Here is a 56,712-nt window from a genome sequence, read left to right as displayed (position 1 = left end):
GATCTGGGTCTCGGCGGTCTTGCGGGTGATGGTTGCGCGGCGCATCTGGCGTCTCTCCTCATGCCGGCCCCTTGCGGGCCTTGCGCCTTATAGGACGCGGGCGCGGGGGTGAAAAGCCGCGGGCCGAAAATCCGGGGTAGGGGTGGGAATTCACGGGTCGGTGATATATGGTCGCGTCTTTCCGCGGCGTCACGCCGTACCGTGATGGAGACGAACAACCAGGAAAGGAGCGCCTATGAGCGATCCCACGTCCAGCGGCTTGACCGCTGCAATCGCAACCGAAGACGGGGAGGCCGAAGTCGAGGCCGTTCCCGCCCCCGAAGGCCCGACAGCGGTCATCGAAACCCCCTATGAGATCGGTCAGGACAATGTCCAGGGCGCCGGTCGCATCCCCTTCGACGTTCATAACCCGGTTTTCGCCATTTCGGCGGTGGCCATCGTGATCTTCACCCTTGGCACCGTCGCGCTGCAATATCTGACGGCCGTGCCCCCAATCGACGGCGTGGCCCAGCCCAGCGGCGTCGAGACCTTTTTCACCGGCATGCGCGGCTGGCTGACCGGCAATCTCGACTGGTTCTTCATGCTGGCCGGCAATGTCTTCGTGCTGCTTTGCCTTGCGCTGATCCTGTCGCCGCTTGGCCGCGTGCGTCTGGGCGGCCCCGAGGCCACGCCCGATTTCTCGCTGACCGGATGGTTCGCGATGCTGTTTGCCGCCGGCATGGGCATCGGGCTGATGTTTTACGGCGTGGCCGAGCCGATGGGGCATTTTCAGGCCGCGCTTGGTGGACCCACGGTCGAAAACGGCATCCGCACCGATTGGGCGCCTTTGGACGGCGCGGCGGGCGATGAGCTGGGCGCGCGGCGTCTGGCCATGGCCGCGACCATCTTTCACTGGGGTCTGCATCCTTGGGCGATCTATGCCGTGGTCGCGCTGGCCCTGGCGCTGTTTTCCTATAACAAGGGCCTGCCGCTGACCATGCGTTCGGTGTTTTACCCGATCTTCGGCGAGGGCGTCTGGGGCTGGCCGGGGCATGTCATCGACATCCTTGCAGTCTTTGCCACCATCTTCGGGCTCGCCACCTCGCTGGGCTTTGGCGCCGAGCAGGCGACGGCCGGGCTGAATTTCCTGTTCGGGATCAGCGACGGCATGACCACCAAGATCGTGCTGATCCTGATCATCACCGGCGTCGCCACGATCAGCGTTGTGGCGGGGGTCGACAAGGGCGTGAAACTCCTCTCCGAGGCCAATATGTTGCTGGCTTTCGGGCTGTTGCTGTTCGTGATCCTGACCGGGCCGACCTTGGCGATCCTGACCGGGTTTTTCAGCAATCTCGGGGCCTATGCCCGCGATCTGATCCCGCTGTCCAATCCCTTCGGGCGCACGGATGATAATTTCCGGCAGGGCTGGACGGCGTTCTACTGGGCGTGGTGGATCAGCTGGTCGCCCTTTGTCGGCATGTTCATCGCGCGGGTCTCGCGCGGGCGCACGGTGCGGCAGTTCCTGACGGCGGTGCTGATCGTGCCCTCGCTGATCTCGGTCCTGTGGATGACGGCGATGGGTGGCACGGCGATTTCGGAATATACCGCCGGTTTCCGGGGTGTGGCCGATGCCGCGCTGGAGTTGCAACTGTTCCAGATGCTTGGCCAGCTGCCGCTGCACCAGATCTCCAGCTTCATCGGCATCATTCTGGTGATCGTGTTCTTCGTCACCTCGTCGGATTCCGGCTCGCTGGTGATCGACACCATCTCGGCCGGGGGCAAGGTGCATGCACCGGTGCCGCAGCGCATCTTCTGGTGCGGCTTCGAGGGGCTGGTCGCCATCGCCCTGCTTCTGGGGGGAGGGCTGACCGCGTTGCAGGCCATGGCGGTCTCGACCGGGCTGCCCTTTACCATCGTGCTTCTGGGCGCGGTCTGGGCCATCATCCGCGGCCTGATGGACGAACGGCGCGAGATCGCCACCGGCTGATCTGCGCCTTGAACGGGCGGGACATTCCGCCCGTTCTTGTCATATTGTCCCTGCAATGCCAAAAAGTGTCTGAACGACGCGCAAGAGCATGCGCAAGGACAAGCGACCCGAAAGGATCCTGGCCGATGAGAGACGACCTGACTGCCAGCGAAAAGCGGCTGATCGCGGCGCTGGACCGCATCGACCACTTCATCGACCGCGCCACCGGCGCGCGCGCGATTGCGCCGGCCCCGGTTGCCGCCGGGGGCGGGCTGGCCGAGATCGAGGCCCGGCTGCATGCCGCCCAGGGCGAGAACCGGCGCCTCTCGGGCGAGCTGGTGCTGCTGCATGAGCGTCAGGCGGCGCTGCTGGCCAATTGCGAGACCCGGCTGACCGAGGCCCATGAACGGCTTTCCGGCGCCGGGCTTGAGGCCGCGCGCCTTGCCGCCGCCAATGAGGTTCTGGCCGAGGCGAACCGCGCCCTGATCGCGGCCTCGGGTGCGCCCGCCGACGAGGCGCGCCTTGCGCTTGAGGCGGAAATCGAATCGCTGCGCGCCGTGCGCGCGGCCGAGACGGCGCAGATGGGCGATCTGCTGGCGGTACTCGACCGCATGATCGACACGCCCGCACCCGAAACCGCCGAAGCGCCGCGCGCGCCCGTGCGGGCCGCTGCGGCTGCGCCCGCTGTCGCGCCTGCGGTGGCGCCGGTGCTGGAAATGCCGATGCCCGAGCAGGTCACCGAATTCGCCGGGGCATCCCATGATGCGGCATCCGCGGATGCCGGGGACGCCTCCGGGCCGGCTGAGGAGAGGGGCTGATCATGGCAGAAGTCGATTTTTCCATCGGACACAAATCCTATACGCTGAGCTGCCAGGAGGGCGAGGAGCGGCATCTGAAACGCGCCGCCGGCCTTCTGGACACCGAGGCGCAGGCCATTCTGGGTCAGGCCGGCCGCATCCCCGAGCCGCGGCTTTTGCTGCTGGCGGGGCTGATGCTGGCGGACCGCACCTCGGCCCTGGAGGATCGCGCCATCTCGGCCGAGCGGGAACTGGCGCGGCTGAAGGCCAATCCGCAGCGGGTCGAGGTGCCGGTGGTGCCCGCAAGCCTGTCCGAGGCCATGGCCGAACTGGCGGCGCGGGCCGAAGCCTTGGCGCAGAAGGCCGAGGATCAACTGGCCGAGTGATCGCCAGCGGCGCGGTTCTTTGGATATTTGAGTGAAGAAGAAAGGGTCTTTGGGCCTGTGCGTGTCATACCGTCGGGGTGGGGCGCGTCATCTGGACTTTTCCGATCTGGCCGGTCCCCGGCACGGCTGTCGTGAGGACGGAGCGATTTTTCCCGCCCTCCCTTCGCTTGCCCTTGCGCCTTGGCCCGTCGCGGCTATAACCCCGGACGATTTATCCGCCGCCAGCCCGAGGGACCCGCCATGCCGAAAAGAACCGATATCAAATCCATCCTGATCATCGGTGCCGGTCCCATCGTCATCGGGCAGGCCTGCGAATTCGACTATTCCGGCGCCCAGGCCTGCAAGGCGCTGCGCGAGGAAGGTTACCGGGTCATTCTGGTCAACTCGAACCCCGCGACGATCATGACCGACCCGGAAATGGCCGATGCCACCTATATCGAGCCGATCACTCCCGAAATCGTCGAAAAGATCATCGCCAAGGAACGCCCCGACGCGCTGCTGCCGACCATGGGCGGGCAGACCGGGCTGAACACCGCGCTGGCCCTGGCCGATATGGGTGTCCTGAACCGCTATGGGGTCGAGCTGATCGGCGCGCAGCGCGCCGCCATCGAGATGGCCGAGGACCGCAAGCTGTTTCGCGAGGCCATGGACCGCATCGGGCTGGAAAACCCCCGCGCCACCATTGTCGCCGCCCCGAAGCACCCGAACGGCAAATATGACGTCGCGGCCGGCATCGCCATCGGCATGGAGGCGCTGGACGATATCGGCCTGCCCGCCATCATCCGCCCCGCCTTTACCCTTGGCGGCACCGGCGGCGGCGTCGCCTATAACCGCGACGATTACGAACGCATCCTGCGCTCGGGGCTTGAGGCATCGCCGGTGGCGCAGGTGCTGGTCGACGAGTCGCTTCTGGGCTGGAAGGAATACGAGATGGAAGTCGTGCGCGACCGCGCCGACAATGCCATCATCGTCTGCTCCATCGAAAACGTCGATCCGATGGGCGTCCATACCGGCGACTCGATCACCGTCGCGCCGGCGCTGACCCTGACCGACCGCGAATACCAGCGCATGCGCAATGGCTCGATTGCCGTCCTGCGCGAGATCGGCGTCGAGACCGGCGGCTCGAATGTGCAATGGGCGATCAACCCCGCCGATGGCCGCATGGTGGTGATCGAGATGAACCCGCGCGTGTCGCGGTCCTCGGCCCTGGCCTCCAAGGCCACGGGTTTCCCGATTGCCAAGATCGCCGCAAAACTGGCCGTCGGCTATACGCTGGACGAGCTGGACAACGACATCACCAAGGTTACGCCCGCCTCGTTCGAGCCCAGCATCGACTATGTCGTGACCAAGATCCCGCGCTTTGCGTTCGAGAAATTCCCCGGCTCGAAGCCCGAGCTGACCACGGCGATGAAATCCGTGGGCGAGGTGATGGCGATTGGCCGCACCTTCCATGAAAGCCTGCAAAAGGCCCTGACCTCGATGGAGAACGGGCTGACCGGGCTTGACGATATCGAGATCCCCGGCGCCCCCGACAAGGCCGCGATCATCAAGGCGATCAGCGCCCAGACCCCCGACCGGCTGCGCCTGATCGCGCAGGCCATGCGCGAGGGGCTGAGCAATGACGAGATCCAGCACGCAACCGCTTTTGATCCGTGGTTCCTGACCCGCATCCGCGAGATCATCGATGCCGAGGCTGCCATCCGCGCCAATGGCCTGCCCAAGGATCTGGAGGGCCTGCGGCATCTGAAGATGATGGGCTTTACCGATGCGCGTCTGGCCGCGCTGACCGGAAAGACCGAAACCGCCATCCGTCAGGCTCGCCGTGCGCTGGACCTGCACCCGGTCTTCAAGCGCATCGACACCTGCGCCGCCGAATTCGAGGCGCAGACCCCCTATATGTATTCGACCTATGAGGCCCCGGCGATGGGCGATGTCGAGAACGAGGCCCGGCCCAGCGACCGCAAGAAGGTGGTCATTCTGGGCGGCGGTCCGAACCGCATCGGGCAGGGGATCGAGTTCGACTATTGCTGCTGCCATGCCTGTTTCTCGCTGACCAAGGCCGGCTATGAAACCATCATGATCAACTGCAACCCCGAGACAGTTTCGACCGATTACGACACCTCGGACCGGCTGTATTTTGAGCCGCTGACCCTGGAACATGTGCTGGAGATCCTGCGCATCGAACAGGAAAACGGTACGCTGCATGGCGTCATCGTCCAGTTCGGCGGCCAGACGCCCTTGAAACTGGCCAATGCGCTTGAGGCCGAGGGCATCCCGATCCTGGGCACCAGCCCCGACGCCATCGACCTGGCCGAGGACCGCGAGCGGTTCCAGAAACTGCTCAATGACCTGAACCTCAAGCAGCCGATCAACGGCATCGCCCGCTCCGGCGAAGAGGCCATCGAGATCGCAAAGCGCATCGGTTTCCCGCTGGTCATCCGCCCGTCCTATGTGCTTGGCGGCCGCGCCATGGAAATCGTGCGCGATATGGACCAGCTGAACCGCTATATCCGCGAGGCGGTGCAGGTTTCGGGTGATAGCCCGGTGCTCTTGGACAGCTATCTTTCCGGCGCGATCGAGGTTGACGTGGACGCGCTTTGCGACGGGCGCACCGTCCATGTCGCGGGCATCATGGAACATATCGAGGAAGCCGGCGTCCATTCCGGCGACTCGGCCTGTTCGCTGCCGCCGCATACGCTGGACGCCGAAACCATCGCCGAGCTGAAACGCCAGACCGAGGCCATGGCCCGGGCGCTGAACGTCGTCGGCCTCATGAACGTGCAATTCGCGCTGAAGGACGGCGCGATCTATGTGCTTGAGGTGAACCCGCGTGCCAGCCGCACCGTGCCCTTTGTCGCCAAGGCCACCGACAGCGCCATCGCCTCGATTGCCGCGCGGCTGATGGCCGGCGAGCCGATGTCGAACTTCCCCGCCCGCGCGCCCTATCCGGCCGGCGCCGGACCCGAGGACCCGCTGCCCTTTGCCGATCCGCTGACGGTGGCCGACCCGATCACGCCCTGGTTCTCGGTCAAGGAGGCGGTGCTGCCCTTTGCCCGCTTCCCCGGTGTCGATACGCTGCTGGGCCCGGAAATGCGTTCGACCGGCGAGGTGATGGGCTGGGACCGCAACTTCCCGCGCGCCTTCCTCAAGGCGCAGATGGGGGCGGGGACGCAACTGCCCGATGCGGGGCTGGTCTTTGTCTCGGTCCGGGATGCCGACAAGTCGGACGCCATGGCGCAGGCCGCGCGCGATCTGACCGCGATGGGTTTCACGCTGGTTGCGACGCGCGGCACGGCCGAGTTCCTCAAGGCCGCGGGCGTCGCGACCGAGACCGTGAACAAGGTCTATGAGGGCCGCCCGAACATTGTCGACCGCCTCAAGAACGGCGAGATCGTGATGGTGCTGAACACCACCGAGGGCGCGCAGGCCATCGCGGATTCGCGTGATATCCGCGCCGTGGCCCTGAACGACAAGATCCCCTATTTCACCACCGCCGCCGGCAGCATCGCCGCCGTGGCGGCGATCCGCTCGCGCGGCGAGGGGGAGTTGGTCGTCCGTTCGCTTCAGGCCTGACCTGAAGGGCGCTGCGCGGATCGTTGCGCGGCGCCCGCCGCGAAGCGGATTTCCCCGCTTGACGGCGCCGTGATCCTGCACTGATCTCGGCACATCGCCCTTGGGCGGTCTGCTACGCAGAGCGATCTGCACAACCAGTTTTCCCGATTTTCCAGCCGGTTCGAAAGGGCTGCCCTTCCATGACTGATCAAATAAACCCTCTGGCGACGCATCACCTGCCGCCATTCATCACCGCGCCGGGGCAGACCGATGGCCTTCTGGTCGGGATCGGCCTGTTCCTGATCGTGGTGGTGTTTTTGCTGGGCATCGCCTTCCTGTGGCTGCACAGCCTGCCCGAGCGCGTCGCGCATAAGGGCCAGAAGCTGCAATTCGAGGTGGTGGCGATCCTGTGCCTGCTGGCGCTGTTCACGCATAACAATGTGCTGTGGGGCGCGGCGCTGATCCTTGCCTTCATCGACTTGCCCGATCTGGCGACGCCCTTGCGCCGCATTTCGGACACGCTGGAACGTCTGGTCGGAGGGGGCCGCCAGCCGGTTTCCGCTGCCGGTCCGCTTGATCCGGCGGTCGAGGCGCCGCAGGACAGCCAGACACCCGCGCCCACGGCCGGCGACACGACCACCGCAAAGGGGCACTGAACCATGCTTGAAGTCATCCTTTGCTCGCTGGTCACGATTCTGCCCGATTACCTCTTCCGCCGCTATGCGCAGGGAAAGCGTTTCGGCAAGGAAATCACCTTCTTCTCGGTCTGGTATGAGCTGCGCTACGGCATTACCGGCTGCTTCATCCTGACCATCGCGCTGATCACCGTGGTCTTCTTCTATCACCCGTCCACGACCGCCGTGGCGGTGCATTTCCGCACCATCCCGATCATTGCCGATGCCAATGGCCGCGTGGAAGAGGTCTATCTGCAGGTCAGCGACGACGTCAAAGCGGGCGATCCGTTGTTCCGCCTTGAAACCACGCGTCAGGAAGCCGCCGTCGAGACCCAGCGCCGCCGGATCGCCGAGGCCGAGGCCGCGATGGTCGTGGCCGCGACCGACGTAGCTGCCGCGAGTGGCAAGGTTTCCGAGGCGCAGGCCACGTTGCGCCAGGTTCGGGATGACCTGAAAACCAAGCGCGATCTGGTCAAAAGCGGTTCCAGCGCCGTCGCGCGGCGTGATCTGGAAACCCTTGAGGTCAGCGAAGCCGCCGCCATTGGCTCGCTGGACGCTGCCGAATCCGCGCGCGATTCCGCCCAGCAGCGGCTTGACACGCTTTTGCCGGCGCAGAAGGCCACCGCCGAGGCCGCGCTGCACCAGGCCGAAATCGAGATCGAAAAGGCCACGATCCGCGCCGGCGTCGATGGCCGGGTCGAGCAGTTCACCCTGCGCCCCGGCGATGTCGTCAGCTCTGTCCTGCGCTCGGCCGGGGTGCTGATCCCGCAAGAGGCGGGCCGCGCCTCGATCCAGGCCGGTTTCGGCCAGATCGCGTCGCCGGTCATCAAGAAGGGCATGATCGGCGAGATCTCGTGCAATACCACGCCCTGGCAGGTGATCCCGGTCGTGGTCAGCGACAAGCAGGATTACATCGCCTCGGGCCAGTTCGGCGGCGGCGAACGGCTGCTCGAGATCAGCGATATGCGCCGCGACGGCACGGTGCTGGTCTATATGGAGCCGCTTTACCCCGGCGGGTTCAAGGACATCGTGCCGGGCAGCCAGTGCATGGCGAACCTGTATTCGAACCACCATGACGAGATCGCCGATCCGAACACCTCCTTCGGTCGCGGCCTTGCGCTGCATGGCGTCGATGCGCTGGGTCTGGTCCATGCCATGCTGATGCGCATTCAGGTGGCCCTGATGCCCTTCCGCACGCTGGTGTTCTCGGGCGGCCATTGAAACGCGTAGGGTGCGTGCTTTGCACGCACCTTGCTTGCCGGCGGAGCATTTTTCGGTCCCGTTACGGAGGGGCCGATGATTGCGGAGATCCTCCTCATCTGGCGGCGTGATCCCCGATATGTGCGCCTCAATGCCCGTCACCAGACGGTCCGGGACAGCGGCATTCATCAATTCCCGTGTTCTGTGGAGGTTCGCGGCAGTCAGGTCGGGGCGCGTTCCAGGATGGTTGCGCGGGGCCGGGACGTGCCGACCTCACCCCCAGGGCGGGGATGCGAAAAAGACGCGGCCCCGGGTAGGGCCGCGCCTCTCATGTCGCGGGTTGCGCCAATACTTCGCGCAACGGATGCAAGGGTTACAGCAGGAAATCTCCCGCGACATATTGGCCGGGCAGTACCCCGCCGTCGTTGATGCGGATGAACATGTCGGCCGCCGCATCGATATCGTTGTTGACATAGACCATCGTCTGCGTGCCGCTGGCGCCGACCCAGACCGTGCCGATCCCGCCCGGCGTTGTACCATTGAAAACAAAGGCCTGATTGCCGCCCTGCACGGTATTCGCGTCGATCGAAGTAAGCTGGATCCGGTCACCCGCCGCAGCGCCAACACCATCAAAACCATTGATGATGTCGATGCCCAAACCCAAACCGATCGTGGAATCGGTGATATCGATGAACTGGAACACGTCGTTCCCGAGCTGCCCCAAAAGCAGGTCGGCCCCGGTGCCGCCCCGCAGAAGGTCATTGCCATCGCCGCCATACAGCACGTCATTGCCAGTACCGCCGAGCAGCGCATCCGTGCCGCCCTGTCCGAAGATCATGTCATTTCCGGCATCGCCAACAGCGAGGTCGTTGCCTTCACCGGTATAGATCCGGTTCGCGCCGATCGTGCCATAGACGCGGTCGTTGCCGTCCGCGGTCATGACATGTTCGAACCCCTGGAACAGTTCGCCGACGATGCTGGTCTGGCCGGTGGCCAGGTTGACGACATAGTTGGTCTTGTAGGTGCGTGTATCCAGCAGATCCTCGCCATTGCCGCCGATCATCGTCTCGCTGTCGCCGATCACCGGCAGCAGCGTGTCGTTGCCGTCCTCGCCGTCGTAATAGCCCGAACCGCTGGAGGCGATGCTGTCATTGCCAGCGCCGCCCCAGACGGTGTCGGTCCCGAAAATCGGCTGAACGGTGTCGTTGCCTTCATCGCAATAGACAAGATCGCTGCCCGAGCCGCTGACGATGAAGTCGTTGCCAGTCCCGCCGCGCAGCGTGTCGTCGCCGGCCAGACCATAGAGCCAGTCGTCGCCTGCTCCGCTCGCGAAATAGTTCGCGTCAGCCGTTCCGATCAGGGTGTCGTTTCCCGACCCGGTGAGGAGATGCTCGAACTGGGTAAAGCTTTCGCCGGTCCAGTTCGTGTTGCCGTTGCCCAGATTGACGAGATAATCGCCCGAGAAGCTGGTCGTGTTCAGCCAGTCGCTGCCAAGCCCGCCGATCAGTGTTTCGCCACTGCCGTTAGCGGCATAGACATAGTCGTCACCGGTTCCGCCGTTGTAGTACCCGAAGGCGCTCGAAGCGATTGTGTCGTTGCCGCCTTCACCCCAGACCGTGTCGATGCCGCTGCCGGCATGCAGCGAGTCATTGCCGTTGCCGCCCGCGATGTAGTCGTCTCCAAAGCCGCCATAGACAGTGTCGTCGCCATCGGCACCATAGACGGTGTCATTGCCCAGATCGGAGCTGATGTAGTCATTGCCGCTCTGGGTCCAGATGTAGTTGCTCCCACCCGTGCCATAGACTGTATCGTTCCCTGAGCCGGTGTAGATGTTTTCGAAATTGACGAAGCTTTCGCCGAGCCAGTTCGTGGCACCGGTGGCAAGGTTCACGCGATAGTCGCCGGAGAAGCTTGCCGTGTTCAGCCAGTCCGTGCCGGTGCCGCCATCCAGCGTCTCGCCGCCGCCATTGCCGGCATAGACATAGTCGTTGCCGCTGTCGCCGTAATACTGGCCATAGCCGCTGGATGTCAGCGTATCATTGTCGTCCCAGCCATGCAGCGTGTCGGTGCCGGTGTCGGCGTCAAGCCGGTCATTGCCGTCTCCGCCCGACAGGTAGTCGTTTCCGATTCCGCCATTAAGCGTGTCATTGCCGGCATTACCGTAGATCAGGTCATTGCCGGCATTGCCATACATGGTGTTGGCGCCCGTGGTCCCGTCAAGCGTGTCGTTTCCAGACCCCGAATAGATATTCTCGAAGTTGACGAAGCTTTCGAGGAAGAAATTGGTCTGGCCGGTGGCGAGGTTCACGCGATAGTTGCCCGAGAAGCTTGCCGTGTTCAGCCAGTCCGTGCCGGTGCCGCCATCCAGCGTCTCGCCGCCGCCATCGCCGGCATAGACATAGTCGTTGCCGCTTTCGCCGTAATACTGGCCATAGCCGCTGGATATCAGCGTGTCATTGTCGTTGCCGCCATACAGCGTGTCCGTGCCGGTTCCGGCGTCAAGCCAGTCATTGCCGGTTCCACCATAAAGCGAGTCGTTTCCAGCAGCGCCATAGACCTCGTCATTGCCGCCGCTCGCAATGACCGTGTCATTGCCCGCAAGGGCAGAGAAGGTTTCGCTCGCCAATGTTCCGAGCATCAAGTCATTGCCGTTGGTTCCTGTAGGCATCACTTCCTCCTGATGTGATGATTCCGTTGAATGAGCAGGCAGCCTCGCGCCCCGACCATAGACCCCGGGGCGTGAACCGGTTGTGAATGGCATCAGGGGCTTGATGGATAAGGAAATCACGGCGAAATCGCCGGCCCGCCCCCCTGTCCGTGCGGGTTGCGCGGCGCCCTCCGGCCCGGATTTTCACGCCGGGGATTGCCCCCCCGGACCGGCGCGGCTATCGCAGGGAAGCGGAAAGGGCGGGAACCATGAGCTTCAATACATTCGGCCGTATCTTCACCTTCACCACCTGGGGCGAAAGCCACGGGCCGGCGCTTGGCGCGACGGTGGATGGCTGCCCGCCGGGCGTGGCGCTGGACGAAGCCTTCATCCAGCAATTCCTGGACCGTCGCCGCCCCGGCACCTCGAAATTCACCACCCAGCGGCAGGAACCCGATCAGGTCCGCATCCTGTCCGGCACCTTCGAGGGGCGCACCACCGGCACGCCGATCCAGCTGATGATCGAGAATACCGACCAGCGCAGCAAGGATTACGGCGAGATCGCGCAGGCTTTCCGTCCCGGCCATGCCGACATTGCCTATCACCTGAAATACGGCATTCGCGACTATCGCGGCGGCGGGCGCTCCAGCGCGCGGGAAACCGCGGCGCGGGTTGCCGCGGGGGGCGTGGCGCAGGCGGTGTTGCGCGATCTGGTGCCCGATCTGCGGATCACCGGCTACATGTGTCAGATGGGAAATCTGCATCTGGATCCGGCAAATTTCGACGCAAGTCAGATCGGCCAGAACCCGTTCTTCCTGCCCGATGCCAGCGCCGTCCCCGCGTGGGAGGACTATCTGAACGCCATCCGCAAGGACCAGAACAGCGTCGGCGCCGCCATCGAGGTGCTGATCCAGAACTGTCCGCCCGGCCTTGGCGCGCCGGTCTATGCGAAGCTGGATACCGACCTTGCCGCCGCGATGATGTCGATCAATGCCGTCAAGGGCGTCGAGATCGGCGAGGGCATGGCTGCCGCCGCCCTGACCGGCACCGAAAATGCCGACGAGATCCGTATGACCCCGGACGGACCCGAATTCCTGTCGAACCATGCCGGCGGGATCCTGGGCGGGATTTCCACCGGACAGGACATCGTCGTGCGGTTCTCGGTCAAGCCGACCAGCTCGATCCTGACCCCGCGCCGCACCATCAACCAAAGGGGCGAGGAAATCGAGCTGATCACCAAGGGCCGCCACGATCCTTGCGTCGGGATTCGCGCCGTGCCCATCGCCGAGGCCATGGCGGCCTGTGTGATTCTCGATCATCTGCTGCTGGACCGCGCGCAGACCGGCGGCGTCCGGGGCCGTATCGGCTAGAGATCGCAGGGTTTTCGGGCAGGGCGGCGATTGTCGCGCAACTGTCACATTCCTTTCGCATAACCGTCGCATCGCCGTTCTAAACGACGCGCAGGCCAAAGCTGGCCAAGATGGAAATGTCAGGAGTGATCCTATGAAATCCGCGAAACTCACCGTGTCGGCGCTGGCCGTGATTGCCGCCTCGGCAGGCGTGGCCTCGGCCCGCGACCAGATCCAGGTCGCCGGCTCGTCCACGGTGTTGCCCTATGCCACCATCGTCGCCGAAGCCTTTGGCGAAAACACCGATTTCCCGACCCCGGTGGTGGAATCGGGCGGCTCGTCCGCCGGCCTGAAGAAATTCTGCGAAGGCGTGGGCGAGAACACGATCGACATCGCCAATGCCTCGCGCCCGATGAAGGACAGCGAGAAGGCCGCCTGCAAGGCCGCCGGCGTGACCGAGGTCATCGAGGTCCGCATCGGCTATGACGGCATCGTCTTTGCCAGCGATATCAACGGCAAGGATTTCGCCTTTACCGCCGCCGACTGGTTCAACGCGCTGGCCGCCGAGGTGGTCAAGGACGGCAAGGTCGTCGCCAACCCCTATACCAAATGGAGCGAGATCCGCGCCGATCTGCCCGATCAGGACATCCTGGCCTTTGTGCCCGGCACCAAGCACGGCACCCGCGAAGTCTTTGAGGAAAAGGTGATCGCGGCGGGCTGCAAGGAGGCTGGCGCCACCGAGGTCTTCGCCAAGGAAAAAGGTGACGAAGACAAGGCCAAGGAAGCCTGCTCTGCCCTGCGCACCGATGGCAAGTCGGTCGACATCGACGGCGACTATACCGAGACGCTGGCTCGCATCCAGTCGGCCCCGAACGGCATCGGTGTCTTTGGCCTGTCGTTTTACGAAAACAACACCGACAAGCTGAAGGTCGCGACCATCGGCGGCGTGACGCCCTCGACCGAAAGCATCGCTTCGGGTGAGTATCCGGTGTCCCGGCCGCTGTTCTTCTATGTCAAGAAACAGCATATCGGCACCATTCAGGGGCTGAAGGAATTCGCTGAATTCTTCGTCTCGGACGAACTGGCCGGCCCCGAGGGCCCGCTGGCCGCCTATGGTCTGGTCGCCGATCCGGAACTGGCCGCGACCCAGACCGCCGTGGCCGACGAAGCGACCATCGCCCAGTGACCTGACGGGCGCGGGCGGCAGAACGTCCCCGCGCCCCTTTCCGTTCCCCAGTTTCCGAGGCTCTGAATGCCTGTCTCCTGGACATTGCTGATCGTCCTTGCCCTTGCCGGGGCGGGCTATCTGCTGACCCGCATGCGGGCCGTCGCCATGGCTGGCGGCGACACGCGCAAGCTGCATTCGCGGCCCGGCCATTACGGCTGGAACGCGGCGCTTCTGACGGCGCTGCCGGCGATCCTGCTGATCGCGGTCTGGCGTTTCGTGCAACCGGCGGCGGGCACGGCGCTGATCTCGATGGTGGCGCTGGCTCTGGCCGCAGCAGGGCTTGCCTTTGCGCTGATCCGCACCTCGCCCAGCTTCCGCGCCCGAAACGCGGTCGAGGGCATGGTCAAGGGCCTGCTGATCGCCTGCGCCTCGATTGCCATCATCACCACCGCCGGGATCGTGCTGTCGATGCTGTTCGAGACCGGGCAGTTCTTTCGCCAATACCCCTGGACCGAGTTCTTCTTTGGCACCACCTGGTCGCCGAAATTCGGTGGCGGCTCGCAGCTGGGCATGCTGCCGCTGCTCTGGGGCACGCTTTACATCTCGCTGATCGCGCTGCTGGTCGCGGTGCCGATCGGGCTGTTCGCGGCGATCTACATGTCGGAATACGCATCGATGCGGATGCGCGGCGTGGTCAAGCCGCTGATCGAGGTGCTGGCCGGGATCCCGACCATCGTCTATGGGCTTTTCGCTATGATTACCGTTGGCCCCTTGCTGCGCGACTGGTTCTCGCAGCCGCTGGGGCTGGGCGCATCGGCATCCTCGGTGATGACGGCGGGGCTGGTCATGGGGGTGATGCTGATCCCCTTTGTCAGCTCGCTTTCCGATGACATCATCAACGCCGTGCCGCAAAGCCTGCGCGACGGCGCGCTGGGGCTGGGCTCAACCCCGTCCGAGACCATCCGCAAGGTGGTGCTGCCCGCTGCCCTGCCGGGCATCGTCGGCGCCGTGCTTCTGGCCGCGTCCCGCGCCATCGGCGAGACGATGATCGTGGTGCTGGGGGCGGGGGCTTCGGCCCGCATGGGGCTGAACCCCTTTGAGGCGATGACCACCATCACTGTCAAGATCGTCAGCCAGCTGACCGGCGACACCGATTTCGCCGCCCCCGAAACGCTGGTCGCCTTTGCCCTTGGCCTGACGCTTTTCACGGTGACGCTGGGGCTGAACATCGTCGCCCTTTATGTCGTGCGCAAATACCGGGAGCAGTACGAATGAGCGACGCATCCTTCCCGACCGCCGCCAAGACCCCCAGAACGTCGCTGCTGGCCGCGGATCCCCGGACCCGCAAACGCAACGCCGCCGAGGCACGTTTCCGCGCCTATGGCCTTGCCGCCATCGCCGTGGCGCTGGTCATGCTGGTGGTGCTGCTGGTGACGATCTTTTCCGGCGGCATTGGCGCATTCCGCCAGACCTACCTGACTATCCCGGTGACGCTGGATGCGGCGCAGCTGGACAAGAAAGGTAACCGTAACCCCGAGGACATCAAGAAGGTCCTGACGCTGACCTATGGCAAGATCCTCGACAAGGCGCTGGATGCGGCCATTGCCGACAAGGGTATTCAGGTCGCCGGTCTTTCAGACAAGGATCTGTCGGGCCTGATCTCGAAAGAGGCCTCGGCCGATCTGCGCGACCGCGTGCTGGCCGATCCCGGCCTGATCGGCCAGACCATCGAGGCCCGCGTGTTGGTGAACGGGCGCGTGGACGGCTATTACAAGGGCCGTGTCAGCATGGAAAGCGCGGCGCGCGACGCCAATACCTCGCCCGCGCAGCTTGAACTGGCCGATGCGCTGAAAGCGCAGGGGATGCTGGCCACGGCATGGAACTGGTCGTTTCTGACCAGCCCCGATGCCTCGGACCAGCGCCCCGAGGCGGCGGGCGTGGGCGTGGCCATCCTTGGCTCGCTTTACATGATGCTGGTGGTGCTGGCGCTGGCGGTGCCGATCGGCGTCGCCGCCGCCATCTATCTTGAGGAATTCGCCCCCAGGAACCGCTGGACCGACATTATCGAGGTGAACATCTCGAATCTTGCGGCGGTGCCCTCGATCGTCTTCGGCATCCTCGGGCTTGCGGCCTTCATCAACTTTGCCGGCCTGCCGCAATCGGCGCCCATCGTCGGCGGCCTCGTGCTGGTCCTGATGACGCTGCCGCGCATCATCATCCCGGCGCGCGCGGCGCTGAAGGCGGTGCCGCCCTCGATCCGCGATGCGGCGCTGGGGGTGGGGGCTTCGCGCATGCAGTCGGTGTTCCATCATGTCCTGCCGCTGGCCACGCCCGGCATCCTGACCGGGGTGATCCTGGGGATGGCGCAGGCTCTGGGCGAAACCGCGCCGCTGTTGCTGATCGGCATGGTGGCATTCGTGAAGAACTTCCCGGCCGCTCCGCCCGAGGGGCTTTTCGATCCGGCCTCGGCGCTGCCGGTTCAGGTCTATAACTGGACCCAGCGTGCCGACCCGGCCTTTGTCGAGCGGGCCTCGGGGGCGATCATCGTCCTTTTGGCCTTCCTGCTTTGCATGAACCTTTTCGCCATCTTCCTGCGCCGCAAATTCGAGCGCCGGTGGTAATCTGGCTAGGAGATCCGATATGAACGACATGAGAGTTGCCGAGGCGCGCATGCAGCAGCAAACCGACACCAAGATCTCGGCCAGGGGTGTGCAGGTCCATTATGGCGACAAGCACGCGCTAAAGGACGTCAATGTCGATATCCTCGACAAGACCGTGACCGCCTTTATCGGGCCGTCGGGCTGCGGGAAATCGACCTTTCTGCGCTGCATCAACCGCATGAACGACACCATCGACATCTGCCGCGTCGCGGGGCGCATCGCGCTGGACGGCGAGGATATCTATGACCGCCGCGTCGATCCCGTGCAGCTGCGCGCCCGCGTCGGCATGGTGTTCCAGAAGCCGAACCCCTTTCCGAAATCGATCTATGACAACGTGGCTTATGGCCCCCGCATCCACGGGCTGGCCCGCAACCGCGCCGAGCTGGACGAAATCGTCGAGAAAAGCCTGCGCGGCGCGGCGCTGTGGAACGAGGTCAAGGACCGGCTGAACGATCCCGGCACCGGGCTTTCGGGCGGCCAGCAGCAGCGGCTTTGCATCGCCCGCGCGGTGGCGACCCAGCCCGAAGTCCTGCTGATGGACGAGCCCTGCAGCGCGCTGGACCCCATCGCCACCGGCCAGATCGAGGAGCTGATCGACCAGCTTCGCACCGAATTTTCGCTGGTGATCGTGACCCATTCGATGCAGCAGGCGGCGCGGGTCAGCCAGAAGACGGCCTTTTTCCATCTGGGCAATCTGGTGGAATATGGCTCGACCGAGGATATCTTTACCAATCCGCGCGATCCGCGCACGGAAAGCTATATCAGCGGCCGGATCGGCTGAGGCTGGAAAGGGAACGACATGAACAATGAACGCCATATCCTTTCGGCCTTTGACCGCGATCTTGAGGCGGTTCAGGCCATGGTCGTCAAGATGGGCGGCATGGTCGAAAGCGCGATCCATGATGCCGCCAGCGCCCTTGACGCCCGCGACGACGAACTGGCCGAGGCGGTGCGCCGCCGCGACAAGGCCATCGACGCGCTGGAGCATCAGATAAATGATGAGGCCGCGCGGCTGATCGCGCTGCGCGCGCCGCGTGCCACCGATCTGCGGATGGTGCTCTCGATCATCAAGATCTCGGCCAGCCTGGAGCGGGTGGGGGATTACGCCAAGAACATCGCCAAGCGCAGCCATGTTCTGGGCGACCTGCCGGCCATTCCCGGTTCGGGCATGGCGCTGCGGCGCATGTCGGCGGCGGTCGAGACGATGATGAAGGACGCGCTGGACAGCTATATCCAGCGCGACGTGGCCCTGGCCGAGGACGTGCGCCAGCGCGACCTTGAGGTGGACCAGATGTATAACGCGCTGTTTCGCGAGTTCCTGACCCATATGATGGAGGATGCGCGCAATATCACCGCCTGCATGCATCTGCATTTCATCGCCAAGAACATCGAGCGCATGGGCGATCATGCCACCGGCATTGCCGAGCAGGTGATCTATCTGGCCACGGGCGGCCTGCCCGAGGACACCCGCCCCAAGGGCGAAAGCGTCCCGCGCATGACCACGGAAGGGGCCTGACCCATGGCGCAATCGCAACCCTGTGTGCTGGTGGTTGAAGATGAGGGCGCGCAGCGCGAGGTGCTGAAATACAACCTCGAGGCCGAGGGCTTCGAGGTTGTCATGGCCGAGAATGGCGACGAGGCGATGCTGCTCGTGGCCGAGGAACAGCCCGATCTGATCGTGCTGGACTGGATGCTGCCGAATGTCAGCGGCATCGAGATCTGCCGCCGCGTCAAGGCAGATCCGCAGACCCGCCAGATCCCCATCGTCATGCTGTCCGCGCGCTCCGAAGAGGTCGACCGCGTGCGCGGGCTGGAAACCGGCGCCGACGATTATGTGGTCAAACCCTATTCGGTGGTCGAGTTGATGGCGCGTCTGCGCACGCAATTGCGCCGCACCCGGCCCGCGACCATGGGTGAAAGGCTCAGCTTTGGCGACATCATTCTGGATGCGGCCGAACACCGGGTCTTTCGCGCCGGTCAGTCCCTGCATCTGGGTCCGACCGAGTTCCGGCTGCTGTCCACGCTGATGGAAAAGCCGGGCCGGGTCTGGACGCGCGAGCAGTTGCTGGACCGCGTCTGGGGGCGCGACATCTATGTCGACAGCCGCACCATCGACGTCCATGTCGGGCGGCTGCGCAAGGCGCTGATGGCCCATGGCGGCGACAATCCCGTGCGCACCGTGCGCGGCACCGGCTATTCGCTGGGCTGAAACCCTGCGCTTGCGGGGAATGAAAAAAAGCCGCGGGGAGACCCGCGGCTTTCCTGCATTTCGGGCTGGCCTAGTTCGCGGCCAGCAGCTGGGTGATCCGGCGCACGGCCACGCGGCGGTTCTGGCGCTCGGGCCCGTCGGTCGGGATCAGCAGGAATTGTTCGCCATAGCCCTGGACCACCATGTTTTCCGGTGGCACCTGGAAATATTCGGTCAGCGCCAGCGCGATCGATTCCGCGCGCCGGTCCGACAGGGCAAGGTTGGCGGCGTTCGAGCCGACGGCGTCGGTATAGCCCTCGATCATGTAGATCTCGCGCGGGTTCTGGTCGATGCTGTCGCGGATGACCTTGCCCAGTGTTGCCAGTTGCTGTGCCTGATCGGGCGTGATCGCGGACGATCCGGTGTCAAAGGTGACCTCGGGGACATTGACGGGGGCGACCAGCGCGCGCACCTCGGGGATGTCGCGCACCTGACCCAGGCTGAAGCGGCGATCCACCGCCGTTTCGCGGCGCAGCGCCTCGCGCAGCGCATCCTCGTCCAGCGGGCGGCTGATGACCTTGACCGGCGGCGGCGCGGGCAGAGTCGAGATGCGTACCGGCTCGGCGGTGGTATCGTCGATCAGCTGCGTCTCGCTGCCATCGGCGCGGATCAGCGTGCGGCGCAGCGTGTTCATATTGGCGTCGCGGATGGTGACGACGCGGCTGCCATCCTCGCGCAAAACGGTGGTGCGGGTCGAGCCGTCCTGAAAGGTCTCGGTCTGCACGTTCGAGCCGGGGCGGTAAAGCAGGGCGTTGTCATCCTTGATCACCTGCTGGCTGCCATCGGGCAGGGTGACCACCACGCGGTCGCCGGTGTTCAGCGCCACCTCGCGGTCATTGGACAGCATCTTGCCGACCGCAAAGCCCGCAGCACCGGCCAGCAACAGCTTGGCGATGTCGCGCTTGTTGTCGTCATCGTCGTCCTTGTCGCGGGCTTGTGCGGTCGCGCCCGGCTGCAGGCCCTGCGCGACGGTCGTGGCGAAGTCCTCGGCCGAACTGCGGGCGTTTTCCTGCGTGATGGCGATTTCATTCAGCTGGCCCTGCGCCTCGCCGCTGGTGGCTGCCAGCGCGGCCGCCGTGGGGGGCGCGACCTGCTCGGCGGCACGCTGCGCGACGGCGTTCGGTTCGGCCTGCACCTCGGGGGCGGGCAGTTCGGCGGGCAGTTCTGTGGGCTGGCCGGCATCGGCCTGCGGCGCGGGCTTCGCTGCCGGCTTCAGGGCCGGCTCGGTGGGTTTTGCTGTCTCAGTGCTGCCTTGGCCTGTCTCGGCCTCAAGTTTCTTGCGCAGGGCGTCCGCGCCGATCGGCTCCGCGGTCGCGGCGCCGGGCTGGGCCGGTTCACCCCTAGGTGTCTTGGGCTTGGCCGAGGGGGCCGGATCGGTCTGGGTCACGGCCTTGGCGGAATCGGGTTTCGGTTGTGGGGTCTTTTGCGCCCCGGTTTCCAGCGTCTCGACCCGCCCGGCCGCCTCTGCGGCGTTTTCGGGTTTCGCGGCAGGGGTGTCGGCCTGCACGATGGCGGGCTTTTCCTTGGGCTCATCGGCCTGCGTCACCGCCGGCTTTTGTTCCGGAGCGGGTTCAACCGGGGCTTCGGCCACGGGGGCGGGCTGTTCTTTCGGCTGCGCCTCGGCCTGAGGCTGGGGGGCGGTCTCGGCGGCTGTTTCGGGTGCTGCTTTGGCTGCGGCCTCGGGCTGCGGCTCGGCCGGTTCTGCGGCAGGCTGCTGCATCTCGGGCGGGGTCTGTTCCTGCTGCTCGACTTGGGCTTCTGCCGTGGGTTCTTCCGAGGCGGGGTCCTGCGCGGCGGCGGGCGCCTCAGGCTCTGCTGCGACCTCTGGCTCAATCGATGTCGGCTGCTCGGCCGCCGGCTGTTCCGGTTGGCCCTGGGGCAGGATCAGTTTTTCGGGCGCAGTCTGTTCCTGCGCCACCGCGAATTGCGGGGTGACAAGGGCCATGCAGGCCACGATGGCGGTGGTTGTCTTGTAGATGCGGCGCATGTCGGTCCTCTTTCCGATGGTCGCTGGATTGCAGAAAGAACCAGCGGCCGGGCTGAGGGTTCCGGCACGTCCCCGTGACCGGCGCGTGATCGAGCTGCCGGTTCAGTCCGAAATCAGCGCCAGCCGCCCGCCGGACAGGCGCTGCACCCGGCCCGAAAGTTCCAGCGCCAGAATGGCTGGCGCCAGCACGGCGGCGGGAACACCAAGGTCGCGGATCAGGATGTTTTCCTCGGTCGGGCTGGGGCCAAGACGCGACAGGATCCGCCCCTCAAGATTGGCCGGGCCGCCCTGACAGGGTTGGCGCTGCTGGGGTGTCGGCATGCCATGAACGGCGGCATGGCCCAGCTCGGCCAGGCGGCGGGCGACAGCGGCGGGTTGCAGCGCCCGAGCCAGACCGGAACCCGCCCGGGGCGACGGGGCGGGGCGCGCTGGCGGCGGCAGGGCCAGTTCCGCCTGAATTCCCTCGGGCGCCCCGTTCGATTGCAGCGCGTTGAGGACATCGGCCGAGTTCCTGACCAGAATCGCGCCATCGCGGATCAGCGCGTTGCAGCCGCTTGCGCGGGCATCCATGGGATGGCCGGGTACGGCCATGACCTCGCGCCCCTGATCCAGAGCGCAGCGTGCGGTGATCAGGCTGCCCGAACGCATTGCCGCCTCGATCACCACCACCGCCCGCGACAGGCCCGAGATGATGCGGTTGCGGGCCGGGAAATGCCGGGCCACGGGTTCGGTCCCCGGCGGCTGTTCGGTGATCAGCAGGCCGGTCTCGCAGATGGATTCGGCCAGCGCCGCATTCTCGCTGGGATAGATCATGTCGATGCCGCCGGCCATGACAGCGATGGTGCCATTGGCCAGGGCGGCCTCATGCGCGATGGTGTCGATGCCGCGCGCCAGTCCCGCAATCACCACGGCACCGGTTTGCGACAGGCCCGAGGCCATGCCCCGCGCCATGCGCAGCCCCAGCGACGAGGCATTGCGCGCCCCGATCACCGCCACCGGCAGGCGTTCCAGCACCGAGATATCGCCGCGCACCCACAGGACCGGGGGTGCCTCGGCGATCTCGCGCAGGCGGGCGGGATAGGCGGGGTCGTCCCAGGTCAGCAGCCTGGCGCCAGCGCGCTGGCCAGCCGCCATCTCGGCCTCAGCCACGGATATGGGGCAGGGGGCGTAATCGGCAATCCCGGCGGCGCGGGCCATTTCGGGCAGGGCGGCCAGCGCAGCCTGCGCGCTGCCATGTTCGGCCAAAAGGCGGTGAAAGGTCGCCGGCCCCACCTTGCGCGAACGGATGAGGCGAAGCGTGGCAAGCGCATCCTCGGTAAGGATGCGTTGGCTGTGGTGGGGGTCGAAAGAAAGCGGTCCTGCCATCATGTCCGGTGCCTCTGCCTCATCCGCAACAGAGTCATCGCACAGCAATGGTTAAGAATGCGTTATTCAGGCAATCGGTTGAAAATATGAGGCCGCCGCCCAAAACGGCGCGGAATCACGAGGCCGAGCCGCCAATGGTCAGCCCGCCGATTCGCAGGCTGGGCAGGCCGACGCCCACCGGCACCCATTGTCCCTGCTTGCCGCAATTGCCGATGCCGGGGTCCAGCGACAGGTCATTGCCGATGGCGCGGATCTCGCGCAGCGCGGTGGCGCCGTCGCCGATCAGCGTCGCGCCCTGAATGGGATCGCCGACCTGACCATTCTTCACCCGGTAAGCCTCGGTGCAGGAAAAGACGAACTTGCCATTGGTGATGTCGACCTGACCGCCGCCGAAGCCGACCGCGTAGATGCCATCCTCGAGCCCCGAAAGGATCGAGGCCGGATCCTCGCTTCCCGCCAGCATGAAGGTATTGGTCATGCGCGGCATCGGCGCATGGGCATAGCTTTGCCGGCGGCCGTTGCCGGTCGGCTCGACGCCCATCAGGCGGGCGTTCTGGCGGTCCTGCATATAGCCGACCAGCACGCCGTCCTCGATCAGCACGTTGCGACCGGGGGCGGTGCCCTCGTCATCGACGGTGATCGAGCCGCGACGGTCGGGGATGGTGCCGTCATCGATGACGGTGACGCCGCGCGCCGCGACCTGCTGGCCCAGCAAGCCGGCAAAGGCCGAATGCCCCTTGCGGTTGAAATCGCCCTCAAGGCCGTGGCCCACGGCCTCATGCAGCAGGATGCCGGGCCAGCCGGGGCCAAGCACCACATCCATGACGCCCGCGGGCGCGGGGACCGAGCGCAGGTTGACCAGCGCGATGCGCAACGCCTCGCGCACCAGCCCCTGCCAGTGTTCGGGCGCGATCAGCCCGTCCAGCGCGATGCGGCCGCCGCCGCCGGCATTGCCCGATTCCCGGCGGCTGTTCGATTCCACGATGACCGAGACATTGATGCGCGCCATCGGCCGGATATCGGTGGCCAGACCGCCCTCGGGGCGCAGGATGGCGATTTCCTGCACCGAGGTGGAAATGCTGGCCGAAACCTGCACCACGCGCGGGTCCAGATCGCGGGCAAAGGCGTCGATTTCGCGAAGCAGCGCCACGCGGGTGGCAAAGCTGACATGCTCGGCCGGGTCGATGGCGGCGTAAAGCGGCGTGAAGGGGCCGCTTGCCGGGGGCAGGGCCAGCGTGCCGCCGCCATCGCCCACGGCCAGACGCACGGTCTCGGCGGCCTTTTTCAGCGCCGCCTCGTTGATTTCGGTCGAATGGGCATAGCCGGTGACCTCGCCCCGCACGGCGCGCAGGCCGAAGCCCTGCTCGGCGTCATAGCTTGCGTTGCGCAGCCGGCCATCGTCAAAGACCAGCGCCTCGCCGCGCGAGCGTTCCAGAAACAGCTCGCCATCCTCGGCCCCATCCAGCGCGGCGCGCAGGATTTTCAGCGCGTTGCCTTGATCAAGATGGGTCTGGAACGGGGAAAACGAAGCGTCAGTCATGCGGACCTGTCCTTGCGTGAGAGGCCCGCCTAGGGCTTTTTTGCTCGAAAGTCGATAGCTATAGGCTTGCCCGGACGAACAAGATATGGTTCTGGTGCAGGACCGATACCGCACGGGAACCACAACCCGCCGGTGTAATGTAGGCAACGGGATGGAATGATGGCAATTGCGACACAGCGCCGCGGGCTGGCGGCAGTAACTGGCCTTGGGTTTGCGGCAATGACGGCCATTCCGGCCATGGCGCAGGACGTGCTGGGCGAGCTGCCCGTGATCGGCAAGCCGGTCGATGGCGGCATCGGCTTTCAGCCGGCCTCGAGCCCCTTGGCGCATGACCAGCAATGGCTGGATCATTTCGTGCTGATCATCATCACCGCGGTGACGATCTTTGTCTGCCTGCTGCTGCTGATCTGCATCGTGCGCTATAACCGCCGTGCCAATCCGGTGCCGGCACGCTTTACCCACAACACCCCGATCGAGGTGATCTGGACCCTGGTTCCAGTGCTGATCCTGGTCGCGATCGGTGCCTTCTCGCTGCCGATCCTGTTCCGCAGCCAGGAAATGCCCAATGACCCCGATCTGGTGGTCAAGGCCATCGGCCATCAGTGGTACTGGTCCTATGAATATCCCAATGACGGCATCGCCTTTGACGCGCTGATGCTGGAAAAGGATGCGCTGGCCGCGGCCGGCTATGCCGAGAACGAATATCTGCTGGCCGCCGACAATCCGGTCGTGGTGCCGGTGGGCAAGAAGGTGCTGGTGCAGGTCACCGCGACCGACGTGATCCACAGCTGGACCATTCCCGCATTCGCGGTCAAGCAGGACGCCGTTCCGGGCCGCATTGCGCAGCTCTGGTTCTCGGTCGATCAGGAAGGTGTCTATTTCGGCCAGTGCTCGGAACTGTGCGGCATCAACCACGCCTATATGCCCATCGTGGTCAAAGCCGTCAGCCAGGAGAAATACGACGCCTGGCTCGCCGGCGCGAAAGAGGAATTCGCGGCTGACGCCTCGGATTACCTGCCGGCCAAGCCCGTTCATCTGGCGCTGGCGGAATAAGGGCTGACCGTGGCCGATACCAATGCATATGAAAGCACCGCCCCGGACCACGGGTTCGAGGCGGGCTTTGGCGATTATGTCGCACTGCTGAAACCGCGCGTCATGTCGCTGGTGGTGTTCACGGCCTTTGTCGGGCTGTGGATCGCGCCCGTGGCGATGAATCCCTTTGTCGCGTTCTGCTGCGTGCTGTTCATCGCCCTTGGCGGCGGTGCCTCGGGCGCGCTGAACATGTGGTATGACGCCGATATCGACGCGGTGATGAAGCGCACCGCCAACCGTCCCGTGCCCGCAGGCCGCGTCCCGGCTACCGAGGCGCTGGGGGTGGGGCTGGCGCTGTCGGGCCTGTCGGTGATGATGCTGGGGCTGGCGGCGAACTGGTTCGCGGCAGGCTTTCTGGCCTTTACCATCTTCTTTTATGCCGTGGTCTATACGGTCTGGCTGAAACGCTCGACCCCGCAGAACATCGTCATCGGCGGCGCGGCGGGGGCCTTCCCGCCCATGATCGGCTGGGCCTGCGCCACTGGCGGCATCAGCCTTGAATCGCTGTTGATGTTCGCGCTGATCTTCTTCTGGACGCCGCCGCATTTCTGGGCGCTGGCGCTGTTCATGAAGGATGACTACTCCAAGGCCGGCGTGCCGATGCTGACGGTGACCCATGGCCGCAAGGTCGCGCGCCGCCACATCTTTGCCTATACGCTGGTGCTGGCGCCCTTCGCGATCTGGCTGGGCTTCACCTCGGTCGGCGGGCCGCTGTATCTGGCCGTCTCGGTGGTGCTGAACGCGCTGTTCATCGCCGGCGGCTGGCGCATCCTGAACCGCTCGGAAGACGCGGCGCAGGCCGATGGCTACAAGGTCGAGAAACGTTATTTCCGCCTGTCGCTCTATTACACTTTCCTGCATTTCCTGGCGCTGCTGGTGCAGCACTGGATGGGAGGATGGTGATGCAGCAGGTCGAGCATGAACTGCATCAGCGCCGCCGCAGCCGCAATCTTGGGCTTCTGGCGGTGCTCTTGGCCTTTGTCGCGCTGGTCTTTGGCCTTTCCGTGGTCAAGATCACCCAGGGCGACATGATGGAGGGCTATGACCACCGGCCCCGCGCCTCGGTCCTGCCGCAGGACCCGAATGCGCCCGCGCGCGACGCCGCGCCCGTGGCGGCCCCCGGCACGCCCGGCGCGCTGGTCGATGGCACGGTGACGGCCCCCGCCGCCGCGACCGCAGAGGGCGCGGCGGTGGAGGGCGGGCAATGACCGGCCAGCCGCAAGCCCGCTCGAACAGCCGCACCGTCGCGATGCTTGCGGGTGTCGTGGTGCTGATGGGCGCGCTGTCCTGGGCGGCGGTGCCGTTCTACAACTGGTTTTGCAAGGTCACCGGCTATGGCGGCACGACCAATGTGTCCGAGGTCGCCTCGGATACCGTGCTTGAGGAAACCATCCGCGTGCGTTTCGACGCCAATGTGGATGAGAACCTTGGCTGGACCTTCCGCCCGATGCAGCGCGAGATGAAGCTGAAGATCGGCGAGAACGCCATCGCCTTCTATGAGGCGGTGAACAATACCGATGAGACGATCACCGGCACCGCCAGCTATAATGTCGCGCCCGAGATCGCCGGCTATTACTTCAACAAGGTCGAATGCTTCTGCTTTACCGAGCAGGTGCTGAAACCCGGTGAGCGGGTCGAGATGCCGGTCAGCTTCTTTGTCGATGCCGAACTGGTCAAAGACCGCGACGCCGGGCGCATCCGCGACCTGACCCTGTCCTATACCTTCCATCGGACCGATCCGCCCGCGCCGAAACAGGCGGCGCTGGACGCCGGGCCGAAACCGACCGTAAATTGAGCAACAAGAACCAGCAACAGCCGGGAACGCAGCCATGGCCCATGTAAAGAACCACGACTATCAGATCCTGCCGCCATCGATCTGGCCCTTCCTCGGCGCGGTTTCCGCCTTTGTCATGCTGACCGGCGCGGTGGCCTGGATGAAGGGGATCACCATCCTCGGCGCCCCGGTCGAAGGGCCGTGGATGTTCCTGATCGGCTTTGTCGCCGTGCTTTACGTCATGTTCGGCTGGTGGGCTGACGTCATTCAGGAAGGCGAAGAGGGCGAGCATACCCCGGTCGTGCGCATCGGCCTGCAATATGGCTTCATCCTGTTCATCATGTCCGAGGTGATGTTCTTCGTCGCCTGGTTCTGGGCCTTCATCAAGAACGCCATGTATCCGATGGGGCCGGACAGCCCGATCAAGGACGGCGTCTGGCCGCCGGAAGGCATCGTCACCTTTGACCCCTGGCACCTGCCGCTGATCAACACGCTGATCCTGCTGCTGTCGGGCGTTGCCGTGACTTGGGCGCACCACGCCTTTGTCCATGACGGCGACCGCAAGACCACCATCAACGGGCTGATCGTCGCCGTGATCTTGGGCCTGTGCTTCACTGCGCTGCAGGCTTACGAATACAGCCACGCCGCCTTTGGTCTGGCCGACACCGTCTATGCCGGTACCTTCTACATGGCGACCGGCTTCCACGGGCTGCACGTCATCATCGGCACCATCTTCCTGTTCGTCTGCCTGATCCGCATGATCAAGGGCCAGATGACCCAGCAGCAGCATGTCGGCTTCGAGGCCGCCGCCTGGTACTGGCACTTCGTCGACGTGGTCTGGCTGTTCCTGTTCGTCGTGGTCTATATCTGGGGCCGCTGATCCCCACCGACATTCCGACCGGCGCGGGGGCAGGGCTCCCGCGCCGTTTTCTATGGAGGCAGGCCATGCGCCGCTATCTCTTTCCGCTGATCATCGGCATCCTTGGCTGCGCCATCCTTGTGTCGCTGGGCTTGTGGCAATTGCGCCGCATGGACTGGAAAGAGGACATGATCGCCCAGATCCAGAGCCGGATCGGCGGCGCGCCGGTGGCCCTGCCCGCAAACCTTGACCCGTCGATGAAATACCTGCCGGTTCTGGTCAGCGGCCAGACCACGGGGCAGGAGATCGACGTTCTGTCGGGCACCCGCGAGCAGGGCGGCGGCTATCAGGTCGTCTCGGGCTTTGTCACCGATGACGGGCGGCGCATCCTGCTGGACCGCGGTTTCGTCGATCAGGACCACAAGCGCGATCCGCGCCCCGCAACCCGGCTTGAGGTCGCAGGCAACCTGCACTGGCCAAATGAAAAAGGCAGCGCCACGCCCGAGCCGAACCTGACCGAGAACATCTGGTTCGCCCGCGACGTTCCCGCCATGGCCAAGGCGCTGGGAACCGAGCCGGTTCTGGTCGTCGTCGCCGAGGCGCGGGGCGATCTGCAAGGGGTTGCGCCCATGCCGGTCGCGGTCGAAGGCATTCCGAACAATCACCTCAGCTATGCGGCGCAATGGTTCATGATCGCAGTTGCCTGGGCAGGGATGACAGTGGCGCTGATCTGGCGTATCAGGCAACGTCAATTCTAAGGGGGACGCGATGCGTTACGTTTCGACCCGGGGGCGGGCTCCGGTCCTGAACTTCGAACAGGCCATGATGACGGGACTGGCGCGCGATGGCGGGTTGTACCTGCCCGAGACCATTCCGACCCTGACCCCGGATCAGATCGCCGCATTGGCCGGACTGCCCTATGAAGAGGTTGCACTGCGCGTGCTGACGCCCTTTGTCGGCGACAGCTTCACGCAGGATGAACTGAAAGGCGCCATCGCTCGCGCCTATGCGGGCTTTGACCATGTGTCGCGCGCCCCGCTGATCGAGCTTGCCCCCGGCCATCACCTGCTTGAGCTGTTCCACGGGCCGACGCTGGCCTTCAAGGATTTTGCCATGCAGTTGATCGGCCAGCTGTTCCAGCTTGCGCTGGCGCGCTCGGGCGACCGGGTGACGATTCTGGGCGCAACCTCGGGCGATACCGGCTCGGCCGCGATCGAGGCGTTCCGGGGCCTGACGAATGTGGATGTCTTCATCATGTATCCGCATGGCCGGGTCAGCGATGTCCAGCGCCGGCAGATGTCGACGCCGGCTGATGCCAATGTCCACGCGCTGGCCGTCGACGGCACCTTTGACGACTGTCAGGCGCGGCTCAAGGATCTGTTCAACGACCATGATTTCCGCGACGGGGTGGGGCTTGCGGGCGTCAATTCGATCAACTGGGCGCGGGTGATGGCGCAGATCGTCTATTACTTCACCGCCGCCGTCAGCCTTGGCGCGCCGGGGCGTGTGATCGACTTCACCGTCCCCACCGGCAATTTCGGCGACATCCTTGCCGGGTATTTCGCCAAGGCGATGGGCCTGCCCATCGGCCAGCTGGTCATCGCCACCAACCAGAACGACATCCTGCACCGCGCGCTGACGACCGGCGAATACCGCACCGGCACGGCGCGCCCCTCGATCAGCCCGTCGATGGACATTCAGGTCAGTTCGAATTTCGAGCGCGCCTTGTGGCTGGCCTACGGGCGCGACGGCGCCGCCATCTCTGCGCTGATGGACGAGCTGAAATCCGGCGGCTTCCCGATCAGCCAGGGCGCGCTGGAACAGCTGCGCGAGATCTATGTCTCGGGCCGCGCTTCTGAGGAGGAAACCACGGCCATGATCGCCACCATCCGCGCGGAAACCGGGCAGGTGATCTGCCCCCATACCGCCGTCGCGGTAAAGGTCGCGCGCGAACATCTTCGTCCGGGCGTGCCGATGATCTCGCTTTCGACCGCGCATCCGGCCAAGTTTCCCGATGCGGTTGAGGGCGCTGTCGGCATCCGCCCGCCGTTGCCGCCGCATATGGCCGATCTGTTTGAGCGCGACGAGCGCATCACCCGGGTTGCAAACGATGCAGAGAGCATTAAATCGCTGATTCTTGCACGGAGAACAGCTTGAACCAGATCCGCATCAGCACCCTGCCCAATGGCCTGCGCGTCGTCACCCGCGACATGCCCGGCCTGCATTCCGCCGCCATCGGCATCTGGGTCAGCGCCGGCGGCCGCGATGAGCGCGCCGACCAGAACGGCATCGCCCATTTCCTTGAGCATATGGCCTTCAAGGGCACGCCCACGCGCAGCGCCTTGCAGATCGCCGAGGCGATCGAGAATGTCGGCGGCTATATCAACGCCTATACCTCGCGCGACGTGACCAGCTATTACGTCCGGGTGCTGGCGGGCGATGTCTCGATGGCGCTGGACGTGATCTCGGACATCGTGCTGAACCCGATCTTTGACGAGCGCGAGATCGAGGTCGAGCGCGGCGTGATCCTGCAGGAAATCGGGCAGTCGCTGGATACGCCCGACGACGTGATCTTCGACTGGCTGCAAGAGGCCGCCTATCCCGACCAGCCCATCGGCCGCACCATCCTTGGCCCGGCCGAGCGCGTGAGCCATTTCACCCGCGAGGATCTGTCGGGTTTCACCGCCGAACATTACGGCCCCGAGCGGATGATCGTCGCCGCCTCGGGCGCGGTCGATCATGACAGCATCCTGCGTCAGGTCGAGGCGATCTTTTCCCATCTCGCCCCGCGCGCCCTTACCGCGCGCGAGCCGGCCCGCTGGCAGGGCGCCGAAACCCGCCGCGTCAAGAAGCTGGAACAGGCGCATTTCGCGCTGGCCTTCGAGGGGCCGGGCTACATGGCGCCGGATTTCTATGCCGCGCAGATCTGGACCTCGGCCCTGGGGGGCGGCATGTCCTCGCGCCTGTTTCAGAAAATCCGCGAGGAACGGGGCCTGTGCTATTCGATCTTTGCGCAATCGGGCTTTCATGACGATACCGGCATGGTGACGATCTATGCCGGCACCTCGGGCGACCAGATCGCCGATCTGGCCAATCTGACCGTGGACGAGCTGAAGCGCGCCGCTGAGGACATGACCGAGACCGAGATCGCCCGCGCCCGCGCCCAGTTGAAAGCCGGGCTGCTGATGGGGCTGGAAAGCCCGACCGGGCAGGCCGAGCGCATGGCACGCTCGCTGGCGATCTGGGGCCGCGTCGCCGATCCCGCCGAGGTGGCCGAGCGTATCGACGCCGTGACCGTCGCCGATGTGCGTGCCCATGCCGAGGCGCTGATCCGGAACGCCCGTCCGGCGCTGGCGCTTTATGGGCCAGTCAAGTCCGCGCCGTCGCGGGCGCGGCTGGCAGAAAGGCTTGCCGCCTGATGTTCGGCCGCCGCCGTCCGCTGCGACTCGATACCGAGCGGATGGTCCTGCGCCTGCCGATCCATACCGATTTCGCCCCATGGGTTGAATTGCGCGTCGACAGCCGCGCCTTTCTGACCCCGTGGGAACCGGTCTGGGCCGCCGACCATCTGTCGCGCAAAAGCTTTACCAACCGCGTCTATTGGGCGCAGCGCGCCAGCCGCAACGGCACCGCGCTGCCTTTGTTCCTGATCCGCCGCGATGGCGAGCTTCTGGGGGCGATCACGCTGGACAATATCCGCCGTGGCCCGGCGCAATCGGCGACCATCGGCTATTGGATCGGCCAGCGCTTTGCCCGGCAGGGCTATATGCGCGAGGCCATCGGCGCGCTGACCCATCACGCCTTCACCCAGCTGGACCTGAGCCGGATCGAGGCCGCCTGCCTGCCCGAAAACACCGCCTCGCGCGGGGTTCTGGAACGCTCGGGTTTCAAATACGAGGGCGTGGCGCAAAGCTATCTTCAGATCAATGGCCGCTGGCGCAACCATGTGCTTTATTCGAACCTGCGCCATGACCGGCGCGGCAAGACCGAGGTGCGTTGAAAGGGCCTGTCTGATGCTGAACCCCGCAGATGAGACACTGGTCGCGCGCTTGCCCGAGGGCGTGTTGCGCCCGCTGACCCCCGCCTATCTGGAGGAACCCCGCCGCCGCGTTCAGGGCCGCGCCGGGCTGGTCGCCGCGCCCCGCAATGTCGATGAGGTCGCGGCCGTCGTCCGCGCCTGCGCCGAGGCCCGCGTCGGTATCGTGCCGCGCGGCGGCGGCACCGGGCTGGTGCTGGGGCAGGTTCTGCCCGATATCCCACCCGGCGGCCCGGCGCCGCTGATCCTGTCCATGGAACGGATGACCGCCCTGCGCGGCATCTGGCCCGAGGAAAACGTCCTGATCGCCGAGGCGGGGATGACCCTGCAGGCCGTGCGCGACGCGGCCGAGGCGCGGGGGCGGCTGTTCCCGCTGTCTCTGGCCAGTCAGGGCACGGCGATGATCGGGGGCTGTCTTTCGACCAATGCGGGCGGCGTCACCGCGCTGCGCTATGGCACCGCCCGCGCGCTTTGTCTGGGGATCGAGGCGGTGCTGCCTGACGGGCGCGTGGTCCATGACCTGAAACGGCTGCGCAAGGACAATACGGGCTATGACATCCGCGATCTTCTGATCGGGGCCGAGGGCTCGCTGGGGATCGTCACCGCCGCCAGCCTGCGCCTTGTGGTGCCGCCGCCCCAGACCGGCGTCGCCATGCTGCAGGTGCCCGATCCCGCTGCCGCGCTGACCCTGCTTGCTCTGGCCGAGCGGCACATGGCCGGCGGCGTCACCGCATTCGAGCTGATCAGCGGGCAGGGGCTGGCCTTTCTGACCGAGACCCTGCCCGAGATCCGCCAGCCCTTGCCGGGCGTGCCGTGGTCGGTGCTGATCGAGGTCGGCCTGCCCGAGGGCCTGCCCGCCGATCAGGCGCTTGAGGGGTTTTTGACCGAGGCGATGGCACGCGGCCTTGTCCTTGACGGCGTCATCGCCCAGTCCGGCCAGCAGGCCGCCGATTTCTGGCATCTGCGCGAACATATCCCCGAGGCCAACCGCCGCATCGGCGCCATTGCCAGCCATGATATCAGCCTGCCCCTGTCGGAAATTCCGGGCTTCATTCAGGCGGCGGGGGCGGCGATCACGGCGCGGACGGATGCGCGGCTCAACTGCTTTGGCCATCTGGGCGACGGCAATCTGCATTACAACCTGTTCCCGGCGCCGGGCCGCAACCGCGCGGATTACGACGCCGAGCGCAAGGCGCTGTCGGAGATGATCCATGAGATGGTGATGGCGCGAGGCGGTTCGTTCTCGGCCGAGCATGGCGTCGGCCGGTTGAAGCTGGGCGATCTGGAACGCTGGGCCGATCCCGCGCGGCTGGCGGCCATGCGCGCGATCAAGGCCACGCTGGACCCCTTGGGGATCATGAATCCGGGGGCGGTTCTGGCGCCGGCGCGGGGCTAGTTTCCAGCCGCGGGCCAAGATTGCGGCGCAGATGATCCAGATAGGCGGTGATGCGCGGGGCGACAAAGGGCTGCGGCAGGTAAAGCGCCTGAATGTCCAGTTGCGGGCCGGGAAAGCCGGTCAGCAGCCGCGTGAGCCGGCCTTGGGCGACATCCTCGGCGATGGTAAAGCGCGGGATCAACCCGATGCCTTCGCCCGCCAGGGCCAGCCGCCGCACGGCCTGCGCATTGTTCACGGTGATGCGGCCGGGCAGGGGGACGCCGATGGGTTTGCCCTCGATCACGAAGGTGGCGCGATGCGGGGCTGATGCATTGCTGTCGCGAATATTGTCATGCGCGCGCAGATCGTCGGGATGCAGCGGCTGCCCGCGCCGGGCCAGATAATCGGGGCTGGCGACCGCCCAGGTCTCGGTCCGGCCGATGCGGCGGGCGATCAGGCTGGAATCGGCCAGAATGCCGATGCGCAACGCAAGGTCGAAGCCTTCGCCGGCCAGATCGACATAGCGGTCGCTGAGGTTGAGGTCGATCTCGATCCCCGGATTGGCGGCCAGAAAATCGACGGTCAGAGGCGCGACGAAGATCTCGCCAAAGGAAACCGGGGCGGTGACGCGCAGGCGTCCGCTTAGCGCGCCCTCATCGGCGCGGGCCTGCGCGTCCAGTTCCTCGATGCTGGAGAGCACCCGGCGCGCCGCGGCAAGATAGCGCTCGCCCGCAAGTGTCAGTGACAGGGCGCGGGTGGTGCGGTTCAACAGGGTGATGCCCTGCTGGCCCTCAAGCGCCGCGACATATTTGCTGACCAGCTTGTTCGAGATGCCCAGCCTTTCGCCCGCCCGCGTGAAGGACCCCGCATCCACCACCGCCACAAAGGCGCGAAGTCCGTCGATCCTGTCCATGATATTCCCCGCATAGGCGACAATGTTTCCAAAAATATCACCATACCGGCGTCAATGGCAAAGCCCTATCTTGGTTCTATCAAGATAAACCAATGGGGATGACCCGAGATGACCTTCCTGACCGATGCCGAGCGTAACGCCGATATTGCCGCCTTCATCCTGCGCCTTGCGACCGGGGCGTTTTTCCTTGTCCACGGCCTGATCAAGCTGTTCGTTTTCACCCCGGCGGGGACGGCGGGCTATTTCCAGTCGATCGGCCTGCCGGGCGCGCTGGGTTACCTGACCATCGCGCTGGAAATCGGTGGCGGTCTGGCGCTGATCCTGGGGATTGCCACGCGCTATGTTTCGCTGGCGATGATTGGCGTCTTGTTGGGCGCGGCGGTCTTTGGCCATGGCGGCAACGGCTTTACCTTCAGCAATCCGGGCGGCGGCTGGGAATATCCGGTGCTTTGGGCGATCACCATGCTGGCGCTGGCCCTGCTGGGGGACGGGGCCTATTCGCTGGGGCGTCGGCGCTAGAGCTGCCTGACCGGATGTGGAAACGCCCCGCAGGATTTGCGGGGCGTTCGCTTGCGGCAGGGCCGCATGGATATTTGAGTGAAGAAGAAGATCACCAGGCGGGGATGACAGCGCCGGTGTATTTGTCCTCGATGTATTTCTTGACCTCGGGCGAGTTGTAGGATTCGACCAGCGTCTTGGCCCAGCCTGCACCCTCGTCGCCTTTGCGCACGACGATGATATTGGCATAGGGGCTGTCGGCATTCTCGATGGCGATGGCGTCCTTTTCCGGGTTCAGGCCGGCTTCCAGCGCGTAATTGGTGTTGATGATCGCGATGTCGGCATCGGCCAGCGCGCGGGGCAGTTGGGCCGCGTCGAGTTCGAGGAATTCGACATTCCTGGCGTTCGCGGTCACGTCGAGCGGCGTGGGCGAAAGGCCGACGCCATCGGCCAGCGTGATCACGCCCTTGTCGGCGAGCAGCAGAAGCGCGCGGCCACCATTGGTCGGGTCGTTCGGGATCGCGACCTTGGCGCCTTCGGGCAGTTCGTCCAGCGATTTCAGCTTTTCGGAATAAACGCCCATCGGGGTGGTGATGGTCTTGGCGATCGAGACCAGCTCAAAGCCGCGATCCTTGATCTGGTTGTCCAGATAGGGCTGGTGCTGGAAGCTGTTCGCGTTCAGGTCGCCATCGTTCAGCGCCTGATTGGGCACGACGTAATCGGTGAATTCGATGATGTCGATGTTCAGGCCCTTGGTCTTTGCGACCTCGGCGACCTGTTCCATGATCTCTGCATGTTCGCCGACCGAGACGCCGACCTTGATGTCCTCGGCCGAGGCCATGCCGGCGATCAGCGCCAGCGTCGAGGCCAGTGCGGTGATACGGAGTTTGCGCATGTTTTGTCCTTTCATGCTTACTTACCGGCCCCGGTTGCGGGGCGCGCGTTTGTCAAAGCGGGAGGCAATCCATTCGCCGCAGCTTTGGACCGCCTGCACCAGCAGGATCAGGATGACGACCACGGCCAGCATCACCTCGGGCATGAAGCGCTGATAGCCGTAGCGGATGCCAAGATCGCCCAGGCCGCCGCCGCCGACCGCACCGACCATGGCCGAATAGCCGATCAGGCTGACCACGGCGAGCGTCAGGCCAAGGATGATGCCGGGCATGGCCTCGGGGATCAGGACCTTGCGCACGATCTGGAACGGGGCGGCACCCATGGCGCGGGCGGCCTCGATCAGGCCGGCATCGACCTCGCGGATGGCGGTTTCGATCAGGCGGGCGATGAAGGGGGCCGAGGCGATGGTCAGGGGCACGATGGCGGCGGTGGTGCCGATCGAGGTGCCGGCGATCAGCCGCGTCAGCGGAATGATCGCCACCACGAGAATGATGAAGGGGGTCGAGCGCGCGGCATTGACCGCAAGGCCCAGCACGGTGTTCAGGACCGGGGAGGAGAGCAATTCACCCCGGCGCGAGGTGGCCAGAAAGATGCCCAGCGGCGCGCCGATCAGCGTGCCCAGAAGCGTCGAGAGCGCCACCATGTAAAGCGTCTGCAGGGTCGATTCCCACAGGATCGGGATCAGGTTAGCCGACATAGCCAAGCACCTCGGTCATAAGCCCGTGTTCTTCAAGGAAACGGCGCGACTCGTCCAGCCGGCCCGAGGGCAGGCCGACGATCAGGCTGCCAAAGGGTTTGTCACCGATTTCCTCGATGGCGCCGGCAAGGATGTTGACGCTGACGCCGCGTTCGGCGGTCAGGCGCGCCAGCATCGGGTCGGTGGCGTGACGGCCGGTGAAGGTGACCTGCACGACCGCCTCGGCCGATGCGTCCTGCGGGGTGTCGCGCAGCTGGCCTGCGACGAAATGCGGCACCGCGACGCCGGTGACGCCTTGCAGGAACGAGCGGGTGGTGGCGTGGCCGGGGCGGGAAAAGACCGAATAGGTTTCGCCCGCCTCGACGATGCGGCCGGCCTCGATCACCGCGACATGGCTGCAGATGTCGCGCACCACGCCCATTTCATGGGTGATCAGCAGGATGGTCAGGCCAAGTTCGCGGTTGATGCTTTGCAATAGCTCAAGGACCTGCCGGGTGGTGTCGGGGTCAAGGGCCGAGGTGGCCTCGTCCGACAAGAGGACGCGCGGTGCGGTCGCCAGGGCCCGAGCGATGCCCACGCGCTGTTTCTGCCCGCCCGAGAGTTCCGCCGGATAGCGGCTTGCCTGCGCGGTCAGGCCGACCCGCTCGATCAATTCGCCCACGCGGGCGGGGATGCGGGCAGGGTCCTCGCTGGCGATTTCCAGCGGCAGGGCGATGTTTTCGGCCACGGTGCGCGAGGCGAGCAGGTTGAAATGCTGGAAAATCATCCCGACCTCGCGCCGGATGGCGCGCAGGCTCGCATCCGATGCCGCGCCGACGTCATGGCCGTTCACGATGACCTTGCCCGAGGAGGGGCGCTCAAGCCCGTTCACCATGCGCAGAAGCGTCGATTTGCCAGCGCCGGAACGGCCGATGATGCCGGTCACCGCGCCTTGCGGCACGTCCAGCCAGATGTCCTGCAACGCGACCACATCGCCTGCCGCCGCCTTTTGCGGATAGCGGCGTGTCACGTCCTGAAATGAGATTGCCGGCTCTGCCATGGTCCCGTCCTGAAATTTCGCGCGAGCTATGCGCGGCTGCCCCGGGCTTTGCAAGGGGCGCGAAGGACGCAGATCCACGATGTCATTCCATCCTGCGGGCGCCGGATGGAATGACGTTCTTTTTGATCGCGATTTTTGCCTCAGGCGGCGGAAAGCGCCGCGACGATGGGGCCGAAATCGGCGGCCTTGAGGCTGGCGCCGCCGACCAGCGCGCCGTTCACATGCGGGATGGCAAAGATTTCCGCCGCATTGCCCGGCTTGACCGAGCCGCCATACAGCAGTGCCATATCTGCGCCGTCGCCAAAGCGGGCGGCGAGGCGGTCGCGCATTAGGGCGTGGACCTCGGCGATCTGGTCATTGGTGGGGGTGCGGCCGGTGCCGATGGCCCAGACCGGCTCATAGGCGATGACGGTGTTCTGGGCCGTCGCGCCCTCGGGGACCGAACCGGCAAGCTGGCTGGCGATCAGGTCCAGCGTCTGGCCGGCATCGCGCTGCGCCTCGGTCTCGCCGATGCAGATGACGGCGATCAGGCCGGCCGCATGCGCGGCCTGCGCCTTCGCTTGAACCTGGGCGTCGGTCTCATGGTGGTCGGTGCGGCGTTCGGAATGGCCGAGGATGACGTGGCTGGCGCCCGCATCTTTAAGCTGTGCGGCGGCGATGTCGCCGGTATGCGCGCCCGAGGGTTTGGCATGGCAGTCCTGGCCGCCGACCGCGATGGCGGTTTTTGCGCGCGCGGCCATGCTATGGATCAGCGTCGCGGGCGGGCAGATCAGCACGTCGCAGCCCGGCGCGGGCAGCGCGGCCAGAAGCTGGTCGATTTCCGCCAGCGCGGCCTGGGTTCCGTTCATCTTCCAATTGCCGGCGGCAAGCTTGCGCGGGGCCATCTGTCCCTCCCATTGGTTTGGTCGGGGATGGCTTAGGACGTGGGGCGGGGGCGATCAAGGCCGCTGTGGCGGCCCGCGCGAAAAAGCCTTTAGCTTTGCGCGGTGCGCGCGCCCTCAAGGGGGGCGAAGCTGACGGATTCGCCGCAGCCGCAGCTGTCGGTCACATTCGGATTGCGGAACTTGAAGCCGGATTCCAGAACGCCGGTTTCATAGTCGATCTCGGTCCCAAAGATGAACATCTGCGCGGTGGGGGCGATCAGCACCCGCGCCTCGCCCTGTTCGACGACCTCGTCGCCGGGCTGGGCGCTGTCCGCCAGTTCCATCGTGTATTCCATGCCCGCACAGCCGCCCTTTTTCAGGCCGATGCGCAGCCCTTGCGCGGATTTCGCCGCCATCAGCCGGGCGATCTGGCGCTCGGCCGAGGGGGTGATGGTCACGGGGGATTTGCCGGGGATCGAAAACATCGGGGTCTTTCCTGTTCGCTGTCCTTCACATAGGAAGATGCCGGGTCATGCTCAAGCCCTGCGGGTGCTTGACTCTGCCCCGATCGCGGCTATAAGCGCCGCTTCATTGGTGTTGGTGGACCCCGCAAGGGGAATCCTGTCGGGCTTTTGCCAAAGGACAACGCCCTTCGAGACGATAACACAAGAAGGAGATCAGCGATGACCAAACGCACCGCTGCCAAGTACAAAATCGACCGCCGCATGGGCGAGAACATCTGGGGCCGCGCCAAATCCCCGGTGAACCGCCGCGAATACGGCCCCGGCCAGCACGGCCAGCGCCGCAAGAACAAGCTGTCGGATTTCGGCACCCAGCTGCGCGCCAAGCAGAAGCTCAAGGGCTATTATGGCGACCTGACCGAAAAACAGTTCCGCCGCATCTATGCCGAGGCCGAGCGCGTCAAGGGCGATACCGGTGAGAACCTGGTTGGTCTGCTTGAGCGCCGCCTGGACGCCGTTATCTATCGCGCCAAGTTCGTTCCGACCATTTTTGCCGCGCGCCAGTTCGTGAACCACGGCCATGTCGAAGTGAACGGCAAGCGCGTGAACATCGCCTCGTATCGCGTCAAGGAAGGCGACGTCATCTCGATCCGCGAGCGTTCGCGCCAGCTGGCCATCGTGCTGGAATCGGTGGGCCTGGCCGAGCGTGACGTCCCGGACTACCTGGAAGTCGACCACAACAAGATGACCGCGACCTTCGTGCGCACCCCGGCCCTGGGCGATGTTCCCTATGCCGTGCAGATGGAGCCGAACCTGGTCGTCGAATTCTACGCCAAGAACTGATCCTTTCGGATCGTACGGATTGCGGGGCCGCTCCTTCGGGGGCGGCCTTTGTCGTTCTGGCGCGGTCTTTATGGATATTTGGATGAAGAAGAAGGGCCGGGCCGTGCCCCGCCGGTCACAATGGGCGGAGCTTGCGCGCGGCCAGGTTGCAAGCGCGGCGGCCTTCGCGGATTCATGGCGGCGATTCTGGACTTGCGAGGAATGGCATGCGGATTGGTCTGGCGGTGATGGTGATGATGTTGGCGTCTGGCGCGGTGCTGGCCGATGAGGCGGCGCCCGCGAAGGACGAGCGGCTCTGGACCTGCGGCACCTCGATTGCCGGTGAGCCGACCGAGATCAACTATGTCCGCGATGCCGAATTTCGCGAGAATGTCGGGCGGCTTGAGAAGAATTTTTCGGGCTGGGGGCGGATCAGCTGCCCGGGTTATGTCACCTTGCGCGAGATCCTGCGCCGCAACGAGATGACGGATGACGGCAGCTATTGTCTGCTCTGGGACAAGGCCAATGACACCTATATCGGTGCCCGGATCGGGGCGCGCAAAGGCAATGCGCTGTGCCGCAAGACCTTTTGCGAGCGGGTGAACGGTGCCCGCGCTGCCACCTTCCGCAGCGCCAATTCGCTGGCGATTGCCGGCTATGACGCGGTGACGCAGCGGCCGGGGGCGGCGATTCTGGCGGCGACCTCGGGGCAGATGGTCGGCACGCTGGAGGTGGCGGGCACGGCTGCGGCGGGGGTTGCGGCCTCGCCCGTGGCCGTGGGGGCGCTGGTCATCGGCACCGCGGCGGCGGGCGGGACCATGTGGTATTGCGCCGAGGAATAACGCTTGCAGGTGCGGTCATGAAAAAGGCCCCGGATCGCTCCGGGGCCTTGGTCGTTTCGCTGCTGCGGATCAGGCTTTTGCCAGATTGCGCAGCACGTAATGCAGCACGCCGCCGTTTTCGAGATATTCGATCTCGACCTCGGTATCGACGCGGGCCTTGAGCTGGATCGTCTTTTCCGAGCCATCGGCATATTTGATCGTTGCCGGAACCAGCGACAGCGGCTTGAAGTCGCCTTCGAGCCCGTCGATCGAGATCACCTCGGTGCCTTTCAGGCCCAGCGTCTTGCGGTTGTCGCCGCCGGTGAACTCGAACGGGATCACGCCCATGCCGACGAGGTTCGAGCGGTGGATACGCTCGAAGGACTCGGCGATCACCGCCTTGACGCCCAGAAGGTTGGTGCCCTTGGCCGCCCAGTCGCGCGAGGAGCCGGCGCCGTATTCGATGCCGCCCACCACGATCAGCGGCACGCCCGCCTCCTGATAGGCCATGGCCGCGTCGTAGATCGAGGTCTGCTTGCCGTCCGGGCCGGTGGTATAGCCGCCCTCGACGCCGTCCAGCATCTCGTTCTTGATGCGGATATTGGCGAAGGTGCCGCGCATCATCACTTCGTGGTTGCCGCGGCGCGAGCCGTAGCTGTTGAAGTCCTTGGGCGCGACCTGACGTTCGGTCAGGTAGACGCCGGCGGGGGTGGTCGGTTTGAACGAGCCGGCCGGCGAGATGTGGTCGGTGGTGATCATGTCACCCAGAAGCGCCAGCACGCGGGCGCCGTGGATGTTGTGGATCGCGCCCTTGTCCTTGCCCATGCCCCGGAAATAGGGCGGGTTCTGGATATAGGTCGAGCTGGCCGGCCAGTCATAGGTTTCGCTGTCGGTGACCTCGACGGCCTGCCAGCGCTCGTCGCCCTTGAACACGTCGGCATATTTGGCCTGGAACATTTCCCGCGTGACGATGGTGTCCACGAGATCGGCGACTTCCTTAGAGGTCGGCCAGATGTCTTTCAGGAAGACCGGCTTGCCGTCCTTGTCGGTGCCAATGGGTTCGCTGGTCAGGTCGATATTCATGTCGCCGGCGATGGCATAGGCCACGACCAGCGGCGGCGAAGCCAGATAGTTGGCGCGCACATCGGGCGAGATCCGGCCCTCGAAGTTGCGGTTGCCCGACAGGACCGAGACCGCGACCAGATCGTTCTCGTTGATCGATTTCGAGATTTCCGGCTGCAGGGGACCGGAGTTCCCGATGCAGGTGGTGCAGCCGAAACCGACGAGGTTGAAGCCGAGCGCGTCCAGATCCTCCTGAAGGTTCGCGGCCTTCAGATATTCCTCGACCACCTGCGAGCCGGGGGCCAGCGAGGTCTTGACCCAGGGCTTGCGGGTCAGGCCAAGCGCGCGCGCCTTGCGGGCAACAAGGCCCGCCGCCATCAGCACATAGGGGTTCGAGGTGTTGGTGCACGAGGTGATCGAGGCGATCACCACCGAGCCGTCATGCAGCTGGTAATCCTCGCCCGCGACGGCGCCGGATTTGTAGCCTTCGTGATGGCCGGGCAGGTCGGTGGGGGCAGGGGCGCCGCCATCGGTGTTCCAGGCGCGGGTGTCATTGCGCTCGGGCGTGGGCAGCTTGCGGGTGTCGCAGATATACTTGCGGAACTCATAGGCCGAGTCGGTCAGCGCAACATGGTCCTGCGGGCGTTTCGGACCCGAGATCGCCGGGACGACATCACCCTGATCCAGTTCCAGCGTCGAGGAATAGACCGGCGCGTAATCGGCGCCGCGCCAGAAGCCGTTCTCTTTGGCATAGGATTCGACCAGGGCGATGCGCGATTCCTCGCGGCCGGTCTGGCGCAGATAGCGCAGGGTTTCGCCGTCCACCGGGAAGAAGCCGCAGGTGGCGCCGTATTCGGGGGCCATGTTGGCGATGGTGGCGCGGTCGGCCAGCGGCATGTGGTCTAGGCCCTCGCCGTAGAACTCGACGAACTTGCCGACGACGCCGTGCTTGCGCAGCATCTGCACGACCTTCAGCACCAGGTCGGTGGCGGTGACGCCCTCGCGCAGCGCGCCGGTGATCTTGAAGCCGACGACCTCGGGGATCAGCATGGAAATCGGCTGGCCCAGCATCGCGGCCTCGGCCTCGATGCCGCCGACACCCCAGCCCAGAACGGCAAGGCCGTTGACCATGGTGGTGTGGCTGTCGGTGCCGACCAGCGTGTCGGGATAGGCGACCTCGGTGCCGTTCTGGTCCTTGTCGGTCCAGACGGTCTGCGCCAGATATTCCAGGTTCACCTGATGGCAGATGCCGGTGCCGGGCGGCACCACGCGGAAGTTGTTGAAGGCGTTCTGACCCCATTTCAGGAAGGTGTAACGCTCCATGTTGCGTTCATATTCCAGCTCGACGTTCTTCTGGAAGGCGCGGGGGGTGCCGAATTCGTCGATCATGACCGAATGGTCGATGACCAGATCGACCGGGTTCAGCGGGTTGATTTTCTGGGCGTTGCCGCCAAGCGCCTTGATGCCGTCGCGCATCGCGGCAAGGTCCACCACGGCGGGAACGCCGGTAAAGTCCTGCATCAGCACGCGGGCCGGGCGATAGGCGATCTCGCGCGGGTTCTGACCGCCTTTTTCCGCCCATTCGGCAAAGGCCTTGATGTCGTCCACGCTGACCGTGCGGCCGCCATCCTCAAAGCGCAGCAGGTTTTCCAGCACGACCTTGAGCGAGGCGGGCAGCTTCGAGAAATCGCCCAGGCCGGCCTGAGTGGCGGCGTCGATCGAATAATAGGCGTAGGATTGTCCCCCGACCTTCAGCTCGCGGCGCGTCTTGGCGGTATCGGTTCCTGTTTCGATGGGCATGCTCGGCTCCCTATCCTTGACTAAGGTGGCTGAATGGAGATGTCGCCTGCCATGTGCCCCTTTTCCGACATTGGATCAAGGGGTCTGGCAGGGGTTGTATGCAATGGTATGCAAAAATTTTTCTGCAGGTGCAAGATGTGGGTTTTCCGTCACGGTCGCCTTATAGGGCATAGCTGCTAACAAAGCATTGATTTGTCGTGCCCCCTGCCGACGGTTTAGCTGGGGGGCATCGAAAGGCGCGGGGACCCGGGACGACATGACGGCAATGCAGATCACGATGAACGAGGCGAGTCGGATTCCCCTGGCGTCTGTCTTGCGACGTGTCGTGCTGGCCGTCTGGGTGGCTGCGCTGGCCGCCGGCGGTGCCGCGGTCGCGCAGGAAGCGCCGGGGGGCGGGCCGGGTGGTCCGGACGGACCGGGTGGTCCGGGTGCGCCTGAAGGCAACTTCGGCACGACGGTCGGCGGCGGCGGCGCGGTCGTCGACGGGCGTGCCCCTCCGCAAGCCGGGCGCCCCGGACCCGTCGTCGAGACGGTCGATGACATCCTGTCCGAGTTCCTGCTGCGCTCGCAAAAAGGTGCGGGCGCGCTTTCCGGCGTCCTGCCCGGCGTCGCGCCCAGCCCCTCGATCGCCGAAGCCGCCGTGAGCGTCGAGGATGACGGCACGGTCGGCCTGATCGAGGCCCCCGAGGGCGCACCGGGCGTTGCCGGCGACGCGGTCGCGGCGGAAACCTATCCGCCCGAGGATCCGGCTGGCGCCGGCGTCGCAGCCTTTGCCGAGGCGCAGCCGCAGGGCCGCCAGATGATGCCCGGCCCGGTCGGCCATCCGCCGGTGGTGGTCGAGCTGTTCACCTCGCAGGGCTGTTCGTCCTGTCCGCCCGCTGACGACATGCTGGGCGATCTTGCGGCGCGCGAGGACGTCCTGGCCCTGTCCTGGCACGTCGATTACTGGGATTATCTGGGCTGGGCCGATGAGTTCGCCCGGCCCGAATTCACCCGACGCCAACAGGCCTATGCCCATGCCTCGGGCGAGCGCGCGATCTATACGCCGCAGATCATCGTCGGCGGCACCGACACGCTGATTGCGCTGCGCCCGGCCGAGCTGATGGCGCTGTTGCAGGCCCAGATCGCCCGCCCGACCGAGGTCATGGTCACCTCAAGCCGGCAGGATGACAGCTACCGCGTCGAGCTGACGCCGCGCGCGGCGATCCCGTCGCGGGTGGCGATCATCCTTGTGCGCTATGTACCCAGCCGCAAGGTCGAGATCCTGGCAGGCGAGAATCGCGGCACATCGGTCGAATACCGCAATGTCGTGCTGGCGGTCGAACGCATCGCCGAATGGGACGGGCGGGTGCCGCTGCGCATGACCATCCGGCCCGGCGCTACGGTCGAAAAGGGGGCTAGCAGCTTTCCCTCGGACACGCGCCACGCCATTCTGGCGCAGGAAATGGACAGCCGCGGCAAGCGCGCCAGCGGCCCGATCCTGGCCGCGATCCGTCTGGACTAGGGGGGCGGATTGGGACGGGCAGGGCGTGTCCTTCACACAGAATTTTCACCGATGACAGGGCGCCCTTGCCCTTGCCGTGCCCACCCGCTTGCGCGAAAAGGCGGCAGCCGCGCAAGACCTTGCCCGCGCGCCTCAAGCCCGTGACCTGCCGGAGGCTCCATGACCGAGACCCGCAAGATCAATCCCTGGCTCAAGGCCGGGCTGGAATTCGGGCCGCTGATCCTGTTCTTCGTCGTGTTCATGCGGCTGCGCGACAAGACCCTGACCATCGCCGGCACCGAATATTCCGGCTTTATCGTCGCCACGCTGGTTTTCATCCCGGTGCTGGTCGCAAGCACGCTGGCCTTGTGGCGGCTGACGGGCAAGCTGGCCCCCATGCAGATCGCCACGCTGGTTCTGGTCGTGGTCTTTGGCGGGCTGTCGGTCTGGCTCAATGACCCGAAATTCTTCAAGATGAAGCCGACGATCATCTATCTGATCTTCGCCGCACTTCTGGGTTTCAGCCTGATCCGCCGCCGCAACTGGCTGGAACTGGTCATGTCCGAGGCCCTGCCCATGCGGGCCGAGGGCTGGCGCATCCTGACCATCCGCATGGTCCTGCTGTTCCTTGGCCTTGCCATCGCCAATGAAATCGTCTGGCGCAGCATGTCCGAAACCGCCTGGGTCAATTTCAAGACCTTTGGCCTGCCGGCGATCATGGTGGCATTCTTCATCGCCAACTCGAAGCTTTTCGAACGCTACGCCCAGCCGCGCGACGGCGAATAGGGGCGTAAAGCTTGCGTCACGGTCCGGGCCAGAGTAACCGGACCTTCTGACGCTAGGAGGCCCGCCCATGTCCGAAAAAAACCTGCATCCGCGCACCCGCGCCGTCCATCACGGCATCCGCCGCAGCCAGTATGGCGAGATGGCCGAGGCGCTGTTCATGACGCAGGGCTTTTCCTATGACAGCGCCGAACAGGCCGAGGCCCGCTTCATCAAGTCCGGCCCCGATGAATTCATCTATGCGCGCTATGGCAACCCGACCAGTCGCATGTTCGAGGATCGCATTGCCAGTCTGGAGGGGGCCGAGGACGCCTTTGCCACCGCCAGCGGTATGGCGGCGGTGAATGGCGCGCTGATGTGCTTTCTGAAGCCGGGCGATCATATCGTCTCGGCCAAGGCACTTTTCGGGTCCTGCCTTTATGTCCTTGAGGTGCTGGCGCGCTTCGGCGTCGAGGTCAGCTATGTCGACGGCACCGATCTGGCCCAGTGGCAGGCGGCGATCCGCCCTGACACCAAGGCCGTGTTCTTTGAAACCATGTCGAACCCGACGCTGGAAATCGTCGATATCGAGGCCGTGGCGAAGCTGGCCCATGCCGTCGGCGCGCTGGTCGTGGTGGACAATGTCTTTACCACCCCGGTCTATTCCCGCGCCATCGAACAGGGCGCCGATGTCGTGGTCTATTCCGCGACCAAGCATATCGACGGCTCGGGGCGTTGTCTGGGGGGCGTGATCTGCGGCACCCGCCAGTTCGTGCGCGAGGTGGCCGAACCCTATCTGAAACATACCGGCGGCGCGATCAGCCCTTTCAACGCCTGGCTGATGCTGGGCGGGCTGAATACGCTGGACCTGCGCGTGCGCGCCCAGACCGAAGGCGCGCTGGCGCTGGCGACGGCGCTGGAAGGCGATAACCGGCTCAGCCGCGTCATCTATCCGGGCCTTGCCAGCCATCCGCAATATGATCTGGCCATGCGCCAGATGGACGGCGCCGGCGGCACCATGGTCGCGGTCGATCTGGGCAGCAAGGATGCGGCTTTCCGGGCGATGAACCGGATGGAGATCTTCCAGATCTCGAACAATCTGGGCGATGCGAAATCCATCGTCACCCATCCCGCGACGACCACCCATCAGCGCCTGTCCGATGAGGTGCGCGCCGGGCTGGGCATCACGCCGGGCCTGTTGCGGCTGTCGATCGGCATCGAACATGCCGATGACCTGATCGCCGATTTCCGTCAGGCGATGGCCTGACCCAGTCTAGGGGCAGGTCCGCAATCCGGCGGGCGCCCCTTTCCTTTCCGCGTGCCGGTCCCCAGATAAAAGGTCCGACCCGCCAAGGAGGACGCCCATGACCGAGTCCCGTCCCATCGCCACCCAGCGCGCCTATCCGGCGCTGTCGCGCGAATATCCCAGTGATTTCCGGGTCGATGACGCCTACAAGGCCGGTCTGCCCGATCTGCAGAACGGCCCGGCCAGCCTGATCGTCGGCGCCCGCGCCCCGATCCAGCATGTCGGTATCTCGAATTTCCGGCTGCCGATCCGCTATCAGACCCGCGAAGGCGGCGAGATGACGCTGGAAACCGGCGTCACCGGCACCGTCAGCCTTGAGGCTGACCGCAAGGGCATCAACATGAGCCGCATCATGCGCAGCTTTTACGCCCATGCCGAAAAGCGCTTTTCCATGGGCGTGCTTGAGGCGGCGCTGGACGACTATAAATCCGACCTCGACAGTCTGGATGCGCGCATCCAGATGCGGCTGTCCTATCCGATGCGGGTGGACTCGCTGCGCTCGGGGCTGAGCGGCTGGCAATATTACGACATCGCGCTGGAACTGGTCGAACAGGCCGGACAGCGGCTGCGGATCATGCATGTGGACTATGTCTACAGCTCGACCTGCCCCTGTTCGCTGGAACTCTCTGAACATGCCCGCCAGATGCGCGGGCAATTGGCGACGCCGCATTCGCAGCGCTCGATCGCGCGGATCTCCATGGTGACCCAGGGCGATACGCTGTGGTTCGAGGAGGTGATCGCGCTGTGCCGCCGCGCCGTGCCCACCGAAACCCAGGTCATGGTCAAGCGCGAGGACGAACAGGCCTTTGCCGAACTGAACGCCGCGAACCCGATCTTTGTCGAGGACGCCGTGCGCGCATTCGCCGCCGAACTGATGGCCGAGCCGCGCATCGGTGATTTCCGCGTCATCGCCAGCCATCAGGAATCGCTGCATTCGCATGATGCCGTCAGCGTGCTGACCGATGGCCCGACCTTCGCGCAGGCCAGTCTGGACCCCGCGATTTTCGCCGGGCTGCGGGCCTAGGGCGAACAAGGCGTGAACATGGGCTTTTCCGACGCGCCGTCTGCGGCTATGGTCCTGCCATGAGCGATTTCGACGATTCCGACGCCTTTCAGGCCGCAGCCGCCCCCGTGCCCCTGTCGCAGCGCGCCATGGGGGCGCGGGCCACGCCCTATCTGGACGGGCTGAACGCCGCGCAGCGCGAGGCGGTCGAGGTGCTGGACGGTCCTGTCCTGCTGCTGGCGGGGGCGGGCACCGGCAAGACCCGGGCGCTGACAACGCGGATCGCGCATCTGATCTCGCTTGGTCGCGCGTGGCCGGGGCAGATTCTGGCGGTGACCTTTACCAACAAGGCCGCGCGCGAGATGAAAGAGCGTATCGGCCGCCTGATGGGCGAGGCGGTCGAGGGGATGCCATGGCTTGGCACCTTCCATTCGATCAGCGTCAAGATCCTGCGCCGCCATGCCGAACTGGTGGGCGACGGGGATCTGCATCTGAAACCCAGCTTTACCATTCTGGACACGGACGACCAGATCCGGCTGATGAAGCAATTGATTCTGGCTGAAAATCTGGACGAAAAGCGCTGGCCTGCGCGCCAGCTTGCGCATCTGATCGACGGCTGGAAGAACCGCTGCCTGACGCCCGCGCGCCTGCCCAAGGGCGATGATCGCGCCTTTGATGGCTGGGGCGGGCGGCTTTACGCGGCCTATCAGCGCCGCCTGCTGGAACTGAACGCCGTCGATTTCGGCGATCTTCTGATGCATTGCGTCAGCATCTTTCAGGCCCATCCCGATGTGCTGCGGCAGTGGCAGGACCGCTTTCGCTATATCCTTGTCGACGAATATCAGGACACCAATACCGCGCAGTATATGTGGCTGCGGCTGCTGGCGCAGGCGCATCGCAACATCTGCTGCGTGGGCGATGACGACCAGTCGATCTATGGCTGGCGCGGGGCCGAGGTTGGCAACATCCTGCGGTTTGAAAGCGATTTCCCCGGCGCGAAGGTGATCCGGCTGGAACAGAACTACCGCTCGACCCCGCATATCCTGGCCGCTGCCTCGGGGCTGATCGCCGCGAATGCCGGGCGGCTGGGCAAGACGCTGTGGACCGAGACCGAGGAGGGCGAGGCGGTCCGTCTGATCGGTCATTGGGACAGCGAGGCCGAAGCGCGCTGGATCGGCGAGGAAATCGAGGCGTTTCAGGGTGGCCACCGTCATTCGATCGGCCGCCGCAACCTGAACGACATTGCCATCCTCGTGCGGGCCAGCCACCAGATGCGCGCCTTTGAGGACCGGTTCCTGACCATCGGCCTGCCTTACCGCGTCATCGGCGGCCCGCGCTTTTACGAGCGGCAGGAAATCCGCGACGCCATGGCCTATTTCCGGCTGGCGGTCAGCCCCGTGGACGATCTGGCCTTTGAGCGGATCGTGAATACCCCCAAGCGTGGCTTGGGCGACAAGGCCATCCAGACCATCCAGCACGAGGCGCGGGGCCGCGGCCTGTCGCTGCTGGAGGGCGCGGCTTCCGTCGTGGCGACGGGCGGGCTTGGCGGCAAGGCTGCCGGGGCGCTGCGGCAATTTACCGAAAGCATGGGCCGCTGGCATGCCGATGCCATCGATACGCGCATCAACCATGTCGAACTGGCCGAGCGGATCCTGGACGAATCCGGCTATACCGCCATGTGGCAGAACGACAAGTCGCCCGATGCGCCGGGGCGGCTGGACAACTTGAAAGAATTGATAAAGGCGCTGGAAGAATTTGAAAACCTTCAGGGTTTTCTGGAGCATGTGGCGCTGGTCATGGACCGGGATTCGGCCGAGCAGACTGATCAGGTCAGCATCATGACCCTGCATGCGGCCAAGGGGCTGGAATATCCCATCGTCTTCCTGCCGGGTTGGGAGGACGGGCTGTTCCCCAGCCAGCGCAGCATGGACGAGTCGGGCATGAAGGGCCTCGAGGAGGAACGCCGGCTGGCCTATGTCGGCATCACCCGGGGCGAGGAGCTGGTTACCATCAGCTTTGCCGGCAACCGCCGCATGTATAGGCAGTGGCAGTCGTCCTTGCCCTCGCGCTTTATCGACGAGCTGCCCGAGGGCCATGTCGACGTGCTGACCCCGCCCGGGCTTTACGGCGGCGGCTATGGCGCGGCGGCGCAGTCCTTTGCCCCGTCTTTCGCACAATCGGGGATGCATGACCGCGCCGCCAAGGCCGATGTCTATAACTCGCCCGGCTGGAAGCGGATGCAGGAACGCAGCAGCCAGCGGCCGCAGCCCGTGCGCCGGGTGCCGGTGACCATCGACGCCGAGCCTGCGGCAAGCTTCTCGGTCGGGGATCGGGTGTTCCACCAGAAATTCGGCAATGGCACGATCATGGGCATTGCCGAGGACACGCTGACCGTCGAATTCACCACCGGCTTCAAGACGATCAAGGCGGGCTATGTGCAGCCCGCCTCGGAGGCCGGGGGCAGTCTGGACGACGTGCCTTTCTGAGTTCGGCCCTTCTGATTTGACTTACAGCGCGGCCTTGACGACCTCGGCCAGCGGCGTGGTCGGGCGCCCGATCAGCCGCGACAACACGCGCCCGTCGTCAAACAGCGCGCCTTGCGCGGCGTCGGCATCCCAGCCGGCAATCGCCTCGGACAGCGCCTGCGGCAGGCCGGCGCCGGCAAGGATCGCGGCATAATCGGCCACCGGCAGGTTGCGATATGGGATGTCGCGGCCGGTCTGGGCCGAGAGTTCTGCCGCCAGATCAGCCAGCGTCCAGGCGTCGTCCGCCGCCAGCTCATAGGTCTTGCCCGTATGGCCCGTGCCAGCCAGCACCACCGCCGCCGCCTCGGCGTAATCTGCCCGCGCCGCGCCCGAGATGCGGCCTTCGCCCGCCGCGCCGATCAGCGCGCCATGCTCCAGCGCCGAGGGGATGGCGCCGGCATAGTTCTCGGCATACCAGCCATTGCGCAGGATCGTGTGCGGGATGCCGGATGCGGCCAGCATCGCCTCGGTCTCGACATGTTCGCCGGCCAGCGACAGCGGGGTTTTGTCGGCATGAAGCAGGCTCGTATAGACGATCTCCTTGACGCCGGCGGCTTTGGCGGCGGCGATGACCGCACGATGCTGGGCGGCGCGGCTTCCGACCTCATTGCCGGAAATCAGCAAGAGCTTGTCGACGCCGGCCAGTGCCGGTTCCAGCGTTTCCGGGCGGTCATAGTCAAAGGCGCGTGCGGTCACGCCCAGATCGGCGGCCTTCTCCGGGCTGCGGGCCAGCGCGACGATCTGATCGGCGGACAGGCGCGATTTCAGCGCGGCGATGGTCAGGCGGCCCAAAGCGCCGGTGGCGCCGGTAATGGCGATGGTCATGGTCATTTCCTCGTTCAAGAACCTTGTGTCAGGGCAGATACGCGATTAACTTACGAATCGTAAGTACTGACGGAAATGTAAGTATGGAAAAAGTTTCTGATGACCCCGAGCGCGGCGATCTGATGGCGGCGGCCTGCCCCTCGCGCGATGTGCTGCGGCGGCTGACCGGGCGCTGGGGCATGCTGGTGCTGCGGGTGCTGTCCGGCGGGCCGCAGCGATTCAGCGGGCTGCGCCGCCAGATCGGCGGGGTCAGCGAGCGGATGCTGGCGCAGACCCTGCAGGGGCTGGAATCGGACGGGCTGCTGCTGCGCCGCGATTTCCAGACCGTGCCGCCGCATGTCGAATATGAGCTGACCCCGATGGGCCATGAGGCCGCGCGCCGCGTCGATGCGCTGCTGGACTGGATCGAGGCCGCGCTGCCGCAGATCGCGCGCGGCTGGGCACAGGCGGGTTAGACTGGGTGCTTGACCGGCCCCGGACGGCGGCGTATCAGCGCCCTCGCGCGGATGGCCGGATGACCGCGGCGAGCAATCGTCGAGGAAAGTCCGGACTCCATGAAGGCACGGTGCCGGGTAACGCCCGGCGGGGGCAACCCCAGGGAAAGCGCCACAGAGAAGAGACCGCCCATGCGTGCATGGGTAAGGGTGAAACGGTGGGGTAAGAGCCCACCGCGGGGCTGGTAACAGGCCCGGCAAGGCAAGCCCCACCGGGAGCAATGCCGAATAGGGACCTCGCGCCGCAAGGCAGGGCTGCTTTCGCCCCAGAAGGTCCGGGTTGGCAGCTAGATCCCGTCAGCAATGGCGGGGCCAGAGGAATGGTCATCGAAGGGGGCGACCCCGGAACAAAATCCGGCTTACAGGCCATCCGCGCGTTTTCTCATTCAGGATCCTTTCCGCCCGCGAGGATGTCCGCAGGCGGCCCGTAATCATGGCTGACCCAGGCCATGCGCAGCCGGTAGGGGCCCAAATGACCGGCGCGGGCCTCGGTCTCGGCGGCGCGATGCCCCCACAGATTGCGCCATTGCGCCACGGCATCCTCATCGGTGAAAAAGGCCAGTGACAGTTGCTTTCCCGGCGTCGAGGCGCTTTCGAAGCGTTCAAGCGACAGATGGCCGGGAATGCGCGCCAGTTCTGCCGCCAGCGACCCGATCGGATCGGGATGCCGCTCAGCATGATCGTGCTGAAACTCGAAGATGACGGCGATCACGCCGGTTCCCCATGCGGCAGCGAGACCAGTTTCAGAAAGGTCCGGTCCTCGCGGAGCAGGAATTTCTCGCGCTGCGCGAACTCATAATTCTCGCGGCCCAGCGGATCGGCAGCCAGGCGCGCGCGGTAAGCCTCATATGCGGCAAGGCTGGGGATATGATAGATGCCATAGGCCAGCGTGGAGGACCCTTCATGCGGGGCGAAATACCCGACCAGATCGGCCCCGCAACGCGGGATGGCCTGCCCCCAATTGCGGGCATATTGCTGGAACTGGGCCTTTTTCGTGGGGTCGATCTGATAGCGGATGATGCAGGTCAGCATGGTGATTTCCTTTCTTGTCCCCGGCCATCATAGATCGTTGAGTGCCATGGATGCTTCGGTTATGATCGAAGCATGAAAGACGGCCCTGACATTGCCCGCATCGCTGCGCTGATCGGCGATCCCGCCCGCGCCAATATGCTGACGGCGCTGATGGGCGGCCGTGCGCTGACCGCATCCGAACTGGCGCAAGAGGCGGGAATCACCGCGCAGACCGCCAGCTCGCATCTGGCGCGGCTGGCCGAGGGCGGGCTGATCGGACAGCGCCGGCAGGGCCGCCACCGCTATCATCAGCTGGCCTCGGCCGAGGTCGCGGCGCTGCTTGAGGCGCTGATGGGCTTTGCGGCCGGGGCCGGGCATCTGCGCCGCCGCCCCGGCCCGCGCGACCCGGCGATGCGGCGCGCGCGGGTCTGCTACGACCATCTGGCCGGCGAGATGGGGACGATCATGTTTGAATCCATGCTGGCGCGGGGGCATCTCGTCCGCGCGGATGAGACGATCGTGCTGACCGATGCCGGTCGGGACTTCGCCCGCGCCTTTCTGCAGGCCGAACCGGGGGGCAAGTCGCGCGCGCCGCTGTGCCGCGAATGCCTGGATTGGAGCGAGCGGCGCTCGCATCTGGCCGGGCAGATGGGGCGGGCGATGCTGGGGCGGATGACCGATCTGGGCTGGGCGCGCCGCCAGTCCGACAGCCGCGTCATTCGCTTTTCGCCCGAAGGGGAAAGGCAGTTTCATGCCATGTTTTCCGGTTGACACCCGGCGCCGGGTCGCTAAAAGGCGGGCTTCAAGAGTTTCCACGGTGGACCGTCCGGTGCCGCCGCAGCAGGAGCAAGCAAGATGGCGAAGCCGACGACGATCAAGATCCGTCTGAACTCGACGGCCGGGACCGGGCATTTCTATGTCACCAAGAAGAATGCCCGCACGATGACCGAAAAGATGACGGTCAACAAGTATGACCCGGTTGTGCGCAAGCATGTCGAGTACAAGGAAGGCAAGATCAAGTAAGGATCTAGCAGCCTTGGGCCGGTAACCTCTCTGACTGCATCCAGTCGGGAGGCGGCGGGACCGGGCGGTAAAATGATGCGGATGGCTGCGCAAGCCGTCGCCGCAAGGGCAGGGTGTTGCAGGAATGCAGCGCCCTTTTCCGTTTGGGCGACGGTGCCCGGTTTTCAGCCCGGGCTCAGCCGGGGTGGAGGTCGGTGCCCGGTCGGTCGTGATCCAGCGACAGGCTTTGCGCCAGCGCGATCAGGCTGGTCAGCGTTGCGCTGCGCATGTCGGCGCGCGGATCGTCGGGATGCTCGATATAGGCGCAGGTGATGACGGCCATTGCATCGCCCGCGGGACCGCGGACCGGAACGCTCAGGTCGGTGACGCCGACGGCCTGAGCCGAGGGCGCAAGCCGGAAACCCTGCCTGCGGATCTCGGTCAGCTCGGGTTCGGCGTGCCGCAGGCGGCTGGCGGCGTCGGCGATCCCCCAGCGCCCCAGGGTCTCGGCCAGCTGACGGGGGTGCTGAAAGGCCAGAAGCGTCATGCCCGAGCCGGTTGTGAACAGGTCCAGCTGTGCCCCGACACGGGCACGGAATTCCCAATGTGCCGGCGGGCTGGCTTGCGCGATGATGATGCCGCAGCCATGTTCGGGAACGACCAGATGGCAGGATTGGCGCAGTTCGCGCGAAAAGTCGTCCATCATCGGCTGGGCCTGCGCGATCAGCCGGCGCAGGGGCGGGTGGCCCGTGCCAAGCAGGAACAGTTTCATCGTCAGCGCATAGCGGTCGCCGCCTTCAAGCCGGGTGACATAGCCGCGCGCCACCAGCCGTTCCAGCATGCGATAGATCTGCGAGGGGCCAAGGCCCATTTCCTTGACGATCTCGGCCCGGGTCAGGCCGCGCGCCTGCGACGCCAGCACCTCAAGGATGTCCAGCCCCTTGTCCAGCGCCGGGGCGCGATAGCGGTCGGCGGCGCTTGGAGGATCCTCGGGGATATCCTCGGCTGTCTCGGTCGGCTTGCGCGCCATCTCCTTGCCTCCGTCCGTTGGCTGGGCGTCCTGCCTGCAAATGCAGCGCAAGAAATTTCTTGCGTCAAGAGTTCATATATGGATAGTATATTCATATAAGGACTGACGCAACGAACCGGGGGAGGGTTCCGATGCGGCTGATCGATGCGCATTGCCATTTCTGGCGGCTGTCGCGGGGGGATTATGGCTGGCTGACGGGCGATGGCGCATCGCTGGCCCCGATCCGGCGCGATTTCCTGCCGGCGGACTATCCCGGCGATGCGCGGCTGATCGTCGTGCAGGCCGCCCCGACCTTGGCCGAGACCGATTTCCTGCTGGCTTTGGCCAGCCGCCAGCCGCGTATCGCGGGCGTGGTGGGCTGGGTTGATCTGGCGGCGCCGGATGCGGTCGCGCAGCTGTGCCAGCGCGCCGCCAATCCGCATTTCAAGGGCGTCCGCCCGATGCTGCAGGACATGGCCGACACCGACTGGCTGGCGCGTGAGGCCCGGCCCGACGCGCTGGCGGCCTTGCAGGATCTGGGGCTGCGGCTGGATGCGCTGGTGACGGCGCGCCACCTGCCGATGCTGGCGGGCTTTGCGGCGGCCCATCCCGATCTGCCGCTGGTGATCGATCACGCGGCGAAGCCCCAGCCGGGGGCGCAGGCGGAATGGGCGGCAGGGATGCGGGCGCTGGCCGCGATCCCGCATGTCCATTGCAAGCTGTCGGGGCTGATGACCGAGCTTGCCGTTGAGGATCTGCGCGATCCCTTGCCGGTCCTGCAGGACATCATGGGCCAGCTTCTGGACTGGTTCGGGGCGGAGAGGCTGATCTGGGGCAGCGACTGGCCGGTACTGACGCTGGCCGCCTCGTATGAGGACTGGCTTGAGCTGAGCGAATCGCTGCTGGAATATCTTGGCGCGGGCGAACGCGCGGCGATCCTGCACGGGAATGCCGCGCGCTTTTACGGGGTTGCGGCATGAGCGAACTGGTCCGGATGCAGTCTGTCGACAAGCGCTTCCCCGGCGTTCACGCGCTGAAGGCGGTGGATTTCGATCTGCGCCCCGGCGAGGTTCACGCGTTGATGGGCGAAAACGGCGCCGGGAAATCGACGCTGATGAAATGCCTTTCGGGCGTCTATCAGCCCGATGGCGGCCGTATCCTGATCGACGGGGCCGAGGTGGCCCTGCCCACGCCCAAGGCTGCGAAGGATCTGGGCATCGGCATCATCCATCAGGAACTGGCCCTGATGCGCGACCTGACCGTGGCGCAGAACATCTGGATCGGGCGCGAGCCGCGCCTGTCCTTTGGCCGCATCGACGAGGCGCGCCAGAATGCCGATGCGGCCGCGATCTTTCAGGCGATGAACGTGGCGATGGACCCGCGCGCGCCGGTCTCGGGCCTGACCATCGCCCGCCAGCAGATGGTCGAGATCGCCAAGGCGCTGTCCTATCGCTCGCGCGTGCTGATCATGGACGAGCCCACCGCCGCGCTGAACGACAGCGAGATCGCCGAGCTGTTCACCATCATCCGCAAGCTGCGTGCCGAGGGCGTCGGCATCATCTATATCAGCCACAAGATGGACGAGATCCGCCAGATCTCGGACCGGGTGACGGTGATGCGCGACGGCGCCTATGTCGGCACCGTCGAGGCGGCGGATACGCCGATTTCCGCGATCATCTCGATGATGGTCGGGCGCGAACTGAGCGACGAGGCCGTGCGCATCCCCGACCTGTCCGGAGCCGAAACCGCGCTTGAGGTGCGCGCCCTCAGCCGGGGCCGCGAATTGAAGGAGATCAGCTTCAGCCTGAAAAAAGGCGAGATCCTGGGCTTTGCCGGGCTGATGGGGGCAGGGCGGACGGAACTGGCGCGGGCGATCTTTGGCGCCGAGCCGCCCGAGCGGGGCGAGATCCGCGTCCATGGCAAGCCGGTCACGATCCGCACGCCCTCGGACGCGGTGCGCGCGGGGATCGGCTATCTGTCCGAGGATCGCAAGCATTACGGGCTGGCGCTGGGGATGGATGTGCGCGCCAATATCGCGCTGGCCAGCCTGCCGCGATATGCCGACCGGCTGGGCCGCATCGACGAGCCGCAACTGGCCGGGATCGCCCGCGACTATATCGCCAGGCTCAGCATCCGCACCCCCGACGACCGGCAAGAGGTGCGGCTGCTGTCGGGCGGCAACCAGCAAAAGGTGGTGATCGCGAAATGGCTTTTGCGCGATTGCGACATCCTGATCTTTGACGAGCCGACGCGCGGCATCGACGTGGGCGCCAAGGCGGAAATCTATCGGCTGCTGAACGATCTGGCCGCCGCGGGCAAGGCGATCATCGTGATCTCCAGCGAGTTGCCCGAGGTGGTGCGCCTGTCGCATCGCATCGCGGTCATGTGCGAGGGGCGACTGACCGGCATCCTGCCGGGCGGCGCCAGTCAGGAACAGATCATGGCCTTGGCCACGGCACGCGAGGGCATGACCGTCGAATGAGCGAGCGGGGAAAAGTGATGAGCATCAAGGAAACCCGTCGCGGCGGGGCGCAGCAAAAGCTCTGGGCATTCGCCAGCCTGATCGTGCTGGTCGCGGGGTTCTCGCTGGCCAGCCCGAATTTCTTTCAGGTCTCGAATATCATGGCGATCCTGCAGGCCACCTCGGTCAACGGCGTGCTGGCGGTGGGAGTGACGCTGATCATCATCACCGGGGGGATCGACCTGTCCATCGGCACGCTGATGACATTCTGCGCGGTGATGACCGGGGTGGTGCTGACCTGGGCCGG

The 56,712-nt window shown here is 65.4% G+C and carries 52 protein-coding genes, 1 other RNA gene and 1 pseudogene (2 of these 54 cut by a window edge); 38 read left to right on the top strand and 16 right to left on the bottom strand.

The window, feature by feature from the left end:
• Positions 1-45 carry the 5' end (the start) of an imidazoleglycerol-phosphate dehydratase HisB gene (gene hisB, locus DFP89_RS02090; protein WP_114347709.1) on the bottom strand. 543 nt of this gene lie to the left of the window's left edge, so 45 of the gene's 588 nt are visible here — the first part of the coding sequence; the start codon lies at positions 43-45; its stop codon lies off the left edge, out of view.
• A 190-nt stretch (positions 46-235) separates the two neighbouring features.
• Here hisB and DFP89_RS02085 point away from each other — a divergent pair, with 190 nt between their 5' ends.
• From DFP89_RS02085 to DFP89_RS02060, 6 genes are all read left to right on the top strand, one after another.
• Entirely contained in the window at positions 236-1,966 is a 1,731-nt protein-coding gene (locus tag DFP89_RS02085; RefSeq protein WP_114347708.1) for a BCCT family transporter, read from the top strand.
• Positions 1,967-2,091: 125 nt separating this feature from the next.
• Positions 2,092-2,763, top strand: a complete 672-nt coding sequence (locus DFP89_RS02080) for a hypothetical protein (RefSeq protein ID WP_181870210.1) — start codon at positions 2,092-2,094, stop codon at positions 2,761-2,763.
• Positions 2,764-2,765: 2 nt separating this feature from the next.
• Positions 2,766-3,128 carry a cell division protein ZapA gene (locus DFP89_RS02075; RefSeq protein WP_114347707.1) on the top strand — a complete coding sequence of 121 codons (363 nt, stop codon included), beginning with the start codon at positions 2,766-2,768 and terminating at the stop codon, positions 3,126-3,128.
• A gap of 240 nt (positions 3,129-3,368) precedes the next feature.
• Entirely contained in the window at positions 3,369-6,701 is a 3,333-nt protein-coding gene (gene carB, locus DFP89_RS02070) for a carbamoyl-phosphate synthase large subunit (RefSeq protein ID WP_114347706.1), read from the top strand.
• 179 nt (positions 6,702-6,880) lie between these two features.
• Positions 6,881-7,336 carry a hypothetical protein gene (locus DFP89_RS02065; protein WP_114347705.1) on the top strand — a complete coding sequence of 152 codons (456 nt, stop codon included), beginning with the start codon at positions 6,881-6,883 and terminating at the stop codon, positions 7,334-7,336.
• A gap of 3 nt (positions 7,337-7,339) precedes the next feature.
• A complete protein-coding gene (locus DFP89_RS02060; RefSeq protein WP_114347704.1) occupies positions 7,340-8,575 on the top strand; it encodes an HlyD family secretion protein in 1,236 nt (411 codons plus the stop codon).
• A gap of 352 nt (positions 8,576-8,927) precedes the next feature.
• Here the strand turns inward: DFP89_RS02060 and DFP89_RS02055 are convergent, their stop codons facing one another.
• Complete coding sequence (locus DFP89_RS02055; protein WP_181870209.1) at positions 8,928-11,222, bottom strand: calcium-binding protein; 2,295 nt, start codon at positions 11,220-11,222, stop codon at positions 8,928-8,930.
• 248 nt (positions 11,223-11,470) lie between these two features.
• Here DFP89_RS02055 and aroC point away from each other — a divergent pair, with 248 nt between their 5' ends.
• From aroC to phoB, 7 genes are all read left to right on the top strand, one after another.
• Positions 11,471-12,571 carry a chorismate synthase gene (gene aroC, locus DFP89_RS02050; RefSeq protein WP_114347702.1) on the top strand — a complete coding sequence of 367 codons (1,101 nt, stop codon included), beginning with the start codon at positions 11,471-11,473 and terminating at the stop codon, positions 12,569-12,571.
• A 133-nt stretch (positions 12,572-12,704) separates the two neighbouring features.
• Positions 12,705-13,736, top strand: coding sequence for a substrate-binding domain-containing protein (locus tag DFP89_RS02045; RefSeq protein WP_114347701.1), 1,032 nt, complete (start codon positions 12,705-12,707; stop codon positions 13,734-13,736).
• A gap of 66 nt (positions 13,737-13,802) precedes the next feature.
• Positions 13,803-14,993 (top strand): phosphate ABC transporter permease subunit PstC, encoded by a 1,191-nt coding sequence (pstC, locus tag DFP89_RS02040; protein ID WP_114347700.1) that lies wholly within the window; start codon positions 13,803-13,805, stop codon positions 14,991-14,993.
• A complete protein-coding gene (gene pstA, locus DFP89_RS02035; protein ID WP_114347699.1) occupies positions 14,990-16,339 on the top strand; it encodes a phosphate ABC transporter permease PstA in 1,350 nt (449 codons plus the stop codon). The genes pstC and pstA overlap by 4 nt, the downstream gene beginning before the upstream one ends.
• A 19-nt stretch (positions 16,340-16,358) precedes the next feature.
• On the top strand, positions 16,359-17,159 hold the full coding sequence (pstB, locus tag DFP89_RS02030; protein WP_114347698.1) for a phosphate ABC transporter ATP-binding protein PstB: 801 nt from the start codon (positions 16,359-16,361) through the stop codon (positions 17,157-17,159).
• An 18-nt stretch (positions 17,160-17,177) separates the two neighbouring features.
• Positions 17,178-17,894 (top strand): phosphate signaling complex protein PhoU, encoded by a 717-nt coding sequence (phoU, locus tag DFP89_RS02025; RefSeq protein ID WP_114347697.1) that lies wholly within the window; start codon positions 17,178-17,180, stop codon positions 17,892-17,894.
• Between the two features lie 3 nt (positions 17,895-17,897).
• Entirely contained in the window at positions 17,898-18,587 is a 690-nt protein-coding gene (gene phoB / locus DFP89_RS02020) for a phosphate regulon transcriptional regulator PhoB (protein ID WP_114347696.1), read from the top strand.
• A 70-nt stretch (positions 18,588-18,657) separates the two neighbouring features.
• Here phoB and DFP89_RS02015 read toward each other — a convergent pair whose 3' ends face one another.
• The 3 genes from DFP89_RS02015 to tldD all read right to left on the bottom strand — a co-directional run bounded on the left by DFP89_RS02015 (position 18,658) and on the right by tldD (position 23,518).
• Complete coding sequence (locus DFP89_RS02015) at positions 18,658-20,613, bottom strand: OmpA family protein (protein ID WP_114347695.1); 1,956 nt, start codon at positions 20,611-20,613, stop codon at positions 18,658-18,660.
• A 102-nt stretch (positions 20,614-20,715) separates the two neighbouring features.
• The gene (dprA, locus tag DFP89_RS02010; RefSeq protein WP_114347811.1) at positions 20,716-21,978 is read right to left on the bottom strand and encodes a DNA-processing protein DprA; all 1,263 of its coding nucleotides are present in this window, start codon (positions 21,976-21,978) and stop codon (positions 20,716-20,718) included.
• 115 nt (positions 21,979-22,093) lie between these two features.
• On the bottom strand, positions 22,094-23,518 hold the full coding sequence (tldD, locus tag DFP89_RS02005; protein ID WP_114347694.1) for a metalloprotease TldD: 1,425 nt from the start codon (positions 23,516-23,518) through the stop codon (positions 22,094-22,096).
• A gap of 156 nt (positions 23,519-23,674) precedes the next feature.
• On the opposite strand from tldD, the gene coxB reads away from it, so the two are divergent.
• The 10 genes from coxB to DFP89_RS01950 all read left to right on the top strand — a co-directional run bounded on the left by coxB (position 23,675) and on the right by DFP89_RS01950 (position 32,675).
• Positions 23,675-24,571: a cytochrome c oxidase subunit II gene (gene coxB / locus DFP89_RS02000; protein WP_114347693.1), complete on the top strand. Its 897-nt coding sequence runs from the start codon at positions 23,675-23,677 to the stop codon at positions 24,569-24,571.
• A 9-nt stretch (positions 24,572-24,580) separates the two neighbouring features.
• Positions 24,581-25,513 carry a heme o synthase gene (gene cyoE / locus DFP89_RS01995; protein WP_114347692.1) on the top strand — a complete coding sequence of 311 codons (933 nt, stop codon included), beginning with the start codon at positions 24,581-24,583 and terminating at the stop codon, positions 25,511-25,513.
• Entirely contained in the window at positions 25,513-25,818 is a 306-nt protein-coding gene (locus tag DFP89_RS01990) for a hypothetical protein (RefSeq protein ID WP_245948567.1), read from the top strand. The genes cyoE and DFP89_RS01990 overlap by 1 nt, the downstream gene beginning before the upstream one ends.
• Positions 25,815-26,405 (top strand): cytochrome c oxidase assembly protein, encoded by a 591-nt coding sequence (locus DFP89_RS01980; protein WP_114347690.1) that lies wholly within the window; start codon positions 25,815-25,817, stop codon positions 26,403-26,405. The genes DFP89_RS01990 and DFP89_RS01980 overlap by 4 nt, the downstream gene beginning before the upstream one ends.
• 34 nt (positions 26,406-26,439) lie before the next feature.
• Entirely contained in the window at positions 26,440-27,264 is an 825-nt protein-coding gene (locus DFP89_RS01975; protein WP_114347689.1) for a cytochrome c oxidase subunit 3, read from the top strand.
• A 65-nt stretch (positions 27,265-27,329) separates the two neighbouring features.
• Positions 27,330-28,001 carry an SURF1 family protein gene (locus tag DFP89_RS01970; RefSeq protein WP_114347688.1) on the top strand — a complete coding sequence of 224 codons (672 nt, stop codon included), beginning with the start codon at positions 27,330-27,332 and terminating at the stop codon, positions 27,999-28,001.
• 10 nt (positions 28,002-28,011) lie between these two features.
• Positions 28,012-29,400, top strand: a complete 1,389-nt coding sequence (gene thrC, locus DFP89_RS01965; RefSeq protein ID WP_114347687.1) for a threonine synthase — start codon at positions 28,012-28,014, stop codon at positions 29,398-29,400.
• Positions 29,397-30,662, top strand: coding sequence for a M16 family metallopeptidase (locus DFP89_RS01960; RefSeq protein WP_114347686.1), 1,266 nt, complete (start codon positions 29,397-29,399; stop codon positions 30,660-30,662). The genes thrC and DFP89_RS01960 overlap by 4 nt, the downstream gene beginning before the upstream one ends.
• Positions 30,662-31,243, top strand: a complete 582-nt coding sequence (locus DFP89_RS01955) for a GNAT family N-acetyltransferase (RefSeq protein WP_114347685.1) — start codon at positions 30,662-30,664, stop codon at positions 31,241-31,243. Before DFP89_RS01960 ends, DFP89_RS01955 begins: the two co-directional genes overlap by 1 nt.
• A 13-nt stretch (positions 31,244-31,256) precedes the next feature.
• Complete coding sequence (locus DFP89_RS01950; protein WP_114347684.1) at positions 31,257-32,675, top strand: FAD-binding oxidoreductase; 1,419 nt, start codon at positions 31,257-31,259, stop codon at positions 32,673-32,675.
• Here the strand turns inward: DFP89_RS01950 and DFP89_RS01945 are convergent.
• On the bottom strand, positions 32,635-33,567 hold the full coding sequence (locus DFP89_RS01945) for a LysR family transcriptional regulator (protein WP_114347683.1): 933 nt from the start codon (positions 33,565-33,567) through the stop codon (positions 32,635-32,637). The genes DFP89_RS01950 and DFP89_RS01945 overlap by 41 nt on opposite strands.
• 108 nt (positions 33,568-33,675) lie before the next feature.
• Here DFP89_RS01945 and DFP89_RS01940 point away from each other — a divergent pair, with 108 nt between their 5' ends.
• Positions 33,676-34,086 carry a DoxX family protein gene (locus tag DFP89_RS01940; RefSeq protein WP_114347682.1) on the top strand — a complete coding sequence of 137 codons (411 nt, stop codon included), beginning with the start codon at positions 33,676-33,678 and terminating at the stop codon, positions 34,084-34,086.
• Between the two features lie 91 nt (positions 34,087-34,177).
• On the opposite strand, the gene DFP89_RS01935 is transcribed toward DFP89_RS01940, so the two are convergent.
• From DFP89_RS01935 to DFP89_RS01915, 5 genes are all read right to left on the bottom strand, one after another.
• Complete coding sequence (locus DFP89_RS01935) at positions 34,178-34,960, bottom strand: MetQ/NlpA family ABC transporter substrate-binding protein (protein WP_114347681.1); 783 nt, start codon at positions 34,958-34,960, stop codon at positions 34,178-34,180.
• Positions 34,961-34,981: 21 nt separating this feature from the next.
• A complete protein-coding gene (locus DFP89_RS01930) occupies positions 34,982-35,656 on the bottom strand; it encodes a methionine ABC transporter permease (RefSeq protein WP_114347680.1) in 675 nt (224 codons plus the stop codon).
• Positions 35,646-36,695: a methionine ABC transporter ATP-binding protein gene (locus tag DFP89_RS01925; protein ID WP_114347679.1), complete on the bottom strand. Its 1,050-nt coding sequence runs from the start codon at positions 36,693-36,695 to the stop codon at positions 35,646-35,648. The genes DFP89_RS01930 and DFP89_RS01925 overlap by 11 nt, the downstream gene beginning before the upstream one ends.
• A 140-nt stretch (positions 36,696-36,835) precedes the next feature.
• Positions 36,836-37,579, bottom strand: coding sequence for a triose-phosphate isomerase (tpiA, locus tag DFP89_RS01920; RefSeq protein WP_114347678.1), 744 nt, complete (start codon positions 37,577-37,579; stop codon positions 36,836-36,838).
• Positions 37,580-37,668: 89 nt separating this feature from the next.
• A complete protein-coding gene (locus DFP89_RS01915; RefSeq protein ID WP_114347677.1) occupies positions 37,669-38,043 on the bottom strand; it encodes a HesB/IscA family protein in 375 nt (124 codons plus the stop codon).
• 198 nt (positions 38,044-38,241) lie between these two features.
• On the opposite strand from DFP89_RS01915, the gene rpsD reads away from it, so the two are divergent.
• Positions 38,242-38,862, top strand: coding sequence for a 30S ribosomal protein S4 (gene rpsD, locus DFP89_RS01910; RefSeq protein ID WP_114347676.1), 621 nt, complete (start codon positions 38,242-38,244; stop codon positions 38,860-38,862).
• Between the two features lie 206 nt (positions 38,863-39,068).
• A complete protein-coding gene (locus DFP89_RS01905) occupies positions 39,069-39,683 on the top strand; it encodes a hypothetical protein (RefSeq protein ID WP_114347675.1) in 615 nt (204 codons plus the stop codon).
• Between the two features lie 69 nt (positions 39,684-39,752).
• Here DFP89_RS01905 and acnA read toward each other — a convergent pair whose 3' ends face one another.
• On the bottom strand, positions 39,753-42,524 hold the full coding sequence (gene acnA, locus DFP89_RS01900; RefSeq protein WP_114347674.1) for an aconitate hydratase AcnA: 2,772 nt from the start codon (positions 42,522-42,524) through the stop codon (positions 39,753-39,755).
• 313 nt (positions 42,525-42,837) lie between these two features.
• Between acnA and DFP89_RS01895 the strand changes: the two genes are divergently transcribed.
• The 5 genes and pseudogenes from DFP89_RS01895 to DFP89_RS01875 all read left to right on the top strand — a co-directional run bounded on the left by DFP89_RS01895 (position 42,838) and on the right by DFP89_RS01875 (position 49,564).
• Positions 42,838-44,028 carry a DUF1223 domain-containing protein gene (locus DFP89_RS01895; RefSeq protein ID WP_245948566.1) on the top strand — a complete coding sequence of 397 codons (1,191 nt, stop codon included), beginning with the start codon at positions 42,838-42,840 and terminating at the stop codon, positions 44,026-44,028.
• Positions 44,029-44,187: 159 nt separating this feature from the next.
• On the top strand, positions 44,188-44,793 hold the full coding sequence (locus tag DFP89_RS01890) for an inner membrane-spanning protein YciB (protein ID WP_114347673.1): 606 nt from the start codon (positions 44,188-44,190) through the stop codon (positions 44,791-44,793).
• 67 nt (positions 44,794-44,860) lie between these two features.
• Positions 44,861-46,036: an O-succinylhomoserine sulfhydrylase gene (gene metZ / locus DFP89_RS01885; RefSeq protein WP_114347672.1), complete on the top strand. Its 1,176-nt coding sequence runs from the start codon at positions 44,861-44,863 to the stop codon at positions 46,034-46,036.
• Between the two features lie 133 nt (positions 46,037-46,169).
• A pseudogene (gene folE2 / locus DFP89_RS01880) lies at positions 46,170-47,099 on the top strand (GTP cyclohydrolase FolE2); the annotation flags it as partial.
• A gap of 59 nt (positions 47,100-47,158) precedes the next feature.
• Positions 47,159-49,564, top strand: a complete 2,406-nt coding sequence (locus DFP89_RS01875) for an ATP-dependent helicase (RefSeq protein WP_114347670.1) — start codon at positions 47,159-47,161, stop codon at positions 49,562-49,564.
• Positions 49,565-49,585: 21 nt separating this feature from the next.
• Here DFP89_RS01875 and DFP89_RS01870 read toward each other — a convergent pair whose 3' ends face one another.
• Entirely contained in the window at positions 49,586-50,428 is an 843-nt protein-coding gene (locus DFP89_RS01870) for an SDR family oxidoreductase (RefSeq protein WP_114347809.1), read from the bottom strand.
• A gap of 83 nt (positions 50,429-50,511) precedes the next feature.
• Between DFP89_RS01870 and DFP89_RS01865 the strand changes: the two genes are divergently transcribed.
• A complete protein-coding gene (locus DFP89_RS01865; protein ID WP_114347669.1) occupies positions 50,512-50,883 on the top strand; it encodes a winged helix-turn-helix transcriptional regulator in 372 nt (123 codons plus the stop codon).
• A gap of 47 nt (positions 50,884-50,930) precedes the next feature.
• Positions 50,931-51,300, top strand: an RNA gene (gene rnpB, locus DFP89_RS01860) — RNase P RNA component class A.
• A gap of 4 nt (positions 51,301-51,304) precedes the next feature.
• Here rnpB and DFP89_RS01855 read toward each other — a convergent pair.
• Both DFP89_RS01855 and DFP89_RS01850 read right to left on the bottom strand, forming a co-directional pair.
• On the bottom strand, positions 51,305-51,634 hold the full coding sequence (locus DFP89_RS01855) for an antibiotic biosynthesis monooxygenase family protein (protein ID WP_114347668.1): 330 nt from the start codon (positions 51,632-51,634) through the stop codon (positions 51,305-51,307).
• Positions 51,631-51,954: an NIPSNAP family protein gene (locus DFP89_RS01850; RefSeq protein ID WP_114347667.1), complete on the bottom strand. Its 324-nt coding sequence runs from the start codon at positions 51,952-51,954 to the stop codon at positions 51,631-51,633. Before DFP89_RS01850 ends, DFP89_RS01855 begins: the two co-directional genes overlap by 4 nt.
• A gap of 72 nt (positions 51,955-52,026) precedes the next feature.
• Between DFP89_RS01850 and DFP89_RS01845 the strand changes: the two genes are divergently transcribed.
• On the top strand, positions 52,027-52,704 hold the full coding sequence (locus DFP89_RS01845; protein WP_114347666.1) for an ArsR/SmtB family transcription factor: 678 nt from the start codon (positions 52,027-52,029) through the stop codon (positions 52,702-52,704).
• A gap of 84 nt (positions 52,705-52,788) precedes the next feature.
• The gene (rpmG, locus tag DFP89_RS01840; protein ID WP_011750518.1) at positions 52,789-52,956 is read left to right on the top strand and encodes a 50S ribosomal protein L33; all 168 of its coding nucleotides are present in this window, start codon (positions 52,789-52,791) and stop codon (positions 52,954-52,956) included.
• Positions 52,957-53,131: 175 nt separating this feature from the next.
• Here the strand turns inward: rpmG and DFP89_RS01835 are convergent, their stop codons facing one another.
• Positions 53,132-53,965, bottom strand: a complete 834-nt coding sequence (locus DFP89_RS01835) for an IclR family transcriptional regulator (RefSeq protein ID WP_114347665.1) — start codon at positions 53,963-53,965, stop codon at positions 53,132-53,134.
• A 131-nt stretch (positions 53,966-54,096) separates the two neighbouring features.
• Between DFP89_RS01835 and DFP89_RS01830 the strand changes: the two genes are divergently transcribed.
• The 3 genes in view from DFP89_RS01830 to DFP89_RS01820 are tightly spaced (at most 17 nt apart) and all read left to right on the top strand, a layout consistent with a single transcriptional unit that may run on beyond the window.
• Positions 54,097-54,924 carry an amidohydrolase family protein gene (locus tag DFP89_RS01830; protein ID WP_114347664.1) on the top strand — a complete coding sequence of 276 codons (828 nt, stop codon included), beginning with the start codon at positions 54,097-54,099 and terminating at the stop codon, positions 54,922-54,924.
• Entirely contained in the window at positions 54,921-56,426 is a 1,506-nt protein-coding gene (locus DFP89_RS01825; protein ID WP_114347663.1) for a sugar ABC transporter ATP-binding protein, read from the top strand. Before DFP89_RS01830 ends, DFP89_RS01825 begins: the two co-directional genes overlap by 4 nt.
• A gap of 17 nt (positions 56,427-56,443) precedes the next feature.
• Positions 56,444-56,712, top strand: partial view of an ABC transporter permease gene (locus DFP89_RS01820; RefSeq protein WP_245948565.1) — the beginning only. The gene runs 709 nt beyond the window's last position; only the first 269 of its 978 coding nucleotides appear in the window; its start codon is at positions 56,444-56,446; the stop codon falls past the right edge of the window.

The organism is Paracoccus lutimaris, from assembly GCF_003337565.1.
GTDB lineage: Bacteria > Pseudomonadota > Alphaproteobacteria > Rhodobacterales > Rhodobacteraceae > Paracoccus > Paracoccus lutimaris.
This window is presented reverse-complemented; position numbering and strand designations above follow the sequence as displayed.

Coding starts and splice junctions, on each gene's coding strand:
- metZ (WP_114347672.1), top strand. CDS start 44,861: ATGTCCGAAAAAAACCTGCATCCGCGCACCCGCGCCGTCCATCACGGC.
- DFP89_RS02075 (WP_114347707.1), top strand. CDS start 2,766: ATGGCAGAAGTCGATTTTTCCATCGGACACAAATCCTATACGCTGAGC.
- DFP89_RS02060 (WP_114347704.1), top strand. CDS start 7,340: ATGCTTGAAGTCATCCTTTGCTCGCTGGTCACGATTCTGCCCGATTAC.
- phoU (WP_114347697.1), top strand. CDS start 17,178: ATGAACAATGAACGCCATATCCTTTCGGCCTTTGACCGCGATCTTGAG.
- DFP89_RS01865 (WP_114347669.1), top strand. CDS start 50,512: ATGGAAAAAGTTTCTGATGACCCCGAGCGCGGCGATCTGATGGCGGCG.
- DFP89_RS02015 (WP_114347695.1), bottom strand. CDS start 20,613: ATGCGCCGCATCTACAAGACAACCACCGCCATCGTGGCCTGCATGGCC.
- DFP89_RS01980 (WP_114347690.1), top strand. CDS start 25,815: ATGACCGGCCAGCCGCAAGCCCGCTCGAACAGCCGCACCGTCGCGATG.
- DFP89_RS01945 (WP_114347683.1), bottom strand. CDS start 33,567: ATGGACAGGATCGACGGACTTCGCGCCTTTGTGGCGGTGGTGGATGCG.
- pstB (WP_114347698.1), top strand. CDS start 16,359: ATGAACGACATGAGAGTTGCCGAGGCGCGCATGCAGCAGCAAACCGAC.
- coxB (WP_114347693.1), top strand. CDS start 23,675: ATGATGGCAATTGCGACACAGCGCCGCGGGCTGGCGGCAGTAACTGGC.
- DFP89_RS01890 (WP_114347673.1), top strand. CDS start 44,188: ATGACCGAGACCCGCAAGATCAATCCCTGGCTCAAGGCCGGGCTGGAA.
- DFP89_RS01935 (WP_114347681.1), bottom strand. CDS start 34,960: ATGCGCAAACTCCGTATCACCGCACTGGCCTCGACGCTGGCGCTGATC.
- DFP89_RS01835 (WP_114347665.1), bottom strand. CDS start 53,965: ATGGCGCGCAAGCCGACCGAGACAGCCGAGGATATCCCCGAGGATCCT.
- DFP89_RS01955 (WP_114347685.1), top strand. CDS start 30,662: ATGTTCGGCCGCCGCCGTCCGCTGCGACTCGATACCGAGCGGATGGTC.
- acnA (WP_114347674.1), bottom strand. CDS start 42,524: ATGCCCATCGAAACAGGAACCGATACCGCCAAGACGCGCCGCGAGCTG.
- DFP89_RS01930 (WP_114347680.1), bottom strand. CDS start 35,656: ATGTCGGCTAACCTGATCCCGATCCTGTGGGAATCGACCCTGCAGACG.
- DFP89_RS01825 (WP_114347663.1), top strand. CDS start 54,921: ATGAGCGAACTGGTCCGGATGCAGTCTGTCGACAAGCGCTTCCCCGGC.
- DFP89_RS01990 (WP_245948567.1), top strand. CDS start 25,513: ATGCAGCAGGTCGAGCATGAACTGCATCAGCGCCGCCGCAGCCGCAAT.
- DFP89_RS01915 (WP_114347677.1), bottom strand. CDS start 38,043: ATGTTTTCGATCCCCGGCAAATCCCCCGTGACCATCACCCCCTCGGCC.
- DFP89_RS02045 (WP_114347701.1), top strand. CDS start 12,705: ATGAAATCCGCGAAACTCACCGTGTCGGCGCTGGCCGTGATTGCCGCC.
- DFP89_RS01850 (WP_114347667.1), bottom strand. CDS start 51,954: ATGCTGACCTGCATCATCCGCTATCAGATCGACCCCACGAAAAAGGCC.
- DFP89_RS01905 (WP_114347675.1), top strand. CDS start 39,069: ATGCGGATTGGTCTGGCGGTGATGGTGATGATGTTGGCGTCTGGCGCG.
- thrC (WP_114347687.1), top strand. CDS start 28,012: ATGCGTTACGTTTCGACCCGGGGGCGGGCTCCGGTCCTGAACTTCGAA.
- DFP89_RS01975 (WP_114347689.1), top strand. CDS start 26,440: ATGGCCCATGTAAAGAACCACGACTATCAGATCCTGCCGCCATCGATC.
- DFP89_RS01870 (WP_114347809.1), bottom strand. CDS start 50,428: ATGACCATCGCCATTACCGGCGCCACCGGCGCTTTGGGCCGCCTGACC.
- DFP89_RS01970 (WP_114347688.1), top strand. CDS start 27,330: ATGCGCCGCTATCTCTTTCCGCTGATCATCGGCATCCTTGGCTGCGCC.
- DFP89_RS01875 (WP_114347670.1), top strand. CDS start 47,159: ATGAGCGATTTCGACGATTCCGACGCCTTTCAGGCCGCAGCCGCCCCC.
- carB (WP_114347706.1), top strand. CDS start 3,369: ATGCCGAAAAGAACCGATATCAAATCCATCCTGATCATCGGTGCCGGT.
- DFP89_RS02085 (WP_114347708.1), top strand. CDS start 236: ATGAGCGATCCCACGTCCAGCGGCTTGACCGCTGCAATCGCAACCGAA.
- DFP89_RS02080 (WP_181870210.1), top strand. CDS start 2,092: ATGAGAGACGACCTGACTGCCAGCGAAAAGCGGCTGATCGCGGCGCTG.
- tpiA (WP_114347678.1), bottom strand. CDS start 37,579: ATGGCCCCGCGCAAGCTTGCCGCCGGCAATTGGAAGATGAACGGAACC.
- DFP89_RS02065 (WP_114347705.1), top strand. CDS start 6,881: ATGACTGATCAAATAAACCCTCTGGCGACGCATCACCTGCCGCCATTC.
- pstA (WP_114347699.1), top strand. CDS start 14,990: ATGAGCGACGCATCCTTCCCGACCGCCGCCAAGACCCCCAGAACGTCG.
- aroC (WP_114347702.1), top strand. CDS start 11,471: ATGAGCTTCAATACATTCGGCCGTATCTTCACCTTCACCACCTGGGGC.
- DFP89_RS01845 (WP_114347666.1), top strand. CDS start 52,027: ATGAAAGACGGCCCTGACATTGCCCGCATCGCTGCGCTGATCGGCGAT.
- DFP89_RS01925 (WP_114347679.1), bottom strand. CDS start 36,695: ATGGCAGAGCCGGCAATCTCATTTCAGGACGTGACACGCCGCTATCCG.
- pstC (WP_114347700.1), top strand. CDS start 13,803: ATGCCTGTCTCCTGGACATTGCTGATCGTCCTTGCCCTTGCCGGGGCG.
- rpmG (WP_011750518.1), top strand. CDS start 52,789: ATGGCGAAGCCGACGACGATCAAGATCCGTCTGAACTCGACGGCCGGG.
- dprA (WP_114347811.1), bottom strand. CDS start 21,978: ATGGCAGGACCGCTTTCTTTCGACCCCCACCACAGCCAACGCATCCTT.
- DFP89_RS01950 (WP_114347684.1), top strand. CDS start 31,257: ATGCTGAACCCCGCAGATGAGACACTGGTCGCGCGCTTGCCCGAGGGC.
- rpsD (WP_114347676.1), top strand. CDS start 38,242: ATGACCAAACGCACCGCTGCCAAGTACAAAATCGACCGCCGCATGGGC.
- tldD (WP_114347694.1), bottom strand. CDS start 23,518: ATGACTGACGCTTCGTTTTCCCCGTTCCAGACCCATCTTGATCAAGGC.
- DFP89_RS01830 (WP_114347664.1), top strand. CDS start 54,097: ATGCGGCTGATCGATGCGCATTGCCATTTCTGGCGGCTGTCGCGGGGG.
- DFP89_RS01940 (WP_114347682.1), top strand. CDS start 33,676: ATGACCTTCCTGACCGATGCCGAGCGTAACGCCGATATTGCCGCCTTC.
- DFP89_RS02055 (WP_181870209.1), bottom strand. CDS start 11,222: ATGCCTACAGGAACCAACGGCAATGACTTGATGCTCGGAACATTGGCG.
- phoB (WP_114347696.1), top strand. CDS start 17,898: ATGGCGCAATCGCAACCCTGTGTGCTGGTGGTTGAAGATGAGGGCGCG.